This window comes from Sporosarcina cascadiensis, from assembly GCF_009650995.1.
In the GTDB taxonomy this organism is placed as follows: Bacteria; Bacillota; Bacilli; order Bacillales_A; family Planococcaceae; genus Sporosarcina; species Sporosarcina cascadiensis.
In genome coordinates, this window is record NZ_WHVV01000002.1 from 207,879 (window position 1) to 265,549 (window position 57,671).

The window sequence follows — 57,671 nt, forward strand, 5'->3', positions numbered from 1 at the left end:
GGATTGAATTTTAAAGGACTTGCACCGGTAGGCGGACTGTCCACCGGCGTTTATATGCAAGAAACTCTGCCTTTATTCGCCCAAGGTCAGCTGCGGGAAACAGAATTGAAGACAGATGTTGCACTGATCGACGGACCGATGGATGTCAATGAAGAGACAGGTGTAGCCGGAACGGTATTTTTCACGCTGGAAGGCGAAAATGGCGAACAATACTACACACGGAACGGAAATTTCACTGTCAGTGCAGAAGGCTACTTAACAAACCCGTCCGGACTGTATGTGCTGGACGCAACCGGCAACCGCATTGAACTTACCGGCGATGATATCCGTATTACGGAAGAAGGCATCATTTTCGAGGGAGACAGACAGGCAGCTGCACTCGGTGTAGCATACTCCGCAGAGCCGGATCTGCTGTCGAAACTCGATAACGGTTTGTTCCGGGCACCGGACGGACAGGCGCTGCCGATGGGCGGTAATTACTCTATGCAGCAAGGCTTCCTGGAAGATTCCAATGTGGACGCAGCGCGCGCCATGACTGACATGCTGACGGCATATCGTGCATTTGAAGCCAATCAAAAGATTTTACAGGCCTATGACCGCAGCATGGAAAAAGCAGTAAATGAAGTCGGACGTGTCAACTGATGCTCGCTGATTATGGATTGTCCAAGCAAGAGAGGAGCCGCTTTTTATGATTCGCACAATGACCACAGCAGTCAACACGATGAACCAGCTGCAGCATAAGCTTGATATGATTGGAAATAACTTGTCAAACTCCGCTACACACGGCTATAAATCGACTGACGCTAAATTTCAAGAACTGCTTTACCAGCAGATGAATAACGATAAAGCTGACCGTGCCGACCGCCGTTCAGAAGCAGGTATACGCATGGGAACCGGCTCACGGCTGGGCGGTGTTCAAATGAACTGGAAAGTCGGTTCGCTGCAAGTGACGGACCGCCAGCTGGACTTTGCCCTGACGGAACCGAAACAATATTTTAATTTGATTCAGCCGGGTGAAGGCGGAGAAGAAATCATTTATTCTCGTAAAGGGAATTTCTATGTATCACCGATGGATAACGGCCAGAATATGCTCGTCAATGAAGAGGGATTGCCTGTGGCGGACAGCTCCGGGCGCCCGATCATGTTTTCAGGACAAGCAACGAATTACCACGTCCATCCAAACGGTTTGCTTGAAGTGACGCAGCCGGGTGGAAGTCAGACGTTCGAGCTCGGTGTGACGGTACTGGAAAAGCCTAATTCTATGGTGCAGCTTTCTGCAACGAACTTTGGAATGCCTGCAGATCTTGCAGGACTCGGTATCCAGGCGAATGATTTACTGACAGAATTAACAGGCGCCGGACGCAGTCAGATCGGCCTGCAAAACCAGGCACTTGAAGCATCCAACGTCAATTATGAAAAAGAGATGACAGATTTGATTTCTGCGCAGCGTGCGTATCAATTTAATGCACGTTCTGTAACGATGGCTGATCAAATGCTGGGTCTAATAAATGGCATCCGCTAAGCGTGCAATAGGAGTACTGACTATGACAGATGAAAATCGTACAACTGAAAAGCAGATCCCGCAGGCCGCTGAAGCGAATCAGCCTTCGCGTAACGATCGTCATAAAAAGGCTGAAACAGACGCAAACTTCTGGGCGCGCATCAAAGCCAAATGGCCGAATAAAAGCCCGAAAGAAAATCCGAAAAAACAGGAAGTGCCGGCCGGCGAACTGAAATGGGTGCGCATCCGCATGTTCCCCATCTGGCTGCGCCTGCTGATCCTGCTTGCCCTTATGGTCCTGGCTGCACTGCTCGGCGCCATCATCGGCTTCAGCGTCGTAGGTGACGGTTCAGCAGGCGATGTCTTCCAAAAAGACACATGGCAGCATATTTTTGATATAATGAATGGCAAATAATTTTTCATTATCTACTGTTGTGAATGAAAATGTAACGGACGAGACATACTCGAACAAAGGAGAGTTTTCCTATGCTGTCAGCAGAGCAGATTCAAGAAATTATCCCGCATCGCTACCCATTTTTATTGGTCGATCGCATCGAAGAACTGGAAGAAGGCAAACGTGCTGTAGGACGGAAGAATGTGACCATCAATGAAGAGTACTTCAACGGTCATTTTCCAGGCTATCCGGTCATGCCGGGCGTTCTCATCGTAGAAGCTCTCGCGCAGGTCGGTGCCGTCGCTTTATTGAAAATGGAGTCAAACAAAGGACGTCTGGCTTTTTTTGCAGGCATCGATAATTGCCGGTTCAAGCGTCAAGTAATACCCGGCGATACACTTCGCCTTGAAGTCGAAATTGTTCGTCTGCGCGGAACAATCGGCAAAGGAAAAGCGATTGCCACTGTTGACGGTGAAGTCGCATGTGAAACGGAAATCACATTTGCCCTAGGTCCTGTGCAAAAGCAGTGAATCAGCGAAAAACTCACGGTTTGCATAGAAGTGAAAATTTGATACAATGAACATTGGATTGCCATCACCGGCATACAGTGGGAGGTTACAAAAGAGCATGTTTAAAAAGCTTTCTCCAAATATAAAAAGCAGTATTACCCGTTCCATTTCGCAGTCGTTCGAGCAATATATGAGCGATATCGGCTGGGCGGAAGAAAAGTACGATATAGAACAATTTTACGCGAGCTGGCGTGAATACATCACGACCAAAGCGCTTTGGTATGAGAAGATCCCTGAAGAAATCAAAGCAGATCCCAAATTTCATCAGGACTTGGCAAAACGTGTGGAAGAAGTATTGGTCCGCATCCTCAACGACCCGCCTTCCGAGGAGCAGATCGCACAGATTGAAATCCTGCAGGAAAAGCTTGATACCCATTATGAATATGGCTGTAAAGCAGAAGCTTTATACGTCCAAAATGTATTGGAAGCCAAGGCACAGCAACAAAAGAAGTAACATGAATAGTTCCTCCCTTTTCGCACAAGCTAACAAAGATCGTACCGGAGCGTATGATTGACAGCACGCAAAAAGGAGGAATTTTTTTATGATCAGAAAAGCACTGCCAGCAGTCTTTGCATCTGCACTCGTCCTGACGGCTTGTAACACGGATAACGGCGCTCTTCCAGACAACAATGAAACACCGATGGAGAATATGGAGCGAGACAACACGTCAAACGACAACAAGCGCATGGGCCCGAATCTCGATGGTCTCGATGAGAATAACGGGAACAACGGCGGCGTCATGAACGAGGACCGCAAAGGAATCATCGACGACAACAACCAGAACACGCTCGATGAAAACTTAGATCTGGACGACGGTCTGATGGATGGGGAAAACGGTAATCGCGGCGCACGCGATGACAGCACCATTCAAGACAAAACGAACAGCAGCGACACAGCGCCGGACGGCATCATTCGTGACGAAGATCGTAAAGACAACCGATAATGCTCCAGCTGTCGAAAACGGCTCCTGCCAGTAGCAGGGGCCGTTTTTAGTATGGGGAAAAACTGTCTAGACGAGAAAAAACGCAGGTGGGCGCGCGAAAAACGCGTCCAGACGCACCAAAAGCCTGTCCAAGCGCGCGAAAAACACGTCCAGACGCACCAAAAACTTGTCTCAACGCGCGAATAACCTATTTTTGCGCGCGAAAAACATGTCCAGACGCTCCAAAAGCCTGTTCAAGCGCGCGAAAAGTACTTTCAGACGCTCGTAACGCCGGGGCAAACGCTCCAAAACTGTGTCTGCGCGCTCGAAACCGTTTCTGTGGCGCTCGTAACCAACATTCCTGGTCTTAGTTTGCTGCGGAAATCTGCGTATGCTCATAGACATCGCACAACCGCTCATACATATGCGCTGCACGATCATACTCGGCGGCCGAATGATCATAAAGACAGTCCGCGTGATCATACCCGCATGGCTGGCGCTCATACTCGTTCCATCCGTGCTCATAGCCCAAACTTAAAAAAAAGCCGCCACAAAAGTGACAGCTCCGCATTCTTTATTCCGCAGGCATATTATCCCGGCGCAGCTTCGGCCGGTCCCACATCGCTGTTTCAAATTGCTCCAGCAAGGCATCGCCCTCCAAGCCGTCTTCGAGCAGCTCCTCCAGCAAATGCTCCGCATACTTCGACCGGGCGCGTTCCAGACGGCCTTTCATCAGCACGGAAATACGTTCTCCGATCTGACTCCAGTCCTCAACCGCCACAATGAACGACGCAGGTTCATTCCCCGGATAGGAAATGACCACCCGCACAGTCAATATCGTTTTCTCCGTCTTCCACTTTTCCATAATATCTTTATATTTTTCATCGATAAACAACTCGAGCACCCATAGTCGGTGGCTGTTTTCCTGATTGATAATAATGCCGTCATACAGAGGAAATGGAAGCACTCCGTCATCCTGCATGACTTCTACTGAAATCATTTTAAACGTCTTCATTCGAAATCACCCCGGTACAATTTTCCTCAGTATAGCACAAAAACGCGAAACAGCCGAAAATTCATTAATGCGTGAGGATCTATTCAGGTAAAGATCATAGCTATGCGGATTCCACAATAAGCCGCCGAATGAAAATTAATAAATCAGCCCATTATCGATCCCAAAAATGAATTTTGCCGCTTTGCCAGGACGGTTCATTCTGTCATAAGATTAGCTCAACCTAATGAAAGGAGGAGAAACCAGTGAACCAAGTGGCGTTAGTTGGGCGCATCACAAAAGATCCTGTACTGAAGGAGCTCGCTTCAGGAAGAGTCAACACGACATTCTTTCTCGCCATCAACCGCACCTTCAAAAACGCAGACGGTGAGATTGCGACAGATTTTGTCCTGTGCTCTGTCTGGGGAAGAACTGCGGAGAATCTCGTTCGCCACTGTGGCAAAGGATCGCTCGTGGGCGTCAGCGGCAGCATCCAGACGCGCAGCTATGAACGTGAAGACCGCACAAAAGTGTATGTCACAGAAGTTGTTTGCTCAGATGTCCGTTTTCTTTCATCCAAGTCAGCGAAGCCGAATGAAACAGAAATAAAAGCGCAATCAACTGACGAAGCGTCCCAATTTGAAGTCGCTGAAAAAGGACAAGCACTGCCTATTTTCTAATACTTGCATCACTCGAAAAGAAGGGGGGAGAGAAACAGGCAAATCGGCCGTTCATCGCAGTCACTTTCACTCATGATCAACTCCGAGAATGAGTACCTATAATCGAAGAGAAACGAAAAAAGAGAAAACTGGAAAGACACTACAAACAAGCATATTCGCCGAAAGAAAACACTCTGTGCGGGGGTGGGGACCCCTCAAGAGAACCAGCTATTCAGCATAGGAACTGAATAAGTTTACGCCGACTCATCCGCCGCACGTGCGTCTGGAGACCACTTCCAGCAGCGAGCCGGCGGGATACATAAAGAATCTTTGCGGAAAGGAAGTGAACTCCATGACTCTAAACCAGAAAACCCTCTCGAAACACCACCCTCCCGTCTCCCAGCAAGATATCCAGCGCCTCGAAACCCAAATCGGTCAGCTGATCCGCATCATCGCCAACCTCAACGAGCGCCTGAACTACCTCGAAACAAACACCTCGAATCCTTTCTTCGTCCCATCCGTCAGAAAATAACAAGAAAAGACCAGCATCCGCTCGAGATGCTGGTCTTTTCTTTGGTTGTATTGCGGGAAGTGTTGGGCTATGAGTATGGGGGCGGGTTCAATGATCACGCCGGTGTGCGCTATGATCACGCGGTTTGGGCGAATGATCATGCAGCCGGTGTGTATGAGCGGCTGGGGCAGGGCAATGAGCGCTTGAGCGGATTCTATGATCATCCGCGAAGCTTCTCTGGCTAGGAGCCGCACCAAACCCGGCATCAGCCGAACCAAACCGGCATCAGCCGAACCAAACCGGCGTCGCACCGCGCCAAACTCAAACCCCGCCCCGCCAAACCCATCTCAATTAAAACTCAGCAAATCCTCCAGCTCGCGATCATTTAGCTCCGTCAGCCACTGGCTCGAATGAATCAAATCGGCTGACAATGCCGCTTTCTCGCCGAGCATCTGGTCAATCTTCTCTTCAATTGTCCCGACCGTCACAAACTTATGCACGTGCACGAACTTCGTCTGGCCGATCCGGTACGCGCGGTCTGTCGCCTGGTTTTCGACAGCGGGATTCCACCAGCGGTCCGCATGCAGTACGTGATTCGCCTGCGTCAAGTTCAATCCAGTGCCGCCGGCTTTTAGCGACAGGATGAAAATAGGGAACTCGCCGTTCTGGAACGCTTCGACCAACGCATCGCGCTGTCCTTTCGGCATACTGCCCGTCAAGAATGGCACATCAATGCCATGCAGCTCCGACAGGCACTGGCGCAGCATCTGGCCCATACCGATGTACTGCGTGAAGATCAGGCATTGCTCGCCGTTCGCCGCAATCTCCGCGGCCATCGAGACGATCCGCGCGAGTTTATTAGAACGTTTCGTCAGCTCGGAAGCGGGCACCTGCGTTTCTTTCAAGAACAATGCCGGGTGATTGCAAAGCTGCTTCAAGCGGCTCAGCATTTTCAAAATCAAACCTTTGCGCTCAAATCCGGTCAGCGTTTCCAGCTTAAACTTCGTCTCATCGACAAAGCTTTCGTAAAGCGCTGCCTGCTCTGTCGTCAGCGGAACATATTCATTCTGCTCAAGTTTCTCCGGCAGATTCAAGCGCAAGGCCGGATCATTTTTCGTCCGCCGCATCATGAACGGCTGAATGCGCGCGCGCAATTTCCGCTTCTCCGCTTCGAGGTCATCCCGCTCAATCGGTACGATAAATTCCTCGCTGAACTTGCGGAAACTGCCGAGATAGCCTTTATGAATGAAATCAAAAATCGCCCACAGCTCAGACAGTCGGTTTTCGATCGGCGTACCGGTCAGCGCAATATGGTGAACGCCGTGCAGTTTGCGAATCGCCCGCGATTGCTTCGTCTGCAGATTCTTGATATTTTGCGCTTCATCGATCGCCACACTCGCAAATGTATATTCCGACAGCATCTCGCCGTCCTGCGTGGCGGTGCCGTATGTCGTCAAAATTACATCTGCTTCCTGCCGGGCCATCATCTCGCCGAACTGTTCCTCACGCGCCCGGTTCGTTCCATAATGCAAATGCACCCGCAAAGAAGGTGCAAACCGCTCCAGCTCCTTCTGCCAGTTGCCCATGACACTCGTCGGGCAGATGATCAGCGAAGGAGAATTCGTCTCCGGCAAATCATGCACATACAATAAGTAGGCAATGAGCTGAACCGTTTTTCCGAGTCCCATATCGTCAGCCAGCACGGCGCCAAAGTCGTTAGCCCGCATGAAATGAAGCCATTCAAAGCCTTCCTGCTGATACGGACGAAGCTCTGCCTGCAGCGATTCCGGCACCGGCACTTCCGGCAGCCCTTTCTTCTCCTGCAGCATCGTCATCACCTTACGCAGTGACTGCTGCATCGAGAACGCCACGAGCGGATCATCCTCATCTTCCTCGTCCAGCACCGGCGCAATCTCTTCCGGCACCTCATGGAACAGCAGATCCTTCACCGTCCACTCGCCGTCATCCACCTGCTCCATCAACTCACGGATCCGCTTAAGCCACGCCGGATCCAAATGAAACCACTCATCGCCCGCGCGGATATATTCACGGTTCTCATCCACCATGCGCTGAAATTGCTCACGGTCAATATTTTCTCCGGCCAATGAAAACTGCCAATTAAACGACAGCACCTGATCGAGACTCGCAGATGAACGGTATGACTGCATGCCGGCAGATGTCCGGATCTTCAGCTTCGTCTCCGTAACCGATTTCAGCCACGCCGGCAGAATTACCGGATAATCAAATGCCTGGCACAGAGGCAGGTCTTCCTGAATAAACACCCGCACTTGCGCATCATTCAGCAGCTCATGGACAAATTGATCTTCCGCAGCAAGCTCAATGGAACGGAAAATCCCTGCCATTTCCGCCTGACGTTCCTGAATATCCGGTGCAAACTTCTTACGTGCAGCAGGCAAAGCTTCCTCAATCGGAGCATGTACTTTGCGAATCGCAGGCGACCACTGCGCACCGCGTTCGCTGATCAGGATGGTCTCCAGCAGCCAGTCCGTCTCGTCAATATCGGGCTCCGTCAAACGCAGCGCCACACGGAACGGCAGCTTAGTGGATTCACTATGCGGCCAGCCGTATTGCTGGAAGTGGGGGAGCAGCGCAGGGAAATCCTTCATGGACACACCGAGCGTCGCCAGCTGACCGCGGACAGCCAGCGAAACATAGCGTCCCGCTTGATCCGACAGACCGGTTTCCTGCATATCAAACGTTAAACCTCCGTCGGTTGCCTGGATATGCGAAAACAGCTTAGGGTCCTGCCAGAGCCGTGCCGCTTCCCGAATCGCCGTCAGCACATCGTCATCTTCTTCTGTCGCACCTGCATAATGAACATACGGATGCCCTGCAGAAGAAAACAAGCGCAGCAATTCATCAATCGTCACGTCAATCCAGCCGTCACGCTGCGGAACGAGCATGCCGTACAGCGTCGGTTCATCCGAATAAAACAAATACGATACGAGCATGTCCGACGAAATATCCCGAAGTTCTCCGGCGACATTCGCGCTGACCAGGAACGCACCGTCCTGTCCTTCTTTCAGCGTTAATTCCAAGGCAAGTTGCAAGATGTTCGATTGGGTCATAGCAGCAAGTTTCCTTTCTCCATTTCTTCCATCAGTGCACGCAGGCGGGGAAATTGCTGGCGGACTGTGTTGATATAACGGTTCCAAAATTCATTGCGGCCGTCACGTTTGGCAGCCGTTTTCATTTGCTTCCATAAACGCACGGCACGGCGGTAACTGTCGCGATTCTTTTCTTTTACTAATTTCAAAGCTTCCGCATGCATCAGCGGGAATACCGCCCTCGAATCTTCGGCAAGTGCCTTTTTCAGCGCATTGCCATCAATCATATCGACTGAATTCCGGGTCAGATGCATCAGCGCAGCCCACTCGTCATACCGGCTTCTTTCGAATAAAAATTGCCCGTACGCGCGGTTCGCTTCCGGTCCGTATGACTGAAACAGCTGGTCCCGCTGTTCTTCAGGTACATCCGATAATGCCAGCAGCTGATCGATATCTTCCGCAAAAGCCGGGCGGTTGCGGACAGCCAGCTGCTGATAATAGTCCGCGAGGTGGGGAAGCAGCTGCAGCATAATCGACCGGACAATGTCAAAATCCTCGTCCTCTTTCGCATACAGCGCAAACGCCAGCCACTGCGGAACAGCCGTCGGATCCAGCACTTCCAATTCGCGATCCAGCTCGTCAAAACGCCCCGACGTCAAATAAAGAAATGCACGGAACAGCGAAGCATCCGTCGAAGTTTCATTTTCCAGGCGGCGGATTGCCTCAGATAATTCGGCTTCATCGGTATAGAGCTCTGTATAAACGAGCCTGAACGCCTCAAAACGTTTCGAGAATAAGCCGTCTTCTTCCACTGCAAACGAATGAATCAGATCCTTCAGCCTGATATGGAAGGCATCGGTTTCAAACAGCCGGGATTTCGAACTCAGCTGAATAATGCCGGCCTTCAATTCGGACAGCTGTTCATTGAGCCAGATCGTCAGCTGCCACTTGCCGTACTGATAGGAATCGTTCGATGATAGCTCGCTGTTCAGGAACCGCCAGGCCGCCTGTAGCAGCGTTAATTCGTAGTACAGCGTAAAGAGCGGCTTCCATTCCCATTCAAAAGGAGAAAGCCGCGTCTTCTGCTGTTCGATTTTCGATGCGTAATGCAAAAAGCCCGTCGGTCCGTCTTTGTGATCGAGTTCCCCGAGCGGCTTCACCAGTTGTGTCAAAGCAGAAATCCAGGCATCCGGCGTACGCTGCTGGATAGAGAGCTGCGTCTGCACCGAGCCGGACTGCCGCCAGTTATGCAGCCAGTCCGACAGCGAATGAAACTGCGAATACAAATGAAAGACGACCGCGATCTGATGCGCGCACCAGCTGTCGTTCAGGCAGGTGCAGTAAGGCTCCATCGTCTGAAAAGAAAGCCGTGCGAATTCCGACTCCGTGCCTGAAATGTTGGCCATCAGCGACTGTTCGCTTTGTGTGTAGCGGTAGGCGCCGATTGCGTTCATGCGGACTAAAGAAGCCGCCTTGCGGACGGTCTCCGCCTGCTGCGGCACAGTCGGCTGGAATGTATGTTTAATATGGTTCATGAATTCTTCAATTTCACGTTCGTGCAAATTTGCGATGCGTTCAATCGTCATTTGCATCGAATCAACTCCTTATAAAAAAGCATTCCCTCTATTATAGCGGTTTCCGGAGTGCTTTACCACTGCTTGAGAAGAAGGTGGAAGATTCATTTTTGAAGTGTCTGTGATATGAAACGTGGTAAGTAGGAGGAGACCGTTTCCCTGCGTTCCAGACGGACGCTTTCGGGAGGGCCCTCGGTGAGCCAAGCGAACAGCGAAGGGTTCGCTTTGCCGTATTTCTGCGCTCTTTGCAGAAATTAAGGCAATACAGGGTTCTTTCTACACGCTATTTTCGCTTCGCTCCCCTTAGTTGTCTCATCCTATCGGGCTGATCCTCCCCGAGTCGCCGTCTTCCACTCCGGTACACTGGCTGGTTTTTCAGAACTTTTTGTGTGGGTATGCAGTATGAGCATAATATTAGAGATTATTACGGTAGGTGAAGTGTTTCATGCACTACTTATCATTCTGCAAAGGCTAAGATTCTTGTAGTTAATACAATTGCGTAATCGAGCAACCAAACCACACCAACTAAACTCGTACTCTGCCAAAAAAGCTACATGATATACATTCCCCACGTCAGCGAAGGCGCAACTGCGGGGTCGGCCGTTGCTGTGAGACTGCTGGCACGCCTTTCGCCAGTAGGCTCATATCGTAAGGCAATCCCCCAGCGCCGAAGCGGGTTAAAACTACAAATACACAACCCGTTCAAACCTCAATGAGTACTGGACAAGTTATCAAAAATAGAATCTAGTGTAGAACCGAAAATCTATTGACATATTTGATGGAACTGGACACATATCATTCACAAAAGCCTTCTAATTGTGATATATTATTAATAATCGGAATATTCATTAAATTAACAAGGAGGGAGACATCATGTTGCTCATCCAGCGAATCAAGCCCTTTTTCACCAGTCAGGAAGAGTTCAACTTACGTCTTGTATTCGCCTATCAGTATTTTTCCATTAAAAAGAATGACGAAGTGTTCCAGTTTGTACCGTCTGAGGGCAAGGAGATTATCATCAATACGAAAAGTCTGCAAATTGAGAACTTAGGAGAGGTATTTGTCTTTCAGCGGGGGAGTCGGTTCATCAGGATCCCACTTTATCAATTATTGCTAGTTTCCGATTTGCATATGCATTTGTCGACTATACTCGAAGGAGCGATGGAAGTGGAAGGCCATCTAAAAGAGGAAAGTGCGCGTGAAGCAGAGGGATTGGTGCAGCAATTGGAGAAAGAGAATTGGGAACGCATGGTGGATTATGCGCTGGAAACGAAAAACCGGCTCTTGTTTAAGGAGTTGACGGAAGGACTGCGACTGATTTGATGACTATCACCAATTAAAAAACACCTCAGTTGAACCGCATCATACATGCGTCAAAACCGAGGTGTTTTTATGTTGACTGAAACTGTATCGACCATGTCCTCATAGTGTCAGGAAATGGAGCGCCAGTACGAAAAGTCCAGATCCGCCAAGGCCCATTGCAAAGTCCTGCCACGTAAACTCAATCGTCTTTTCCAAGTTCATCGCTCATCACTCCTTTATGTAATGTCACGGGTCAACGCCCTTATTACTTGACATACCCGCGATATGATCAATTATAACCGATATTACGGATTTTTAAACATTCAGATTATTAAATGATTATATTTTACTAGGGAATTTCGGATAAATGAGTCTGGGGACTAAGGAGGGGGAGATGCTTAGGATGGTAGGTGGGGATTTGCGCTTCAGGCGGTACGCTTTCCGGAGGGCCCGCGGTGAGCCAACCTGGTCGCTTCGCTCCCCTAGGTTGTCATCACCTGTCGGGCTGATCCTCCCGGAGTCGACCGCCTTACGCTCCAATCCTAGTTTTCTGGTAGATAGATTTAGAAGGTTCATTGAAGTTGTTATTTTAACTAGTTTGAGCTCTTAATAGGGGAAAGTAGTGATTAACATATCGTGATGGTAATCTAGTTATCGATGCTTTCAAAAGAAGTTCAGGTGAGCTGAACATTTTTGCGCTATTGATATAGTGGCAACTAAATATACAGACATAAAAAATGCAGCCACCTCATATCGCAGCCGCATTTCATTTCATACTGTTAAAGTATTCTTCTGTGACCTGTAACTGCTTATAAAGTATTTCCTTCCATAAATGTCCTCTTACTTCCCCGGTTCCCCTAGAAACTTTTGTCCGTTTAATTGTGCCATCATCAGTAACTTTTCTGAAATAAATATGATGGCCTTTCTTTTTGAATTCTTCCCAGCCGTCACGCTGGCAAAAGCGTTCTATTTCTCTCCAGCTAGGCACTTAATTAACCCTTTTACATCTTCTTGATTTTCCTGAACTAAAACATTCATGATGTAAGGGAATTGATCGTGACGATTAGGGGAGTGGAAATATAAATTGAAATTATCTTGGTACTCATTGGCATATTCGATTAATTCATCTGCTACTAATTCTAAAGCTTCTTCTTCTGTGTCACTATTCTCTACAATATCAAAGTCAACTAGCGAAGCAGTACAGGTGCCATCATCTTCTTGGATGATTGTTGCTTCGAATATAAAAGTGGCAAATGCAGCTTTAAGATGCTCGGAACTCAGTGCAGCCCACTCATCTCGATTGCGTTTAACAAATCGAGGCCCTTCCCGAACTACATCGTCATTGAATTGGCTCCAGTGTTGACGCACATCGCTGGCATTAAGAACAGCTTGCATGATCATCACTCCTCTCACCTCCTATTTTATCATATTCGTACACTTTGTACAAGGTGTACGCTGTGTACGGTTATGTCTTTATTATATGTATCATTGACACAATGCGGATATGATAAACGAGAGAATGAAAATACTTATTATCGTGTAATTAATTATCATCCCAACCCCCAAAACCACTCCAATCCTATCAAATTCCACTTCAATACGAGACAATCGTTGCAAATTCGCCATTTTTTGATAAAGTAAGAGAGATAGAATTTCAGAAAATCCGAACGAACACGTTAGAGGCAAAGGAGAAGTACATATGTATTCTACTTACGGTTATTGGCGTTCATTAGTATATCCAGACCGGCTTGCCGGCGAATTAGGGCAAGGGGCGGTGGCTGGGTTCAAGCGCCGGGTGTTTGGTGTATTCATTTTAGGCATCATTCTGTTCATCCTCCGCGACATGTGGGGTATGAATACGGAAACGATGACGTATATTCTGGCGAACGGTACAGTCGATGACTACACGATTGCACGTTACGCTTCATTAGTCGGATCGATTTTGTGGTCCGTCATCTACATGGCATTTCATTTCTGGGGCGTCGCTTGGATTTTAAGCATGATCACGAACATTGCGTTCAAACCATTGCTGAAACTGCAATTGGTTGTTGTCGGCTTGCTGTTATTTGAGAAGCTGATTAACTTCCTGGTGTTCGCACTGGCAGGCAAGGCAGCGAGCGTTTCGATCCTTTCATTCGGACCGCTGGCGATGACATTTTTGGAAAACTGGTACATTATCTTCTTCGTCAATCAATTGACGATATTCTCCGCGCTGGTTGTGGCGGTGCAATACCGGTTCATTCGCTTCTATGATGCAGAAGGCGAAGGAGTCCGCAAAGATGTGATCTGGCTGTTGATCGCATTGCAGATTGTATTTGCGCTCATTACAGCGGCAGTCGGTTTCGTTCCGGTAGAAAAAATGCTGAATTTATTGATGATTGGGGGACTGTAAATGATGAAATCACGGAATATCATCGTGGCGGTCCTCATGACAGCTTTTATTGCACTCAACAGTTATCTCGTGTTTTCCGAGAAAAGTGTGATTCCGAAATCATTTTATGTCAACGGCTATGAGCGGCTGGCGGCGGACGATTACACGAAAGAGCTGGATAAAGAAGGCTTCATTGCGCCGAAAGATTTGCATACGGTGTATTTGAAGGAAGACCAGACGATTGACTCGTGGCTGGTGAATGAAGGAGAGACGGTCGATTTTGGAACGGAACTTGCTTCATTGAAGACCGATCATATCGATCAGCAGCGCAGTCAATTAAATGCGGAGCGGGCAGCTTTGCAAAATCAGGTGTCGACGATTCGTCAGACGATCAGCGACCTGGAGTATGAGCAGAAAAGCAGCAACGGATCGCGGGGCAACAGTGATTCGTATGATTCGAATGATGATAAGAAAGTGCAAGTGAATATTGATGTAGGCGTTGACGTGGTAGGGGAAGGCACGTTCGCGCAGGCGATTGCCGATGCGGAACGTGATTTGGCCCAAGTGCAGCGTCAAATCGAAACATTGGACTCGAAGATTGACGAGCTGCCGACAGAAGCGGCGATGACGAGTCCGGTGAACGGCTACGTGGTGAAGATTAACCGCGACAGTGCTTCGGTCGATATTTATAGTACGGACCAGACGATCGTGACGTATGTTCTGCATAATGAATGGCAGGATATCGAGCCGGGCAGTTTTGTGACGATCCAGCACGAAGCGATTCGTACACCGTTTGTGTCGAAAGAAGTGCCGGAAGAAACACCGGTCAGCGGTACGGAAGATGAAGTGGCGGCTGTATCGGCTGACGGCACACCGCCTGCAGTGGTGGAAGATCAGTTTGGCGATGATTTGAATCATGATGTCGATCGTTCGAAGACAGGCGGGAATGATGCGGATTTGCAGGACTTTGATACGGACATCGGAGATCCCGATACGGATGTCAACAGTGATGACAATCCGGACGGCACGCTTGGCAATCCGGATGGTTCAATAGATAATTCGACAGATGAGTTCGAAGATCCGAACACGACGATTGAAGAGCCGGACAGCACGATTGAGCCGGATAATGAGGTTATAGATCCGAACGATACGGAAAATGAACTTCCACCTGAAGGCGGCATAATCGAGATGCCAGAGGGACAGTCTGTGCCTACAAAAGAAGAGAAAAAACTGGCGGATATCAAGGAGCGCATTACCCCTGATTATCCGACTGAAATCTCTACGCTCAGCGGGACAGTAGTTTCGGTTTCCAAAGTGCCTGCACAGGATGATAAATGGCTGAAAGCTTATAAGGCGCTCGGCAATACGCAGAAGGACAATCCACTGGCGTATTATGAAGTGCGTATTGCGCCGTACGATGAGCAGCTGGAACTGCCGTTCGGCACGAATGTCAACACGTTCATCCAGACGAATGAAGCCAATCAGGCGACGAGCATTAAGACTAGCTGGCTGGTGAATAAACATAATGACACAGCGAAAGTGTGGACGCTCGACAGCAAAGGCCGTGCAGTGCAGACTGTTGTGGAAACACCGTTTACGTCGCTTGACCGCTCGATTTTAGTGAGCGGCACACAGCCGGGCGCAGTTGCGTTGTATAATGTCAACTTGGATGACAGGTTGGATAATCAGTCAGTTTTCCATCCGCAGCCGCTGTATCTGCCGGAGTGGGATAAGTGGAAAGGTGTGCACTGGCAAAGTTATGTGCGTTATATGGTGAAGCATTAAGATGGAAAAACTGCCCTTGTGGCAGTTTTTTTCGTTTTTGGGGAGGGGGGTTGGCGTTGCGTATGTGAGTGATCATTGGGTGCTCCTGTGTGATCATAGAACCTTGTCGAGTGATCATAGAATGTTGCTGGATGATCATAGCGGTTGTCCGTGTGCTCATTGAGCCGGCTGGCGTGATCATACATGGTGCGGAGATGATCATAGCGCGTGCCATAGCGGCAAATTCAGCTTGGTGGAAGTGCGTTTGATCATTGAATCGTGTCGAGTGATCATGGAACCTTGTTGAGTGATCATAAAGTGTTGCTGGGTGATCATAGCGGTTGTCTGTGTGCTCATTGAGCCGGCTGGCGTGATCATAAACAGTACGCAGTCGCTCATGGCATTTGAAAACAATTAGTACTTAGTGTTCATTTTATTGAAAACCTTTCAAAATAGTAGAATCTCGGATACCAAAATCAAGTTTTCCCACTTATTTCGAAATGAAAATTCAATTTCACCCTCCAAACCCGCATCAAAAATGAGTTTTATCCATAAAGTCCCATTCCTCTGAATACTTGCTATAATAGAGTATATAGCTAATAGAGGGAGGAGTATATTTGATTTATAAAACACGTGAAATGCCAAGAGTGATGATCGGCCAGCATGCGTTATTAAAGCGCCTGCCGTCTGCTCATCCGAAATATGAGAAAGTGCGGATGGATTTTTACAACGGAAAGGCAGGATTTGGCGGCGAAAAAGAGTTTGATTACCACTTGCGTGAGTTTGTGCCGTGCTATCCGCATGCTATATTGCATGATTTGTATTTGAAGTATGATCAATTTTATTTTCAGATTGATTCGCTGCTGATTACGCCGAGTGTGATTGTCTTGTTTGAGATCAAGAATATTGCAGGAAAGCTTCACATAAAGCAAAATCCTACGCAGTTTATTCGGGAGTCTGCGGCGGGTGAGCGGACTGTGCTGAGAAGTCCGATTGAAGAGCTTGAACGCAAAAAGTACTTTCTGCGAAACTGGCTGGCGCAGCGGAAAGTGGATATTCCGATAATAGATTATGTCGTGTTTGCTTATCATAATGAGCTGAATATCGAGAATATGGAAGCCCACCGAATTGTTTTCTCCTATGAAGTCCCCAATAAACTACGCGCGCTGGAAATGGATACTGCCATTTTGAATGAAAGACAGGTGCAGCATCTGGCCGGCGAATTAGCGAAATCCCACCGTGTATTTGATCCCCTACCAATGAAGCAGAAATATGACCTGGCATCTGAAGAACTCATGACCGGCGTAACTTGTCAGGTGTGCGACCGATTCAGTATGCAATGGCGAATGAGAACTTGGCAGTGCCAGACATGTGGTTACAAAGATCCCCTTTGCCATCTGAATACCCTTACAGAATGGCTATGCATAGAAGGCGGGCAAGTGACGAATCAGCAGTTCCGACAATTCAGCAGGACAAGTTCACGCCATACGACAAAGCGGTTACTGACCAATGAATTTACCGAGCTGCATGGTAAGAATAGGACATCGACCTATCAACTTTCTTCGCGATTGCTGAGTATCCCGGCTAAATTATCGTTCTAGATGAAACTGGCTATGCTCATAGAGACCTTGCAAGTGATCATATAGAATTGTCCAGCGCTCATACTTATTGGACGAGTGATCATGGGAGATGTTTGTATGATCATAGAGGCGGGATGGGCGATCATGGACAATGAAGCGGTGATCATAAACGATCTTTTAATGAAAAGCTGGCTTTTCCACCATTTAAGCGCATGGTTTTTTTCATGCGCTTTTGTTTTTGTCTTACTTGATCATAGGAGTGGCTCAAGCGCTCATTGGCCCTTGGCGCGTGATCATAGCTCTGTGCCAGGCGCTCATAGACCATTCACGAATGATCATGCGACCCTTGCGGGCGCTCATTAAGACGTGTTGCGTGCTCATAAAACGTATTTCCTACCAAATCCCCCTGCAAAACTGGGCGGTTATCCAGTATACTCTACAAAAGGAGGTTGAAACTATGAAACTTTCAAATGGGCAGAGGTTGTTTATTGGCACGGCTGCTGTGACGGTGGCTGCATCGGCTATATATGTGCCGGGTGCTTCGGCGGCGACTTTTACGGATGTGCCTGCTGGGCATTATGCGGAGGAAGCGATTGCTTATATGGCGGCGAATCAGATTATTAATGGGTATCCTGATAATACATATGGTATCAACAAGCCGGTGACTCGGGCGCAGGCTGCGAAGATGATTGCGCTGGCGATTAAGGCGAAGCCGAGTCATGCGTATAAGATGGACTTTACTGATGTGACGCCGGCTCACGGTTCCTATGAACATATACGAGCGCTGACGGAGAAGGGGCTGTTTGCCAATCAAGCGAAATTCAATCCGAATGAACCGCTGACGCGCGGGCAGATGGCGAAGCTGCTGGTTCTGGGTTATAACATTATTACGGATGATAATGATTTTATTCGATTTGCGGATGTGTCGAAGTCGAATGGGGCTTATAAATACATTATTACGATTGCGGAGCTGAATATTACGACGACGCGGCCGGGAGCTAAGTTTAATCCTAATGAGTCGGTTACGCGTGCGCAGATGGCGGCGTTTCTTTATCGGACGATTGAGTTTGATAAAAAGCGGGCGAAGGGGCTGATTACGTATGATGCGAAACAGAAGCGTTATGTGGATCATCAGAAACCGGCGGCGCCTGAACAGCCTAAACCGGAGACTCCAAAGCCGGAACAGCCGAAACCAGATCCGAAACCTGAACCGCCTGTGACTCAGCCTTCATTGGCGGCGCAGACTATTATCAATGTCAATGCGGAGCGGAAGGCGGCGAAAGTGGCAACGCTGCTTGCGGATCCGGCACTTAACCGGATTGCGGCTGCGAAAGCGGAGGATATGGCGAAGTATGGAGAGCTGTCGCATACTTCTAAGACCTACGGCACCGTGCCGGAGATGCTGGCGAAGTTTAATTATAAATGGAAAGCGTATGGAGAGAATATTGCGGCAGGCTATAGCACGGCTAAAGGTGTTACGGAGGCATGGATGGCTTCGCCCGGTCACAAGGAAAATCTGCTGAGCAGTTCATTCAGTCATATGGGAGCGGGGACGGCGACCGGCAAGGACGGCACGGTCTATTGGGTCAATTTGTTCTCTAAAAAATAAATGCGGACAGGCGCTTAATCGCAGCTGGTTAGGGTATAGTGAGAAGATACATATAAGAACGCACCATAGGGGAGGAAACGCAATGAAACAGACAGCTTTCGCGGCAGCGGCCATCATCGCCTGGCTCTGCCTTGCACCCACTTCGCATGCAGCTACGCTTGACGAAGTGAAAGAGATTGTCGAACTGTATTATTACGGTGAAAAGCCAGCGAATATCAGTAAAGCTAAAACGGTTAATGAAATTATTGCTCAACTGGATGAATACTCGATCTATATGACGCCTACAGAGTATAAGGAGTACTTGAACCAATATGCGAGTGCGGGACCGTCTACTCAAGTGGCTTCCGTTAATGCGCCGATTATGAATAAAACCAATGTGCAGTCACATATGATGTACGGAAATATCGGTTATTTGAAAATTAAGACTTTTTCAGCGCATCTATTGGAAGACGTCAATACGCACTGGGCACGCCTGAAAAGTCAAGGCGCGGAGAAACTGATTCTTGATTTGCGCTATAACGGCGGTGGATATGTCGAGAGTGCAGAGCAGTTATTAGGTTTCTTCCCGAAAGTGAAGGATGCGTATAAATTGAAAACGCGTATGGGGGTTGAGTCAGCAAAAGCGATTCCAGCAAAGAATAAATTCCCGGCTGACACATACGTCCTCGTCAATCGATTCTCTGCTTCCGCGTCTGAGATCGTCGCGGTCAGTGTAAAAGATCAGGAAGCGGCGGTTGTCGTAGGGGAAGGTACGAAAGGCAAAGGGAGTGTGCAGTCGTTATTTGAACTGGAGAACGGCGGTGCATTGAAGCTGACAACTGGACATTACACCGGACCAAAAGGAACGCCGGTACAGCATAAAGGAGTGCAGCCGACAATCAAAATGGCACCCGGCACAGAGATGACAGGCATTCATAAACGTCTGATTACCGCAAAACTTGCTGAAAAGAAGTACAAGGCGGTTGCAGGGCCGACTGACGTTCCAAGACAGAAAGTATTCAATGTGCAGTTTACGCAGCCGATGAACTTCGGATCCGAGAAGAGTTTCGATAAGATGGAACTTATCAAATTCGGAAGCGTCTCTATACCTACAACGAAAAAAATCACGAATACTAAAACGATGTCCATCCAGCCGGCGAAGCCAATGCAGCTGGGTGCGGAATATATGCTCATCGTACACCCCGGCGTCAAAAGCACGGGTGGGCGATCCGTTAAACAAGGAACGTACACACCATTTACCGTACAAAAAACACAAACTAAATAAGTATAGTCGCCCGGTAGGTAACTTGGTATACTATATGGATGTCATCATATAAACGGAAAGCGAAGGTAGAAAAACTTATGCAAAAGAAACTATGCGTAGTGGGACTCGGGTATATCGGTCTGCCGACAGCAGTCATGTTCGCGAACAGCGGCCTGCAAGTGCACGGCGTCGATAAAAATGAACGGGCCATCCAGCTCATCAATAATAAACAGCTTCATATAGAAGAAAACGGTTTGCAGCAGCGTCTTGAGCAGGCGGTGGACGAAGGGCATTTCACAGCTTCCACCACACCTGTTGAAGCAGATGTCTTCATTATAGCAGTGCCGTCACCGATCAATCCGGACAACACAGCGAACCTGGAATTCATTCGTCAGGCAACGGCTTCGATTGTGCCATTCGTTAAGAAAGGCAATCTCGTCATTCTGGAATCTACCGTTCCGCCGAAGACAGTAGAGAACGTCATGCTGCCGGAACTGCGTAAAACAGATTTGATCATGGGAGAAGAACTATTCGTCTCTCATTCACCGGAACGAGTCATACCCGGCAAAATCTTTGAAGAACTGGTCAACAACGACCGGATCGTCGGCGGTATCAATCCAAAGTCAGCTGAAATGACGAAGGAATTGTATCAGGCATTCGTGCAGGGGACGATTCATTTAACGGATGCGACAACAGCAGAACTCGTTAAGGTAATGGAAAACACATACCGCGACGTGAACATTGCATTTGCCAATGAACTCGCGAAAATCGCGGAAGGTATTGATGTGGATATATGGGAGGCCATTCGATTCGCGAACTTCCACCCGCGGGTGAATATTCATACACCAGGGCCTGGCGTAGGCGGTCACTGTATCGCAGTGGATCCATGGTTCCTTGTTGAACTGGCACCGGATAAAGCGGACATCATCAAAAAAGCCCGACTGACAAATGACGGCATGCCGATGTACACGGCACAACGGGCGAAGAAGCTGTTATCACAGTATGGTGTGGAAAACGGCAAAGTGGCGGTTCTTGGATTAGCGTTCAAAGGCAACGTCGACGATATGCGCGAAAGCCCGGCAACGAAAGTGATCGAGTCACTGCAGGAACTGGGAGTAGAAGTTACTTCATTCGATCCGCATATCAAGGAGCTGCAGCATCCGACGCAGATGGCAACGCTTGAAGAAGCCATCGGAAATGCTGACTTGCTTCTATTAACTACCGACCATGACGAATTCAAGCAGCTTGATCCAGCGAGCTTGAAGACGAAGCAGCCGAGACCGATCATGCTCGATACGAAAAACGCTTTGAATCCTGATAAATGGGAACGGGCGGAATACCGGTACTTTAAACTCGGGGACGGCAAAAAAGAAGGACAGCTTAATCAATGAAAGAAGAAATACTAGGCGTTGCTGTTAACACAGAAAATTATGATGAACTGATTCCGAAAGTCTTCGCGAATATCGAAGAAGGTAAGAAATCACTGGTCGTCGCAATCAATCCAGAAAAGCTGATGAAAGCGAAAGAAGATCCCGAATTGAAAGCACTGCTGAACAGAGCGGAATTTCAAATTCCCGATGGTATCGGCGTCATTCTGGCTTCAAAGCTAAAAAAAGGACAGATTGCTTCGCGGGTAACGGGAATCGACATGATGGACCGTATTGTACAGGAAGCAGCTGCTAGAGGAAAACGAATTTTCCTCTACGGCGCGAAACCGAGAGTGGCGGATGCGGCGGCAGCCAGATTGCAGGAATTGCATCCTAACATTCAGATTGCAGGCGTCCAGCACGGATATGAAAAAGATACGCAGGTTGTACTTGATGCTATTAATGAAGCGAGACCTGATATTTTGTTTGTCGCGATGGGTTCACCGAAGCAAGAGCAGTGGATCGAGCAGTATCGAAATCAGTTGCATCCGATACTTTATCAGGGAGTCGGCGGATCGTTTGATGTACTGGCAGGCAATATCAAACGGGCGCCCGTTGCTTTTCAGAAAGCCGGGGCGGAGTGGCTGTACCGATTGATGCTGGAGCCGAGCCGGATCAAGCGGCAGATGAATCTTCCGAAGTTTTTACTGGAAGTGTATAAAAAGAAATGATTTTAACAGCAACTAAGATAACATTTCAATATTAAAACATAAACTATCAATCACATCTTGTAATCTAGTAAATTTAATGATAGAATACGGAAGTGTAAGGATAATTTTCTCTTAGCATATAGCACAATGCCACGCGAAGCGTTACGGTTGGTTGACCGCAAACAAAAAGGCTAGAACAGTTCCCATCTGTTCTAGCCTTTTTGTATGTCTGAATTACCAACCAAGACCAAAATACCCTATTTTAAAAAGATGTTGGCAAATACTTGCATCTTCTAGAAAAATCAGTAGAATAGAAGTTGCGGCAAAAAAGATTTGTCGATGTTTGTTAGCAAACTAGCAAACTTTATAAAATTCAATTGACATCTTGACCGTTCTTATCTATACTTTACTGTGTAATGCCTACTACTTTCATACATAGGTAGTAAATCGGCAAAAACAGAGATACCTAAGAGGAGGAAATTATTCAATGGCTAACCAACCAACGAAATATCGCAAGTTTGTAGTAGGGGCTGCTTCAGCTGCACTAGTAGCATCAGCAGTAGCACCAGTTGCATTCGCGGCAGACTTTTCAGACACAAAAGGCAACACACACGAAACAGCAATCGACGCTCTATCTGATGCAGGTGTTATCACTGGATATCCAGACGGCTCATTCAAACCTAACAAAACATTAACTCGTTCTGACGTAGTTAAATTGATGGGTAAATGGTTGAAGACTGAAGGATATAAAGTTCCAACTGACTACAAAACAAAGCCACGCTTTGCAGATCTTAAGTCATCTTCAAATGACGAGTTGCTACAAATGGCTGCTCTAGTATTCGACAACGGTGTATTCAACGGTACTCCAGACGGTAAACTAGATCCAAACGGCGACATCACTCGTGAAAACATGGCAATCGTTCTTGTTCGCGCATTCGACCGCGTACATGATATCGATCTTGCTTCATATGTTGCAGCACAAGACTTCAAAAAAGACGTTACTGACCTAGGTAAAGCAAAAGCAGAAGCACGTCCAGCAATCGACGTATTAGACTTCTTCGACATCACAAACCCAGCTGCACCTCAGTTCAACCCTAAAGAGACTACAACTCGCGGACACTTTGCAACTTTCTTGCACAAGACTTTGAACGCAGACTTCTCTGATGTAGGTACTGGAACAGTAGCTCCTGGAGTTGCTTCAGTAAAAGCAATCAACGCTACTACTGTTGAAGTAGCTATGAAAGATAAAGTTGACAACATCAACTCTTTGAACTTCAAAATCGACGGTTTAACTGTATCTAACGCTGCAGTAAAACAAACTGACGACAAAACAGTTGTATTGACAACTGCAGTTCAAAAAGGTGGAGAAAAGTACACAGTTACATTGAATGAAAAAGCAATCGGTTCATTCACTGGTGTATCTGCAGTAGTTCCTTCAACTATCAAAATCACTAACCAATCTGTACAAGGAAAAACTGGTCAACAGGCTATCCTTTCAGCTGACGTTGGTGTAAAACAAGCTGGTATCCCTGTAACTTTCAACGTGAAAGCTAACACAACTGGCACAACTAACAAAGATCAAATCTTTGAAGCTGTAACAAACGCTGATGGTATCGCTACTTTCTCTTACACTCAATACTCGGCAGGAACTGACCAAGTAACTGCTTACCCTACAGGCGCACCATCTGTGCGTGACCTAGGATTTGTATTCTGGGGTGTAGACACTATTCTTAACATTGAAGAAGTAACAACTGGAAACACTGTAAATAACGGTGCAAACAAGACTTATAAAGTAACTTACAAAAACGCTACAACTGGTAAGCCAGAAGCAAACAGAACATTCAACGTTTCTCTAGCAGAAAACTTGAATGTAACACCTGACAAGCTTTCAAACGCTACAGTTAATGGTGTGAAAGTTTCTCAACTTGTTAATGATAAAACACCTACAACTGCTACAATCACTACTGATTCAAAAGGTGAAGCAACGTTCACAGTTTCAGGAACAAACTCAAAAGCTACTCCAGTAGTATTTGGTTTAAACACTGACAATAACAAGACTGCATCTACTTATGAAGCTAGCCTATTACAAGCAAAAGCATCTACAGTAACTTTTGCAGCACAACAAGCTGAGTATGCTATTGAGTTAACTCGTGACGGTGGAGAAGTTTCTGCTAAGGGTGTAAGCAACGGTCGTAAGTACAATGTAGTTGTTAAAAACAAAGAAGGTAACGTAGCGAAAAACGAAGTAGTTAACGTTGCATTCAACGAAGATTTGGACCGTGTAATCTCTACTAACACACAAGCTCAATTCATCAAAGTAGATAACAATGATAATCAATACTATGCAGGTAAACAAATCTCTGTTAAAACAGATAACAATGGTAAAGCTTCATTCATCATTGGTAGTGACGTTGAAAACGATTATGCTACACCAATCGCTTGGATTGACGTAAACACTCCTAATGCTGTTGAAGGTAAACTTGATGAAGGAGAGCCATTCACAGTTGGTTCGATCTCTTACTTCAAAGAAGCATACCTTGATGGTGCAGCGTTGAAAGTATTTAATAATGCTGGAAAAGAAACTGGAGAGTTCCTAGGTCAAGGACCTGCAGTATTCAAAGCAGCTCTTGTTAACCAAAGTGGAAAAGCTGTACCAAATACTTCTATCAAGAATGTATCGTACACAATCTTTAACACAGGTGCTAGCGATGTGAAAGTAGGAGAACAAATCATTTCTCCTAACCGTAGCTATACAGTTACTTACACTTCACCTAATACAGATTTAGTAGTAACTGCGGCACAGGACAAGAATGCAGCAGTACGTGTAGTTGCAACAGGAACTGCAATCGATACTGATCGTAAGGACTATGCATTCACTGCGAAAGAAGCAACAGCTACTTTCACAGGTACTAAAGAAGTTGGAGCAATCCACACAGATGAAGTTGTATCTTACAACTCTGATAAGAAAGAGCTTAACTTCATCGGTAAAGACCCAGTTAAATATGCTGGCGAAACTGGTGTAACATATGCTTACCGTGGTCTTGGTAACACACCAATCGCAACTGCTGATGATTTCATCAAAGAGTTGAAAAAAGGTAAAGTTACTGTAACTCGCGAAGTGAAAGATGGCACTACTACTTTCTATATCGTTGAACAAGACACTTCAAAAGCTGGTCCACAAGACCTTTACACTGGTGCAGCACTAGAAGCTAAGAACGTTGAAAAGACTTTAGTTGTTGGTGGCCAAACATTAACTCTAACTGCTAGCGAATTAGTAACAAACAACACTACAAATACTGCAACTATCGGTGTGACAGCTACTAGTTCTGATGCAACTGTTGCTACTGCAACGGTTACTAATAACGAACTTAAAATCACTCCAGTCGCTGTTGGTACTGCAAACGTAACTGTTAATGTATATGCAGGAGACAAGAGTGTACAGGCAACTGTAAAAGTTACAGTTAGAGGAGCAGGTGAAGGCGTGTCTCTAGGAGATTTCACAACATCTATCGATAATAATGGTCTTGGTGAAAAAGTGGTTGGGTTTAACGTGAATGACCTACCAGAAGCTAACCGTGGTCAGTCTTACTCAACAGTAATCGACGGAGTTACTTATAACTTCAGAGTGAACTCTTTCAACGCTAATCTTTATAACATTACTGTCCCTGGAACAATTGCAGATTCAGTAATTAAAGCAGCAGTACTAACAACAGTTAAGTAATTCGAATATAGAATAGAAAACAGGGCAGCACTAGCGCTCGCCCTGTTTTTAAAATACACATATGAGGTGACAGAAAAAAATGAAAAAACCATTCAAAGTAATGAGTTCAGCGGCATTGGTTGCAGCTTTAGCTTCTACAGCTATCATTCCAACAATTTCTGCAGAAGCAGCTACTAATAACTCAGTATCTGATGTTATTGTATCTAAAGATGGCTCTTATTATAAAGTTACTAAGCAACAATTTGACGATCTTGCACAATTGAACAAGCAAAATGTCTTAACGAAATCTTATGTGACTTTAGATGGTAAGAATTATTCTTACCAAGCTTATAACGATGCATTACAAGCAAATGCTGGTAATACGTCTAACGCACACGATCAATTAATTGCTCAAGGTACTCCACAAAATGTAACTACTACTCCTGCTGAATTCGATGGCAATGGTAACCTAGTTACTACTCCGGTTGCTGGAGATTTAAAAGTTGAATCGGTAAGTGCGATTAACGCTCAAGAACTTCAATTAACATTTAACAAAGACATCGATTCTACAACTGCACAAACTAAAGGCAATTATGAAATCTCTGTGAATGGAGATAAGATTGCTGGTGGCACAGCTATTCAGGATATTAAAGCTTCTGGTAAGACAGTGACTCTTCGTCTAAAAGACATTGATTCCACTACTGGTGGAGATCAAAACGCACTTCGAGAAGGCGATAAAATTGTAGTTCAAACTAATGACGCAATTAAAGCTAAAGATGGTTCTTCTCTTGAACGCTATGCATCAGCACAAATGGTTTACAATATTACAGCAGCTCCTAAATTGGTAACTACTACTGTAAATGGTGCTGGATCTCAATTAACTCTAACATTTGATCGACCTGTAGCAACTACTGGAACTTCATTATTCAAACTTGATGAAGTTGCTTTGAGTGCTGCCAATTTCTCACCTGTAGCAGCTAATACTGCAGGAAACTATTCTTACACAGTTGATTTAGCAGCAGGACAAGAGCAGGACATTGCTAAAGCAGAAGGTAAGCATGATCTTGTGATTTTTGATATTGCTGATACTGCAGCTGCAAATCCTGTAGTAGCAAGTGTGATCAATGGTGCATTCACAGTTTCTAAAAACGCTGAAGCTCCATATGTTAAGAGTATCACGCCTGTTAATTCAAATAAATTCTTTGTTGAATTGAGTAGAGCGGCTACTTTAACAAATCTTGATTCGTTGGTCGTTAAAAAAGGTAACCACACATTTACAACTGCAAGTGTTACTGGCAGTACTCCATCATTAACTTCTGAAGTTTACGCTGAATATGCTGTAGTAGACGGAAAATCTGGTTACTATGTTGTTGTGACTAAAGATTCAGCAGCAGGTGACTTGAACCCATTATATGCGGATGGAGAAAATAGCACTACATTAAGTGTTACTTTTGAAAACTATACAGAAGCAGGAAGCTCTCTTCTAGGTAAGAAGTACACTGGATCTGTAACTCTCAACAAAGATAATGTGAAACCTGTTATTGAGAAAACAGCAATCAACGGCAATAACCTTGAGGTAACGTTTAAAGAGGAATTAAAAGCTTCTCCAAACGCTGCTGATGTTGTAGTGCGTGATAAAGATGGCGTGGTAATTACCTCTACTCCTAGCTTGATTAACAGTGGCAAAACTGTACAGTTGGCATTGGCTAGCACTACAGATGAACCTTACACTGTGGAGTTTAAAGCTGATAAAATTGTAAACAAGGAACAGACAGGATCAGTAGCTGCTTACGCAGTTGAAGGTGCAAAGAATGACAAGTTGACAGCTACAGTTAAAGCTGCTTCTAATGCATTTAAATACGTTGCATTTCTTGATGCTGGAACAGCACCGTCTGCCGCTAACAATGTAATTTCAGTTGATTATGGTGTTGATATGGATTCATCTGCTACTCAATTCTCAAACTATACACTTGACGGTAAGGCACTTCCAACTGGTTCAACTGTTGATTTTGTAGGCGATAAGCAAAATGTTGAAATCACCTTACCAGAAGGTACTGTTAAAAATTCCACAGATTACAAGCTTGCCATTTCTACAAATGTAAAAACAAAAGCTGGTGAATTTGTAGTTAAAGATTTACAGACTAAATCTGCTTATGAAAAAGTTGTATCACTAACTGACAACGTTAAACCAACATTGAAATCCGCTAAGTATTCTGTTGCTGACAGCAGCGATGAGACTACTAAGGATATCAAACTAACATTCAGTGAGAAAATGAGCTCTACGTTGACTAATGCTGAAGATAATATTGAAGTTGTTATCAACGGATCTAAACAAACAGTTGCTAGTGTGGCTGATGCTGATGCAGCTAACAAAGGTACAATTGTCATTACTTTGGATAATGCTGTGAATGTTAATCAGACTGCTACAATTACTGTAGTTCCTGATAGCAATGGCGATATTCATATTAAAGATACAGCAACTAATGAAGTTGTTAAAAATAGTTCTATTGTAACTAGTGGTGCAGAAGTGGATCCAGCTAAAGTTATTTCAAATGCTAACACTCAAGCAGTAGCAGCAGACAAAGCTGATGTAAATGCGACAGCAACTGAAGCTCTAACTGCATTGAAAAGCGATGTAACTTTAGTTGCTCCAGCAACTAATGGTTCTTCAATTGTTTGGGCTTCTAACAACTCATCTATTGATAATGCTGGTGTTGTAACACGTCCTGCATATAACCCTGCTTCATTAGCAAATGCTGATGATACAACAGGTACTTTAGAAGCTACTATCTCTAAAGGTGGAGCAATCGATACTAAATCGTTCAATACTACAGTACTTGCTTACACTCCTGCGACGACAGGTACAGGAACTGCTGTATCAGATACAGTAGCAAACTTTACTACTGGTGTAGATTTGGCTACAACAGCTTTAACTATCAATAATGATGCTTCAACAGCTATCACTGGTTTAACTGTTGGTACAAGTGGCTTAACTTGGACAGTAGAATCAGATACTTTAGCAACAGGTACTGCATCAATAACTGGAACTACGTTGACAATTGCTTCTGCAGCTGCAGAAAGTGGAAATGTAGTTTTAAAAGCAACTGATGCAGCTGGGAACACATTTGAAATTACAATTGCCGTAACAGTTACTGCTTAATAAAACTAAACGAAACGTTACTATATAAACTAGTTTACTAGTGAAAATAGTGGAACTTGACCTCATGAATTATACTTTAACTAGTACATATTCATGGGGTCTTTTTCTAACTATCGTGCTTGATTCGTCGGGGAAGTTCTGACGCGTGATAAACAGTTCCTTACAGCTCACGAGCCTAATCCTCCTGCATCCAGTGAGAGCCTATCTGCTCGAAGGGGTGAAGTCAGGTGAAGTCGTACCCAGTGGTTCTGGGGCGGGGTTCTTTAAAAGGTGACTATGGCTAGGACGACGAATCCATGTAGGCAGGGTGGTGCGATCAGGTGTGCGAAATGGCTAGGAGTTCATACCTGATTCTCTGTTCCAAAATGAGCAGTTGGTGATTCGACTAATTTGAACTGTTAAACGAATCATGCCCACACCTGAATAGTGGAAGCCTACGGTCATCAAAACAAGGGAGCAGCACGATGGAACGTTTGAAGTCTTGTCGGAAGAGGTTGGATAGAACCAGTGAAGCCGAGAAGATGGCAGCGGGTTTGTAGTAGTGTCGATCGCTAGCCGTTTGGACTTGTCTGGTAACAGACGAGGAGGAGAAAACTAGCAGGAGCGAAGGAACCCAGTCTGTGGTGGGTCTTACAAAACTTATTTCCCCAAAATAAGTGTATTACGGTTAGATAGCTAGTCCGGATAATCATCTGTGACTGGCTATTTTTCTCTAAATTTAGGTAGACTGAAAAGTTAAATAATCGATATTATAAAACTATTAGTATTCCTCGGTTTTCAAAACTATAAACTCTTCATATAATAGAATTAGGGGAAATAAGCTTTTAAGAATCTATCGCTGACGGATCGCCGTGTGCGATGAAAGTCGCCTGTCGCCTTAAAAAAGTCCATCCGGACAGAAATCGTTATGATTTCTCCGGATGGCTTTTTCTATTCAGCTGGATTTCAGGATTTTCATCATGGAATTTATGGGAAAGAGAGGTTGAAATATAGGGTAAGTGAAAGTTGGGCATGCCAAAAAAAGCCTTTTCATAAGGCTTTTTAAAAATATTCAATTGATCCAGTTAAGCTGCTTTCATGTATGTATGGTAGAGACCATTTAATACCGGGTTGGCTTCCAATACGGTTTCCTCTGCCGAAGTCGGAAGGTAAACTGGTGAAGGGATTGGTGTCTTGCCGTTGATTCCCTGATGCGTCCGGTGTCGCCTTCAAAAAGTCCATCCGGACAGAAATCGCTATGATTTCACCGGATGGCTTTTTCTATTTAGCTGGATTCTCATGAATTTACCTATGCATTTTGGGAGAAAAAAGAGTCGGAAAATATGGGAAGAAAAATCTAAACATGCCAAATAAGCCTTTTTACAAGGCTTTTTAAAAATATTCAACTGGGTTGGTTAAGCCGCTTTCTTGTATGTATGGTAGAGACCGTTTAACACCGGGGTAGCTTCCAATACGGTATCTTCTGCCGAAGTCGGAAGGTAAACCGGTGAAGGGATTGGTGTCGCCTTCAAAAAGTCCATCCGGACAGAAATCACTATGATTTCACCGGATGGCTTTTTCTATTCAGCCAGATTTTTGGATTTTCAACATGCAATTCAAAGGGGAGGGAGGTTGGAAAATAGGGGAAGAAAAATTTGGACATGCCAAATAAGCCTTTTCACAAGGCTTTTAAAAAATATTCAACTGAACTGGTTAAGCCGCTTTCTTGTATGTATGGTAGAGACCATTTAACACTGGGGTGGCTTCCAATACGGTATCTTCTACCGAAGTCGGAAGGTAAACCGGTGAAGGGATTGGTGTTTTGCCGTTGATCCCCTGATGCGTCCGGTGCGTGTTGTAATAACCCTTCATGTATTCCGTAAGAAGGCCGCATAGATGCCGCTCATTCAGTGGGATTACATGGTCTACCAACTCTCTTTTAATTGTACCGATAACCCTTTCAGCGTATCCGTTTTGCCAAGGTGATCGATAAGCCGTTTTCTTTGCCGTAATGTCTGAGGACTGTAAGAAGGCTTGAAACACTTTGGAACAGAAGATGGGATCATTGTCGTGAATCAGGTATTTAGGGACCTTGCCATAAGGCGTTGCATTCCGGAATTGCTGAATGGTCCATTCCGCTGTTGGATTCGTCGTGACGCCGAAATGAATAATTTCACGAGTTTTATGGTGCAAGATCACCAAGACATGAAGTACGTTAAAAGTCAGTGTGGAAATTGTAAAGAAATCAGTTCCCCATATCTCTTCCTGATGGTTTTGCAAGAATGTCTTCCAGGATTGAATCTGTTTTTCGGAAGGCGGCTTTCGTGTGCTTGGCAGATACTTGGCAATGGTGTTTGGTGCCGGCGGCTGATCAATGCCAAGTATCCTTAGCTTTTCATGAATTTTCTCCGGCGACAAAAGCGGATTTTCCTTATGTACTCGTTTAATTAGCTGGATGGTTCCATTAGAAATCGTTGGTCTACCTAACTTTTTCGATTTTTTCTTCCAATAGAATTTGAAAGCTGTCCGATGCCAGCGAATAACTGTGTCGGGCTTTACCATGACTAATGAGTCTTTCCAGTTTTCCAAGTGCTTAGACAGGAGCACCCACAGTTGCCGGAATGCAGGAGTTGGCCGTGGTGTTGGAATATTTTCTTTTTCAAAACGATGGACATACGATGCGAGTTGGCTCCTCAATGCGATGTTTTCCATACTAGTTGCATGCTTGGATAATATATAATTTCTCAAAGACATCAATAAGTAGCCTATCCACTCTGAACAAAATTTGTATAGTGATCGTAGAAATGACAACATAAAGAATCCCTCCAAAATGTATAGATAGTTTTAGCATCTATTGTAACGAAACAGGTGGTGAAGTTCCACTGGAGCTATAACAATCTGGAGCTCTATGCTATTCTTAAAGTAATACATAGAAGGAGCAGTTGATATGTCAAAACTCATTTCGATTTTCGTCATCTTAACACCTGCCGTTGTCTTTTTCACAGGACATCAGCTGCTAGTATGGCTGGCCATCATTAATGCAGCGTCTTATCTGATCATCGGGCTAACCATCCCGAACCTGATCGCCCGTTCTTCCATGACAAAATTCAAGTTTGAAATTGAGCAGATGGAACAGGATGGAGCAACCGATCAAGAGATTGAAGAGGCATTTGATGAAGAAATAGTAATTACGGATGAAGACCGTATGGCTGTACCTCAGTGGCTGTACTACCTATCCCTGTTCCATGTTATTTCAGCGGTCTTCCTGCTTGTTGTCGGGTGGGTCTCTTAATCAAAATGCCGCATTATCTAAAGACAAATCGTCTAGGAGGAGAGAGGGAATAAAATCCTCGCCTGTGGATACAATCACTACATGTCGAAAGCTCTCCTCTCTTCCTCCTGTAAATTGCAGCCCGGCTCGCGTCATTGATGAGAGCAATTGTCCTTTACTTCTTACAGTTATCGCACTGGTAACGGCTCTCCATTCCCACTCCCATGTCTCGCTTATAATCTGTAAATAATGTACATCCTTCTTAGGCACCGAGCATTTGAGGAGGAAAGGCAGTCTTCATCTTTCTTCATTAAGATTCCCCTTTATTCCGCTCCCTCCTTCTCTCGAACTTCACTACCCTCTCTCCCTGAAAAAGTTAATTTTATAAATGCGATAACATGTACCGGCTCCTCCAAGAGGAATGAAGAAAAAAATGGAGAAGACTTTTTTCATTAAAATTTAATTTGGGGCAATTTGCTTGTGATTATGAAGTTGAAGAGGTATAAGTCGTAATAGACATGGGTATCATTCTTTTAACGGCATTATGTTGTCTGGATGAACAGTTAATTAAAAATGGCAGCGAACTTTCAAGAATAAAAAGGAAGATGCTTGTTAGGCATCTTCCGCTGTCTTCCCGCTGTAGTTAAAAAAGCTCCCAAACCTTAACATCAATGAATAAACCTGAACCTACATCCACTAACTTTTACTCTCTATATACTGTAGGGTCTATGACAATAATCTCTTCTTTCATGTTTGCTCTAGTATTTATTTGGTGATTAATCAGTCGCTTGAGCTGGACACGCTTGGTATGCATTTCATCAATCCATACATCCTGTTTTGTAAGGATGTTATACTGTTCGATAACGGGTGTATCGGGAGAAAACCATATGAAGTGGATCACATCTTCCTCCACACTGGATAAATCTGTATCCTTTTCTGTTATATAAAAAACTTGAGGGTAACCAATCCAATCGCAAATTGTATTATAGACATGATAGATATCAGCTGGTTGGAAGACTAACTTCATCATCCGATTACTGTACTCAATATAGAAATAGACAGGATCGTCTAGATTTGCACAGCCTTCAATAGTAACTGGCTCCGGCAATTTAAAACTATCCGCTTCATGTAACTCCTGCCAATAAGATGAAATATTAAATATTTCAGTTTCGAAATCCCAAGGAGAATACTGTTTTAATGAACTTAACCAAATACTTCTGGAAACGTAAGAAAACAGTTTGAGGTAAGTGGTCATGCTTTCATCGTCAAATATTAACAATTCAGCCACTGAACCATATATATCTCCCGGAAGATCCGGCTCACACATATCGAGTTTAGAATGTTCAGCGTAGTAGGAGTTTATTTCTCTATACTTTAAATGTTCGTCTTTGCTAATGCCATGGAATTCGAAAGCATTATCCACATAGCCCTGCAATGTTTTTCTTCCCAGAACCTCTATGTTGTCCCCTAACTTATCCATAAGCATGCTGAATAAAAATTTCTGTAAGTGAGTAGTTTTCCTGGGATTAAACGGAGTGGAGCTTTTTGACCGTCTGGAATAACCGGTATTCTTTTCAATTGGTTTCATGTAAATCCTCCTTATATAATTAACTTCCAATCCTTATCATCATTGCCGTAAAGAATTCCTTTTAATCACCGGGTTCAGAAAAGTAGCAAGTGAAAGATGAACTAGGGAGGAAAGATGTTTAGCATATTGATTAATGTCTGCTCTCTCAGAGTTCTAGTTTTAATAATTGATACTTATTTCGGCTATCTCGATTGCCAGCTCTGCAAAAACGTCTGGTGGCAGGATTGGTAGGTAGTAAGCTAAAACGTAACTGAGGAATTGATTGCCGAAAGTACATATATTTAAGCCTTATCCCATTTGCTATGGGGTAAGGTTTTTTGTCGTTAAACCCTTCATCATTCCATAGAAAAATGCAGGCTTCTTAACGTATCAAACAGCTATTTAACAGGAAGAATGATGGTAAACCATTGAAAGGTAAAAGGAATGAAGGACGTGGCCACCTAGAGTGCATGACTATGTCATCAAAAACCAAGAGGGAGGAGAAAAATTGTTAAATGAGCGAAAGAAAGTTGGAATCAGTTATTGCAGAACCTATCTCCGCACGCGAAAGGAAATTGACCAACAGCAACAGACGATCAATGACTTTGCCAATCAGCAGGGTATTCATATTCACGCACAGTATCAGGTTGTCGGCTACTCGGCGATGAGGGGAATCCGGCCGAGACTAGAGACAACGATACGGAAACTAGAAATGAAGGAGATTAGGATTAGTCATTTATTGATTTATTCATTTGATCGAGTTCTGCGTGACCCCTTCCAGAGCCTTCCCGAAATTCTTGCGATACTGGAGCATGTGGAGATGGTGGTCGTGGCGGAAGAGCAAACAATCTACACAGTAAATGAATTCCGGGCGTTTGTCCTGAGGCTGCCCTCTCCGCCTGCAGTGACTTCTGGCACTATCGAGTACAAAGACGCAATGATGTAACTTTACAATCGAAAATAGAAAAGCTGCCATATCAGATGATTTCAAGTTTATGTACCAATACGTATTGCCATACAATTGGAGAGAGCAGGCAACCACCCAACAATCGGTGGCTGGCTGCTTTTTTGATTGCATGCAATATGCCCATACCTGTTCAATAAATGAGTCAGGATGATACCGTCCACAAACATACTATTGTTTACACGTCGTCGTGCACAACTTGCTTTACTAAATAGCATGTTCCATCATCCCTGTCATCTTGGGATGTTTGAATAAAAAAGGTGAAATCAATGCATACGGTGTTTTGCTTCAATTACGCATCCTTTGTAGCGTAGCAACAAAAGAAAAAACTGAAGGTTTCTAAAACTCGTTGTATAAAACGTGTGAGACAAGGCTATAGTGTAAGTGAGGGTGTTGCCCACAAGTTACGTAATTAAAAAATGACTAACTGAGATATGCAACATCACAACAAAAAAAGATACCTAAATAGAGGTATCTCGATACACCTTATTCTTTTGTTACTGAAGTGTGATGGTCACGAAGCATCTTTTTTACCGTAATGTTGAAGCAACCAGTCCAACTGGCTGTCATAGGTGTTCACAGTCGATAGGTCAACCTGCAGCTTCTTCAGTAACTCAAACTTCTCGTACGGTGACATGATTGGTGAAAACCAATAGTAGTGCATGGTAGGATGCTCTTGTCGGTCGGTAGGTACAATGTCTAGGGTCTCGTAACTTACGTGGTAATGATCCATCCATTGTTCAAACAGTTCACTGTGCGTTTGATGTTCGGTCTGTAAAGTCAGCCTCATCATTTGAGTTGTATACTGGATCTCGAAATAAATGGGTTCATCAAGAGAAAGTGTACCTGCCAAGTCTTCTGTTTGCTCTTGTTCCGAAGGGATGGATGGTTTCGCAGCCAACCACTTACTACGATAGTCCAGAATTCTTTGAGCTAATGCATCGACTGTAAATAATCTTATCCTGTTTGCCAACCATTCACTGCCATGTTGTAGCAGTTCAGTGACCAACTTCTCGCAGGTTTCTTCTTCAACCGACTCCAAGAAATCCATCATCCGTTGTAGATGAGGCTTATGCTGTACAGTTGGAAGTACCGCAGGAAGTGCTGGGTTTGTCTGTAAGCTTTCCGTTTCCTTTGTCTGTATGTTTTCAGTTTTGCCGCCGTCACGTAGGGCGAGTAACTCATCCAAAGGAATATCAAAGTGTTTCGAATACTTTTCGCAGGTTGCATTGGAAGCATTTCGTTCATTCTTTTCCAGAAAGCCTATAAATGCAGTTGAAATGCCGATCTCCTTATTTAATTGTGGTCTAGATAAGTTTTTGCTTTCCCGAAGCTCTCTGAGTTTATTGCCGAATTTGTTCATGTGATAACCCCCATTTGATTTTTTGTTGCTGCTGATTGCAGTCTTGCCACAACAATTGAAATCTATTCTTTAAAAATGCAGAAAAGTAGAATGTTCGAAAGATATCGTGTCTGGATGCGTAATGTAGCAGGGTATTAAGCAGACCGCCACTAGGTTGTTCGGCAAATAAACTGTAAGTGTACATACAAGGAATTTCACTTGATGTGTTGGCAACCAAGAGGGTTATGTTATGTAGCAATAAAAATTTTTGAAGTGTACAACATGGTGGTATAAAGGTTGCTACTGCTGTACATAGTATAAGTAGCCGCCGTTGACTACAGGCAACAGCTTGCAAGGTAGCGGTTGAAGTCAGAGCAAGGTTTGCTGAGGGCCAGATAGCTAAAATGGCAAACAACTGATGAATGGAATATTGAAACCAAACTGCCAGGCTTATTTCAAAATTCGCATATACATATATAGGAACCTTAATTCCCCCACGGAATTAGGGCTTTTCGTGTTGCCAATAAAATGTTTGAACTCGCATATGAATGGACAGGATGATATGCAAGGTCCGTCAACCAGCATTCAAAGGAGGAGGCACGGATTAGATGACGCGACAAAGTGATGGCAAACAGTCGTTGACGGATCGGGTTGAATGGATGGTTTGCTATCCCAAAAGGAATGAGGACGTTTCAGTAAATAAGAAAGGATGGAAGAGTATGACAGCAAAAAAAACCTATTGGATTAGTACCGCCGTTGGGATACCTGAAGCAACCAGAGAGGTATTAAATGAATACCTGCTCAGCCTTAAGGTGGAAAACAGAGCAGAAACAACGGTGGACAAATACCGAAGAGAATTAGAACGGTTCTTACAAGAACATACCGTACTGGATGAACTAACGCCCGAAATCGTCCGCAGTTGGTTGGATGAATTTTCGAAAGGAAAGAAGCCGACTTCCATTGAATTGATGTTCTATGTTCTCTCCTCGTTCTTCCAATTCTGTTTGGAGGAAGAATATATGGAAACGACAGTCATGAAAAAAAGATGGAAACCAAAGATTCCGAAATCATTGCCCAAATATCTAGACGAGTTTGAATTTGCCCGTGTGAAACAGTTTATCGAACGTTTGCCCATTCGCAATCGGGCATTGATTCTGTTCCTGTTTTCCACTGGCGGTCGAGTGACGGAAGTATCAAACTTAAATATTGAGGATGTCGACCTGGAAAACAGGACTGCCATTGTGGTTGGAAAAGGGGAGAAGGTTCGTGACATATACTTTTCTAACGAAGCTTCGCTTGTGTTAAAAGCTTATCTAAATACACGTTCAGCTAAACCGACAGATCCTTTGTTTGAAAACAAATTTGGCGATCGCCTGCAAGCGGGCGGCATAAGAAAAGTGTTACAGAAAGTCAGTCGAAAGATGGGATTGAAACAGTCTTTTCATCCTCACGTCTGTCGTCACACTTATGCAACCAACATGCTGGCGAGAGGAGCAAACATAAGATTGATCGCCAGGTTTCTTGGTCACGAAGATGTGAACACGACACGCATCTATGCCCGTATCCCAACGGAAGAAAAGTTGCTGCAATATCAAATCATGATGGAGTGATGAAGATGAATCAGAAGACCATTAAAGAGTTTTTCGATGATAACTATAATCAATTCTCCAAAGAGACAGTGCGGGCGTATTCCATCGCCCTCACTCAGTTTTTTTCTCACTGTGAAAAACCTCTGAATGAGGTGAAAGCCAAAGATATTCGTGCTTGGATGGCAAGTATGACAGAGGAAGGACTGAAACCACGCAGCATCCAACTAAAATTGGTAGCCGTCAAGTCATTTTACACGTATTGTCTCGAAGAAAATATTGTCAAACAAAGTCCAGCAAAACGAGTGAGGTCTCCACAAAAGGAAGACTCCCTCCCGCGGTATATATCCAGACAGCAATTAGCCTTACTTCGCGAATGGACATTAGACGATGTCCGGGAACGTGCGATTGTCGAAGCGTTGTATACCACGGGGGTTAGAATTAGTGAATTGCTGAACATTCGATTGGAAGATATCAAATGGGAATCACGACAAATATGGATTCGCAAATCAAAAAACGGACACGAACGCTTTGTCAGTTTCACTTCCGCCTGTATGGTACGGATGAAAGCCTATTTGGATACCCGAACCATGGAAAGCGACTATTTGTTTTGTAATCAAAGAGGACAGCCACTCAGTCAATGTTTAGTCCAGCAACGATTTCGGGAGTATTCTACAGCACTCGGTTTTAAAGTCACACCACATACCATGCGACATACCTTTGCCACGGATCTAACGATCAAGGGGATGGAGGATGTCTATCTTCAAGATTACTTGGGACATGCCAATCTGAATAGTACCAGCATCTACACGAGGTTACGGAGTGTCGATCAAAGACGCGAATATGATCGGTATAACTCATAGAAGGGAGAAGAACGTGAAAATGGAGAAATATCGAGAGTTGAACGATGAAATCCTGCATCCCGAAAATGCGGAAATGGTAAAAGCGTTCTTGGTTCATTTTGAAAAGCTAACTAAAAGCCCATATGCCACGCAACGTCATCGGAGTGTTCTCCGTCGTTTTTTCTCGACAAGGCAAACGCAGTTTTTTCATGTAACAAAGGAAGAAATCTTGAACTGGTTAACTGAACAAACCAAGCAAAGGTCAGATAAGACCGTGGAAGAATATCGGAAAACGATGCGGGCATTTTACAACTTTGCCGTGGAAGCCAAAAGAATGGAACAATCACCGCTTTCCAGCCGGCAGAACTATTGGGAAATTCACAATGAAATTAGTAATGTTGAAACGAAAGCGGCGGTCAATCAGTTTTTACTCAGCCAGAAAGAAAATGAAGTCAGTAAAGCAACGATTATTGGTCAACGCAGCACGTTGCGACAATTTTTTTCGCAGGAAGAGAAAATCTTTTCCGCGATCACTACGGTAGAAATCAGAGACTGGCTGGCCGGACAGGAACAAAAACGAACAGCCCGTACGATTGGACTTTATCTAAAAAAACTAAGAGCTTTCTACACTTATTGTGTGCAGGCAAAGTATATGGATCAATCCCCCGTACCAGATAAAAAAACACCTCCCAGCAAAAGAAAGTATGGGGAAGTGGGCATCACCTTGGCTAACCAGGAAAATCTGCAGGTGATCAATCGATTTCTGTCCAGCTTAGAAAAGGCGAATAAAGGACGATCTTCCATAGCAGTGTCCAAGAGATACTTGCAATATTTTTTCAAAGAGAATTCAAAGGTTTTTTCTGATATCCAACCTAAAGAAATAGAAGACTGGATGCACGAGAGCGAGTTCGCAAAAAACAAGTCCATCACGACGGGGGTACGCAATACCCTCCGACACTTCTATGAGTATTGTCTGAAAAGAGGCCATGTGAAAGAGAACCCGGTCAAACCGGAAGAATACTGGGTGCTCACTAACCCGTTGATGGCTCCGGAAAATGTGACGGCTATCAATGCGTATTTACTGCAGTTAAAACAGCGAGACAGGAGTGAAAGAATCATAAAATCCGAGAAATATAAGTTGCAAAGGTTTTTTCTGGATATAGAATTAATTTTCTCGGAAGTGAAAGCGGAGGACGTGGAGGGCTGGCTAATCAGACGGCAAGCGATATGCAAAAAGAATACCCTGAGTGCCTATATCAGCGGGCTCCGAAGTTTCTACCAATTTTGCGTTCAACAGAAGTATATTCATCAATCCCCCGCTCCAGCAGCCGGGAAGAGAAAGGCAGTCGAGAAAGACTATTGGCAAATAAAAGAGCTATTCGTTAATGAAGAAACCCAAAGGACAATAAATGAGTATCTATCCCATTTGAAGTTAGCAAATTTAAGCCCGCTGACGATTCGCAACTACAAGCGATTTCTAGCCAACTTTTTTAAAAACCGAACGGAATGTTATACCGAGTTGACGCCCAATGAAATGTTGGAATGGCTGAAAGAGAGGCAGGAAACTCTTAGCAAATCGACGGTCAACTATCGTCTATCGGTTCTTTCCTCTTTTTATCAATTTTGCGTCGATGAAGGCTATGTGGATCGGATTCCCATTAAAAAAAGATGGTATGCAAGACTGCCAAAACCGCTTCCCAGATACCTGTCCAAAGAAGAAGTGGCAAAAATGCGATCGGCGAGCGAAACGGATACGCCAAGAAACCGGGCGATTTTTGAGCTGCTGGTCAGCACCGGTTGCCGAGTGGACGAGTTGGTTACGTTAGATCGGTCGGATGTGGATATTGAAGAGCGAAGAGCACATGTGACCGGCAAAGGACGAAAGATTCGACCGGTCAACTTTACCGATGGATGTTCCATTGCACTCGAACGCTATTTGGATTCCCGCACGGACAGCGATCCGGCCGCTTTTGTTTCGAAATGGGGGTACAGACTGTCCAGAACGACCATCTACAAAATTATCCGACGGCTAGGCGAGGAAGCAGGCATCCAAGATTCTCTCTATCCACATCGTTTGCGGCATACCTTTGCAACAGACTTACGTACGAAAGGGGCCGACCTCGCCTTTATCGCAAATGAACTGGGCCATAAAAGCCGTTCCACCACCAGAATCTATGCCCGGACACCGAAATGGAAATTGATCAAATCATATCGCATGCATATGGGCTAAGGAGAGGAAGAGAATGGATACCATCGATCACGTGGAACGATTTAAGGTAGAGTACCAATTTCGGCTCGACCCGAGTACCATTCAGCAGTATACGGCATCAGTCAGACAGTTGCTTCACCATGTACAAAAACCCGTGGAGAATGTCACCAAACAGGATATTCGGAACTGGTTCATCAGCTTGGAAGGACAAGGGTACAGGCTATCGACGATTGCCACCAAGCTGAGGGGACTGAGAAAGTTCTTTGCCTATTGCGAAGAAGATGAGATTGTCCCCATTAACCCGACAAAAGGAATCCCTTATCCAAGAACGGAAGAGAAGCTGCCCACGTATCTGACGCCGCCCGAACTTGCGATTTTGCGGGATACCGTAAGAGGAAAGCCATTTGAGGCGGCGATGGTCGAGGTACTGGTGACGACGGGAGTGCGAATTACCGAATTACGGCATTTACAACAATCGGCTATAGATTGGACGGAACGAAGCATACTAGTATTTGGCAAGTACGATAAAGAGCGGGTCGTTTTGTTCACACAAGCTTGCTCCGAGCTGCTACAAGCTTATCTCGACAGCCGGACGGATGAAGTTCCTTATGTATTCATCAATCAAATGCGTACGAGAGAAGTCGGAGAGAAACTCATTTATCATCACTTTGACACCTATTCCGCTGTCTTGGGGAGAAATATCACCCCGCATACCTTGCGGTACACGTACGCGGTGAATATGATTCAGTCCGGCATGGACGAGGAGGAAGCCCAGGAGCTTCTCGGACATGACAGGCCGGAAACTACTGCCTGGTACACCAAGTTGTACAGCCACGACCAAAAGAACAAGTACGATGAATGGACGTGACTACCAGTGGGTAGCCTGTCTATTACACAGGTTGCTACTGCCATTGTCACGCTCCCTTTGAAGAGGCTGCGGGACGTGTGGTGGTAGCTCCCAAGGTATGGCATGTGGCGTGAAAAAGTGCAAAAAGTACGGGCAGGGTCGTTAACATAATCGACATTAACCTGAATTGCTTAAATTTATGAAAGCTCACAAACCATTGATACTAAAGGGTTTGTGAGCCTTTTAATTTAGAGCGAATGGACTGGAAAGTGCGATTAACCCTACAGAAATTCAAGTGAAGTTCAACCAAGCAGTGGACTCTGCATCTGCACGTGATCTTTCTAATTATATTCTTTCACAGAATGGTGCCAAGTATGATACTGCATCAGCTGTAGCTGGACGACTTCAGTCTTCACCGGCAGTTCAAACAGGTAACGTATTACATGTGACTGAATTTAATGCTACAACAAACACTGTAACATTCAAGCTTGCTACTGCTTTAGCAAATGCTGATAAGTTCTCAATTGACGTGAAAAACGGCGTTCTATCTGCTGACAAGCAATCAAAAGTTGCTAAATATACAGATACTACAAAAACATTTACTGATACTGCTGCTCCAAAATTACTTAGTACGTCTATCAATTCAGCAGGTAAGTTGAAATTAGTATTTGATGAGCCTATTAATACTACTGCTGGTATTGGAGTAGTAAAAGTTGATGATGTAACAGTTTATGATCCAGCTGGTCCTTTAAACACTGCTCCAACCATCTCTCAAGATACTGGAGACTATTCTATCATTCTAAACGATGTACTTCCTGAAGAACTAGTAGCTGTAGGAACACATAGAGTTGTGGCTTATGATGTAAAAGATACTGTGGCATCACCACAAACTAATACTGCAGCTGTAGTAACTGGAAGCTATACAATTAGCACAGATGTAACACCTCCGGCAGTTTCAAAAGTAACTCAAAGTAAGAACGATTCACGTTCTTTTGAAATTGAATTTAGCGAACCAGTTAAATATAGTGATTTTGCTAATTCTGTTGCACTAAATCAAGCAAGCTTTATTATTAAAAAGGGTAACACAACATTTACATTAGGCGTTTCAGATGCTAATTACGGTGTTACACAAAAAGATTCAAAGACTTGGAAAATAACATTTGTAGCTGACGGATCATCTATAAATCCTTTATACGGCAAAGACGAAACATCAGCTAACTTATCATATGAGCTAGCAGGTTATAAAGACGCTGCTAATAACGTTGGTAATAAAGCGACTGGTAATGTAACAATCTCGAAAGAGATGGGTGCACCAACTATCAAACCAGGCTTAGAAAATAAAATTTCTAACTCTAATGGTGGTCAGCTTGTTGTGAAATTCGATAAGAATGTAACTGCAGTTGGAACATTAGATAAATCTAAAGTCAAGGTTACAGATAAAGATGGTATATCACGTGCTGTTAGTACAGTAGCACTTCAAAACAATGATGAACTTCTTATTACGCTTGACGGATTCAGTGCTTCTTCACCTGCAAACGATAAGGCTCCTTTCACGGTGACATTATCTCCTGGATTAGTTAAATCTGCTGAAAATGTACAAAACACAACGGGATCTGTAATTATTAATAAAGATACAACGGCTGCACCTGTAGTAGCAGGAGTTACTTCATCGGCTGCTACTAATAGTAATGTAAATGGTGTTAATGTTAATACATTGACAATCACATATGCACAGGAAATGTCTGCATCAGCAACTGATCTGTCAAATTACACATTAGATGGAAAAGCATTGACAGGCTCTCAAATTGCAATGAATAATGCTAATACTGTGGTTACTATTACATTACCAGAGGGCTTTGCAAAAGTTGACAATCAGCAATTACTTGAAATCAGCAAAAATGTTAAGACAAAAGATGGCAGTGTGATTGTCAAGAGTGAAGCTACAAAAGACGCTTACACTAACCTTGTTACATTAGTAGACAATACACAACCAACTCTTAATAAGGCTGAATTCCTTGTAAGCGATACAGCAACGGCTACTCAAACTAAGAAAATCAAGCTTACATTTAGTGAATCTATTGGTAACTTAACTTCTAACGCAGTTACTATTGCAGATCTTGCGGTTGTAATTGGTGGATCTGAACAGAGAATTTCCTCTGTTGCTAACGGAGCAAGCAATGATAAGGAAGTTGTAATAGAACTTGCTGATAATATTGCAGTAGCAAACACTGTTGACGTGAAAGTTGTTGGTGTAACTACTGATAATCCTGCTATTGATATTAAAGATAAAAAACAAAACGTTGCTAAAGCTGGTACTGTACGTGTAAACGGCAAAGTATTAGATACTGATGCTATATCTAACAATGCTAACTTTGCAGCTTCAACAGTTACTGGTGTTTCAGCGGCTGACGTACTTGGTGCAGGCAATGATGGTGAATTAAAAGTTGACTGGACTGCATTATCAAATGCAACAAGCTACAAAGTTGAATACAAAGCAGCTGCTGGTACTTGGACAACAGCTACTACTTCAGCAACAGGAACAACGTACACGATTACTGGTCTGATAGACGGAACAGCTTATGATGTACGTGTAACTGGAAACAACGGATCTGTGGATTCAACTGTTTCTACTACAGTTAACGCTACTCCAGAAGCAAACGTTCCTGCAACTGCAGGAACTTCAGTAGGTTCTGTTGCAATTGCAGACGATGTAGCTCTAGCTGCTCTTACAACTTCTGAAAATGGAAAAGATTTAATCTATACAGTTGATACTGTTGCAAAAACGTATACGGTTGCTGATACTGTTACTACAAAAGCTGATTTCTTAACAGCTTTGAATGCAGTACTTGGTACTGATGCAACTGCTTCATTTAATGCATCTAACCAATTAGTAGTTACAAGTGCAACTACTGGTTCAACTAGTACTGTTGTTGCAACTGGTGCAGCTGCAAATGCTCTAGTTGGATCACCAACAGAAACAGCTGGTGTAAACACTTCTAACTAATTAAAAACGAAACGTTACTATAAAAACTAGTATTCTAGTGAACATAGTGGAACTAGACCTCATGGATTATACTTTAATTAGTACACATCCATGGGGTCTTTTTCTAACTATCATGCGTGTCGCCTTCAAAAAGTCCATCCGGACAGAAATCATTGCGATTTCATCGGATGGCTTTTTTATTTAGCAGGATTTCATGAATTTACTCAGGTATTTTGGAGTAAAGTGCGGTCGGTAAATAGGGGAATAGAAATTTGAACATGCCAAATAAGCCTTTTCATCAGGCTTTTAAAAAATATTCAACTGAACTGGTTAAGCCGCTTTCTTGTATGTATGGTAGAGACCATGTAACACCGACGTGGCTTCCAATACGGTATCTTCTGCCATAGTCGAAGGGTAAACCGGTGAAGGGATTGGTGTTTTGCCGTCGATTCCCTGATGCGTCCTGTCGCCTTCAAAAAGTCCATCCGGACAGAAATCATCACGATTTCACCGGATGGCTTTTTCAATTCAGCCAGATTTTTGGATTTTCAACATCCGATTCAAAGAGGGGGTTGGAAAGTAAGGGAAGAAAAGTATTATTATGCCAAATAAGCATTTTCAAAAGGCTGTTAAAAATATTCAACTGGATTGGTTAAGCCGCTTTCTTGTATGTATGGTAGAGACCGTTTAACAACGGGGTAGCTTCCAATACAGTATCTTCTGCCGAAGTCGGAAGGTAAACGGGTGAAGGGATTGGTGTCTTGCCATTGATTCCCTGATGCGTCCGGTGCGTGTTGTAATAGCCCTTGATGTATTCCGTAAGCAGCCCATGTAGATGTCGCTCATTCAGCGGGTGTATTTGGCAAGTAAGAAATGTATGATTTGGCAGTTAAAAATGTAGCTACTTGCCAACATCCTTTTTAATGATTGAGTAATGATTCTTTGTGTCGAAAACTTTCTCTATTAAACACCAGTAAATGTGAATAATGAATTAAACGATCAATAAACGCTTCCGTCAAGATCGGATCTCCAAATATATGATTCCACTGTCCGAACTGAAGATTCGTCGTAACGATCACACTTCGCTTTTCGTAACACAAAGTAAGCACTTGAAACAGGAGTTCTGCTCCTTGCTTATGCAGTGGTACGTAGCACAGTTCATCTAAAATCAATAGATCCAATCCTTCTATCTGCTTGTAGATTTTACTGAGCGTGCCTTTCTCATGAGCTTCCAGTAGTTGATTCACCAGCTGTGCCACCGTGTAAAAGCGTACTTTCCTTTGTGTCTGATGAATCGCATTCCAGCCACACAAGGAGGCTAGAAGGGTCTTCCCAACACCTACCCCTCCATATAAAATGAGATTCTCTTTCCTTTCAATGTTTATGGCACACTAGAAATGTAGGAAACGGCAGCTAATTTATGTACAAAAAAGGCCACTTGCCAACATCTGAAAAAATACATACACTCCTGTATGGGCATATCTTTACGGGAGGTAGTATAGGAGATGTTAGCAATGGCTGAAGTTAATTATATCAGACACGAAACGAATACTAAAAGTCGAAGCTATGCAGAAGTAGCACGACAGATGGGGGTAGATCGGCGGACGGTGAAGAAGTATTCCGACATGGAAGAATTCAATCCGGAGATACCGATCAGACAAAAAAGAATATCCCCTGTAATGGATCCAGTCAAACCGATTATCGATGAATGGCTGCTTGAGGACTCTAAAAAGAAAAAGAAGTTTCGCCGGACGGCAAAACGAATCTATGATCTATTAGTAGAACACCATCAGTTTACAGGTTCCGACCGTTCGGTCCGAGACTATGTTTCCAAATGAAAGCGAGAATTGGTAGAAGAAAGTGAAGAGGCCGCTCTGCCATTAGAAACAAAGCCAGGGGCCGCTCAGGTGGATTTTGGAGAAGCCCCTTTCCTGCATGAAGGCGAGGAAGTCATTCGGCATTTCTTGGTCCTTTCCTTCCCTTACAGTAACGCATTTCTATACCAGGTGTTCCCGTCGCAGAACCGGGAATGTTTTCTGCAAGGGTTAGCGAATATGTTTGAATTTATGGAGGGCGTGCCGCATACCATCCGTTTTGACAACCTGTCACCTGCCGTCAAAAAAGTATTGCCGGAAGGCGAACGGGAACTCACAGAAGAGTTTGAGCGATTCGCTGCACACTATGGTTTTTCCTATGAATTCTGCAATCCGAACAGCGGCAATGAGAAAGGGCATGTGGAGTCCATGGTGAAGTATATCCGCAATAATTATCTGTTGCCGGCTGTACCGTACCATCGTTTGGCAGACGTAAATGAACAAGCCTTTGCCTGGAGTGTGGGCGATCGAAAAAGAGTACATTACGAAAAGGAGCTGCCGATTTCCGAACTTCATTTGGCAGACAAGGAGCAGCTGTTACAATTGCCAGGCAAAGCCTATGAATGCATTCGCTATGAACATTTGAAAGCAGACAAGTATGGATTTATCCGGATTGACCGAAAACAGTATTCCACGTCACCCCGCTTTGCAGGACAAGCAGTGACAGCCAAGCTTTCATTCGATCAAGTAACCATTCTAAATGAAAAGAATGAAATTCTCATCACACACCCACGACTCTATGGAAGCGAACGAAAAGCGATGAATTGGCAGCCATACTTAACACTGATGGCCAAACGGCCAACGGCATTGAAATACAGCTCCTTCTATGACCAGCTACCGGAAGAATGGAAGCTCTACTTTGAAGCCTGTTCGCTGGAAGAGAAGAAAGCGGCATTGAGCTTACTGGCCGTTCTTCTGAAGGAGCAGGGCTTCGACCTGCCGACTGAGGCATTACGTATGGCTTCTGACCATGGACATCCAACTGCCGAGTCGATCAAGCATGTCTACTATCAGTTAGTGAATGGACGCGGCATTCGAGAGACCTTATCGCTTCCGCGAATGCCACAGAAATTACCGATGGTAGAATCTGCTTCACGGGGGCTTACTCATTATGACCAATTATTCGCGATGGCTGGAGGTGGGCAGTCATGAAGGAATTGATCGAAGAGCATGCGAAGCGATTGAAGCTCAGTTGGATTCGTGAACATTATCATGAAGTGGAAGCAGCCTCTCAAGAGGAGTTTTTACTGAAGCTGTTTGAAAAGGAAATCGAGCAACGGGAAGAACGGAAATTGAATCTTCTCATCAAGCAATCGTTATTGCCGGATATATCCGGCAGGCAATTTGAGTGGGATGGCATTCATATGAACAGCGATCTATTAAAAGAGGATGTATTAGCAGGAAGATTTATTGAAAGGAAAGAGAATCTCATTTTATATGGAGGGGTAGGTGTTGGGAAGACCTTTCTAGCCTCCTTGTGTGGCTGGAATGCGATTCATCAGACAAAAAGGAAAGTACGCTTTTATACGGTGGCACAGCTGGTGAATCAACTACTGGAAGCTCATGAGAAAGGCACGCTCAGTAAGATCTACAAGCAGATAGAAGGATTGGATCTATTGATTTTAGATGAACTGGGCTACGTACCACTGCATAAGCAAGGAGCAGAGCTCCTGTTTCAAGTGCTTACTTTGTGTTACGAAAAGCGAAGTGTGATCGTTACGACGAATCTTCAGTTCGGACAGTGGAATCATATATTTGGAGATCCGATCTTGACGGAAGCGTTTATTGATCGTTTAATTCATTATTCACATTTACTGGTATTTAATAGAGAGAGTTTTCGACACAAGGAATCATTACTCAATCATTAAAAAAGGATGTTGGCAAGTAGCTACATTTTTAACTGCCAAATCATATATTTTCTACTTGCCAAATACACTAATACATCCTCTTTTAATAGATCGCTGTTCATATTGTTTATGGCACACTAGAAATGTAGAAAACGGCAACTAATTTATGTACATAAAAAAGGCCACTTGCCAACATCCGAAAAAATACATACACTCCTGTTTGGGCATATCTTTACGGGAGGTAGTATAGGAGATGTTAGCAATGGCTGAAGTTAATTATATCAGACACGAAACGAATACTAAAAGTCGAAGCTATGCAGAAGTAGCACGACAGATGGGGGTAGATCGGCGGACGGTGAAGAAGTATTCCGACATGGAAGAATTCAATCCGGAGATACCGATCAGACAAAAAAGAATATCCCCTGTAATGGATCCAGTCAAACCGATTATCGATGAATGGCTGCTTGAGGACTCTAAAAAGAAAAAGAAGTTTCGCCGGACGGCAAAACGAATCTATGATCTATTAGTAGAACACCATCAGTTTACAGGTTCCGACCGTTCGGTCCGAGACTATGTTTCCAAACGAGAGCGAGAATTGATAGAAGAAAGTGAAGAGGCCGCTCAGGTGGATTTTGCGATATAGGGAGTGCTTATGCCGGGAATAATTAAATACTGTTCTTTTTGTCTTTTTTGCTGATTCGGGTCTGTGGTATCTGATGTGTAAACGATTCAATTTGCTGCCAAAAGATTCAACTTAATGAATAACTCCTTATTTATGTTAAGAACGTGAGAAATTGATTTTTTGATGCTTGAAATATCACTTGTTGTCTTTCAAGCTGGATTGTGGCTTCAAGGCATTCGAGGTGATTCCTTTATTTTCACACGAAATTTTTTCAGGAAACATTTCTAGCATAATGTCAGTTACGGTATCTAATATCTACTGATCAGATCACTGTTAGGTTACAACAGCTTCAGTTTGAATAAATTCTATTTTCTATTTTTTGAAATATAATCTATAAATTCTGTTCTTATTTGTGAGTATGAAACAGTCTCGCTGGTCGAAAATATAACAGGACACAGAAACGCTATAGTACATGGTATAAAACTTCCATACTTCGCCTGATAACTTTTTGAAACGGTTTTCAAAAGTCTTCGAAGGCTAATATGCAGACTATTCTCGAAAGCGTATCATGTAGTTAGCTTAGTTGCATACGGATAACGTTTATTATGCTTATTAAAACACCTATTGCTTTTAATTCTTCCGATCTATATGATTAGTATTAGGGAAGTAATTACCTTTAATCCTTACTTTTCTATTAAAAACAGGTGGAAGTTGTTTGTGTTATTAATCGTCAATTTCCCATATGCCAAGGAGGGCCATATGAATAAATTCTGGAAGGTCTCACTATCAACGGTGTTAGTTGCTACTGCTTTAACGCCTATTGCAGTAACAGAGGCGGCAGCAAATACAAAGATAGCTGAAGTCGTATTTGCAAAGCAAGGAAAACCTATATCAATCAGTAAAAATATTTATGATGATGCTTTTATGGTTGGATTTTTAAAGGGAGAAAAAGTAAGTCACCTTCGTTTGAATAACGAAAGATATTATGAAAAAAGTTTTTACGATGAAGCAATTGTCGCTGCAGGTTCTATAGACGCTGCGCTACAGTTATTAACCAATTCTAACGTTCACACTACTTTATCGCCTGAGCCAGGTGAGTTTGAAAATGGCAAGCTAGTTACTAGTTGTGGAGATACAGAGTTTAATATTTGTTCTATAGACTGAGAAGATATCTGATTTAGGAAAAGAAACGCTGATTGTTGTCATTTAACAAACAGCGCTTCTTTTAGTGTGAGTTGCTGGATGGGTATATTCATGGTCTCCAGAAATCCAGCTAGCTTGTGCAGGAAAATAATTACTTTGAGAAAAACGAAGAAGCGGGGTTGTTTGTGCAGCGTACCGAGAAGTTACGTTTTTATATTACGGGCTTACGAAAAATATGAAAAGTCAGTATCGTAACTTGAGAAAATAGAAAAAGAGCCTCCGACCGATTTGGCGGTCAGAAAACTCATTTAGATACACTCAACTAATTAGCTGCTATAAAAATATAAAACAGCCAACCATCGCAAAAGACAGTTGGCCATTTTCTTTAGAAGCAACACGAGCCGCTTCTGTCATATTCAGAATAGTGTCTGAGTTATGTGATGGATTGGCACCCTAAAAATCCCCCAAACTCATTTTTCATCGCGTACCTGAATTGCGTGAATCACGGGTAATTTAACTTCCTTATCAGCTTTTTTATACGCTAAATCTATATCGTTCCAAAGGCTTTCGGCAAACGCAGTTGGTTTTTTAGAATAGCCGGCGATAATCATAATGGCGAAGCTGACAACCATACCATATACCCCCGGTTGCCATCCTAAGTCGTCTATAAATCCAGGGTTACTTAATCGAAGTACCATAGATAAACCTGTACCCACTAGGAGACCCGTGATCGCTCCAACTTTATTTGCTCTTTTCCAATATAATCCCAAAATGACGACAGGAAATAGTAAGATTATGCCATCGTAAGAAGCTAAGGCTAAAAATACCATCAGACCTAAATCTCCTGTTCCAAAGAAAATAGAAACCGCTGCTATGACGAGTACTGCAATTCTGGCAATAGTTAATCCTTGTTTATCAGTGATATTTTTTTTAACAAGAGGGGCCAGGTCTCTTGAAACGACTGTACTGATGGCTTGGATGATTCCACTGACAGTTCCCACACTGGTAGCCATGATGACAATGCCTAATAATCCTAAAGCAAAAGGGCCCGACTCACTTGCAATCCATAGGAATGCTCCCTGGGGATCCGCCTTGGCATCTGTAAAGGAATGTAAAAACAAACCGCTGATAACAAATAAAGCATAATAGATTCCCCCTATAATCGGTGCAGTAAGCGCGGCCATTTTCAATGAACGTACACTGTCTCCAGCAAATAATTTATTGTAAGCCCACGGCCACATAAAGCCGCCTAATCCACTTAAAATAACAATTGACGTCCAATAAGGTATGGAAGGCTCCCAACCTGGTCCAGGATATGTGAGCAGTAATGGGTATTCACTCAATACTTTTGACATTCCTGCTGAATAGCCTGAAAAGTATTTATACATAAAGAACACCATTAATGAAGAACCACCGATGATCATGATGACACCTTGGAACATATTGGCGGTAACAACGGATCTCATACCCCCTAGAGACACATAAATAACGACGACCGTTATTCCGATGACCATTCCCCAAAATTGAGAAATCAGCCCGCCTGTTGCATAAAAGAACACAATCCCTTGTGTTACTAATTCAACAATTAACCAAGGAATTGTGAATAGGATTCCCCAGGTACTCATTAAAATTCGAAGTGTTTTACTTTGGTATCTAAAGCCGAATAATTCCGGCTGTGTACTAATTCGATATTTTGTAGACCATACGTATGTTTGAGGAATTATGAAATACATGATTACTAAAGTGATAGAAGCATAGGCAACTACATAAAGTGCAATGAATCCATATGAAATGGTCATCCCTGCCCAAGCTGTGTACATAGCGCCTGTATACCAAGTCGAGAGCACAGAAAATGTGATGGCAATAAAGCCAAAAGACTGATTTGCCGTCGCATAATCATTAAATGTCCTTACACCCAAGTTATTTCTTATAATAAAGATCATGAGCAGGAAAAAAGATAAAATCATGATAGTTGGGATGGCTGCTGTCAATTGTTTTCTCCTCCCAACTCTTCTGTTTGTTCAGGCATATCTACTGTAACATCAAGCTCGCCAAGTCTATCTTCCACGATATACTGCACAATAATGCCGACACTCATTAGGCCTACTAATGAAAATAAATAAAACATGGAAAACGGTAAGCCTACAATCATAGGTTCAATTCGATTTGCCCATGTAATAAAGGGTGGGAAAGCCATGAGTATACTGATCACACTGTAGTAAGTAACAAATATTGTATTTTTGTATTTCATTTTATCCTCCTTCTTCCAAAATTCTTATAAAGAATGTGAATAGTTAGGATAATAAAGGTAAAGGGACATGTAAGGTCCCTTTACCTTTATTAATTCAATTTACTTTTGCATGTAGTACATCCCAATACACAGACTGCTGATCTATCACTTTTTGAACTGCTTCCTTCTCATGATCATATAAATTTTCTACTTGGACTCCGAATGCGTCCATAAATGGATCTTCTACATCCGTTTTAATTCCACTCAATTCTTCCACAATGGCTAAAGAACAGAACGGTACATATGCCGCACTGTATCCACCTTCATGGCATAATACTAAACGACCGTCACAATGCTTCTCCGCTAACTCTTTCATAAATGCAGAAAATCTTCTGAATCCGTCTGCTGTCACCATCATTCTGGCCAATGGATCAAAGAAACTTGGATCTTGTCCGGCAGATACGAGAATTAATTCTGGTTTAAACTGATTCACTACGGGTTCTACAATTTTTTCAAATGCGTGCATATATCCTGCGTTTCCAGTACCCGCTGGTAGTGGAATATTTATATTGTAACCTTTACCTGCACCCTCCCCACAATCTTCTACATATCCACGTCCTGCCGGAAACAGCTGGTCCTGATGGATTGAGATAAATAACGTGTTCTCATCCTCGTAAAAAGCTTGCTCAGTGCCATTGCCGTGATGTACATCCCAATCCAATACTAAAATTCTCTCTAAATTGTATTTCTCTTTTGCATACTTAGCTGCTATAGCAACATTATTGAATAAACAGAATCCCATTCCTTCCTGTGCTTCTGCATGGTGTCCCGGCGGTCTTGTCAATGCATAGACATTCTCAACCATGCCCTCCATTACGGCATCAACAGCAGTCATTGCTCCACCTGCAGATAATAATGCTATTTCGTACGAGCCTCTGCCAACAATAGCGGTATGTCCCGCATCTCCGCCATTCTCATCACTTAACTTTTTCACTTTATCAATATAGTCGGGCAGATGAAATAATTCAACCTCTTCCCGCGTTGCAGCACGAGGTGCTATAGATTGAAGTTGAGGTGTTAATCCGCTGACATCCATCAGGTTTTTAAACCTTCTTTTTGTTTCCGGATCTTCTCCGTACGTATGTGCCTGAATATAGCCGCCAGACTGCATATGCAAAGCTCCTGAACCATTATCATGCCAAAAATACGTCTCGTCATAAATAAAACCTGTTTTCTTCATTGAAATACCCCCTTCAATAATATAATTCAATTATCGCAAGTGCTTTCATTTAAAACAATTACCCGAAAGTATAATCTCTTCTGAATTATCAATCTTGTGTTACAATAAAGATTAATTTTATTGAAAATTGGATGAATGGAGAGATAATTATGAGATTGACGAAATCTGATTACGAGAAAATAATCTATATAATTAACCACAGCGATATACAGTCTTCTAATACCTTTCAAAGAATTCAATCATTGCTATCCTCTTTGTTTAATTTTGATCATTCTCTATTTTGGTTTTCAGATAGTCAATTTAATATGTATAATATGCAATTTTTAAATCACCCGGATAAATTAATTTTAGATTACACGGAAGTTTATAGGGATGAAGATATCATGAATCCCAAAAAACAAAGTAAAAATATTATTGGAAAGAGGAACATCGTGCTAAGTATGGACAGCATTGCAGAAAACTCCGATTACCGTAATTCGGAATACATTAATTTTATGAATAAACATAAAATGATTGATCAAATGGTGATGTATTTCACAGATGAGAAAAGAATATTAGGTGGAATCGGCTTTACAAGATTTGAAGGCGATGCGCCGTTTAACCAAAAAGACAGGGAAGTATTGCAAACGCTTTCTATGCATATTAACCAATTAATTAAAAACTATATGGCCATGGAAGAGTATCAAGCGATTAATTCATTCCATCTTACAAAAGAACATAATAATTTAGGTATTATTCAATTGAGTAGCTTTCAACAAATTTTATTTTATAATGAAGCTGCACAAGAAATCATCAATCAAATCGAGCCCCTGAAATCAGTGGAGTCATTTTTCCAACATTCCATTTTACCCGGTATTGCCAAAGATTTATTTACGATGGATAAGCCATTTTCTTTGGACATTGGTGACTGGACAATGAAAATCACTCCGAACATTCACATGTCAGAGAATCCAACACCTATTCCATACTCTATTTATATGTATAAGATAAATAATCGAAAAGAGAAGAATCACCTACTTATGCTCCTATCACGCAGAGAAGTAGAATTATATGAGCAAGTACTGAAAGGGTATACAAATGAAGAAATTTCCAACCGCTTATGCATAAGTATTAATACAGTGAAAAAACACCTCGGTAACATCTATCAGAAATTAGACGTATCCAATCGTACAAGTTTAATACACAAATTAAAAAATGGTTTGTAAACGCGTCATGTCGAAAGTAATTTAAGACAAGTTCATTCAATATCTTTCGCTTTACCGTCAGGTAAAAGAGTGGGAAAGCCATGGCTTGTTGACGAATGACAAGAATCTATCCAACTGGATGATCCGAGTGACAGAGGACTGGCTGACCCCTGTCTATGATCTGATGAAGAAGCTAATAGCATCGGAATGTCCTGCACGTTGATGAGACGACTGGATGAACTCGGGTAGTTTTCTAGGAAAACATTAGAATGCTGCGCTAGCCGATAGAAGCCGGAGAAGTCACAATCAGCCGTGTCAAACAAACAGTGAGCTATCCGCGTCCTTTACGTTAATAGCGACAACCAATCCCTGTCCTTGCGGCTATAACGGCTCCCGTGAACGTTATTGCACCTGCACTCTTAAACAAATCAGCACTTCCCCCCAATAAATCGCCTACACCCCATTCCAGCCCTTTCTAAAATATAGTAAAAAGAAAGGGAAGGACGATGATAAATGAACAGATCGCCACTCGTATTCAGCACATGTACTGTAAAGTTTTTGCTACATCTCCAACGGCAGGGGTATTCAAATGAAACCATAGATGGATATGGCAAGGACTTAGAGAGGTTTTGTATATTTATGGGCGAGCAAAAAAAGAATCATGACTTTCAAATGGATGAAATTACAAAAGCAGACGTCTTAAACTTTATGGATGAAGGCAGACGAAGGGGGAATAAGCCAAGCACAGTCAGTCGAAGGTTGGCAACATTGAAATCATTTTATAAATACCTATACTACGAATGCGATTATCCTCACGATATAGCTGCGCGAATCAAAATGCCAAAAGTATATACCCCTTTACCGACCATACCTTCAGAAGAAGAGGTTAGGAAATTACTTCAAGCATCGAAACAACTAGGCGCAAATTATCACCTTATATTTAGTCTGCTGTACTACACAGGCTCCCGTTTAACTCCCATACGTATATTAGAAAAAGCGCATGTCCATCTGGATGAAAAAGTTATTTATTTGCCAAAAGTGAAGGGAGGGAAAGATTTATATTTGCCGCTCCATGACCAGCTAAAAGAAATAATAATTAGCTATTACACTGAACACCTTCCAGCAAACAGTCACTATATTTTTCCTTCATCTCGCTATACCAACCAGCCGCTCAGTCCCTCGGATATCCGAAGCAAGCTACGGAAGGCCGCAGAGTTAGCGAATCTCCATATTCCAATCACACCGCACACATTACGACATTGCACTGCCACTCATCTAACCTTACGCAATGTCCCACAGATCACCATCGCCAGTATTCTCGGCCATGCCGATCTGCGTTCTACGATGCGCTACCAACATCTAGCAGTTGATCACTTGCGCGACTCGGTGAATTTATTATGAGGAATAATGTCGAGGCGTTACACGAAGAAAAAGATCCGTAACCTTAGCAACTATATGGAGTCATCAAAGAAGGGGGAGAGCCTTTTAATCGAGCAATCGGATTAGAATAAGCGACCTCTTCTCTTTTTGTTATAACTTAAAGGCTTTTCAATATCTATGATATATGAATTATTCCAAGTGGTTATGAAAGAAGGACTCACTCATGGATAAGAATAGACGAAAAACTGCATTTGAGAAATCCGGTATCAAGCTCAATCTGCGCCTCGTGTTTATGGAAAATGGTTGTTCCTACCCTGATCATGCAGTTCTGACGAACGCCAAAGAACACAATCGCGGTCAACTGGAGGTTCTAGTCAATGATAAGGAATGCCTGTATGTGTTCGACCATGTCTATTTGGATTACGAACAGTTTGACCTCATGACAGATAAGGGGCATTTCTTCGTCTCTCATCTGGGGAAAAACGCAGTTGTCCGGTCGCTCGAACAATTCCAGTTACCAGAAGATACCCTGGTATTATCGGCACAACGCAATACCGGTCGGAAAATGTGTTCCGTCTTTTGAAAGTACTGGATTCCAAAGGTAAGCAACTGAACCTGATCACGAATGGGTTTGACTTATCTGCCGACGAAATTGCAGACCTGTATAAGTCGCGCTGGGTTATTGAACTGTTCTTCAAATGGATGAAACAACATTTGAACATCGAGAAGTTCTACGCACAAAGCCAGCAGGGCGTGCATAACCAAGTGTATCTAGCGATGATCGTCTACTGCTTAAATGTGCTGGTGCAGTTTCGAACAAAAAGTGAGCGAACCTACTTGCAGATTAGCCGCTATTTAAAGGCGTCATTATAGAAGTCCGCGCATATTTGGTTCCGAAAGTTCGAAGGTAAAAGTGTGCCGTAACACGGCCCATCTATTTTTTTCACAGTAGCAGAAAGGCATAGTGAAAAAATGGATGTTAACTGTCTTTGTTCAGCCGTCTTCGTTTTTTCCTTGTGGACAAAGAACAGATGTAATATTTCGAAACTGTTTATACTACGCTAGTGTTTATAAAGGAATTAAGAAAATCAATCTATTGTTTTACGGATTTATGCTACTATTGTAGTTATAAAGGGGGGAGGAAAATTGTTAATTACTGCTGACATTGCGCAACCTATTGTAGATGAGATTATGAAAGTTATTGATTACAATGTGAATATTATGAATGAAAAAGGAATAATCGTAGCCAGTGGTGATTCTGAGCGAACAAATCAAGTACATCAGGGTGCTTTGGAAGCCATAGAACTAAAGAGGGAACGGATTATTCACACAGTGAATGATGCCAAAATGGTTGGGACCAGTGCAGGCGTAAACGTACCGATTGTAATTAAAGAAAGAATTGTGGGAGTCGTAGGCATTACAGGAGATCCGAAAAAAATCTATAAATTTATCCATATAATAAAGATTACTGTGGAAACACTGTTAGAACAACAATTGCTGATTGAACAATTACGTTTTAAACAGACAGCACTGGAGGATTGGATTCACAAATTAAGAGACAAGGA

General features: G+C 43.5%; 43 protein-coding genes and 5 pseudogenes (2 of these 48 cut by a window edge). 37 read left to right on the top strand and 11 right to left on the bottom strand.

Annotation, left to right across the window (positions count from 1 at the left end; all coding sequences use genetic code 11):
• The 6 genes from GDZ68_RS03320 to GDZ68_RS03345 form a co-directional block, all read left to right on the top strand.
• On the top strand, positions 1-642 hold the 3' portion of the coding sequence (locus tag GDZ68_RS03320) for a flagellar hook-basal body protein (RefSeq protein ID WP_153720862.1). It extends 183 nt beyond the left edge of the window; the window shows 642 of its 825 coding nt (coding positions 184-825); the start codon falls outside the window, past its left edge; its stop codon occupies positions 640-642.
• A 46-nt stretch (positions 643-688) separates the two neighbouring features.
• Positions 689-1,522 carry a flagellar hook-basal body protein gene (locus tag GDZ68_RS03325; protein WP_153720863.1) on the top strand — a complete coding sequence of 278 codons (834 nt, stop codon included), beginning with the start codon at positions 689-691 and terminating at the stop codon, positions 1,520-1,522.
• 22 nt (positions 1,523-1,544) lie between these two features.
• Entirely contained in the window at positions 1,545-1,916 is a 372-nt protein-coding gene (locus GDZ68_RS03330; RefSeq protein ID WP_153720864.1) for a DNA-directed RNA polymerase subunit beta, read from the top strand.
• 71 nt (positions 1,917-1,987) lie between these two features.
• Positions 1,988-2,425: a 3-hydroxyacyl-ACP dehydratase FabZ gene (gene fabZ / locus GDZ68_RS03335; RefSeq protein WP_153720865.1), complete on the top strand. Its 438-nt coding sequence runs from the start codon at positions 1,988-1,990 to the stop codon at positions 2,423-2,425.
• Positions 2,426-2,522: 97 nt separating this feature from the next.
• Positions 2,523-2,918: a hypothetical protein gene (locus tag GDZ68_RS03340; RefSeq protein WP_228550988.1), complete on the top strand. Its 396-nt coding sequence runs from the start codon at positions 2,523-2,525 to the stop codon at positions 2,916-2,918.
• An 88-nt stretch (positions 2,919-3,006) separates the two neighbouring features.
• Positions 3,007-3,408 (top strand): hypothetical protein, encoded by a 402-nt coding sequence (locus GDZ68_RS03345; protein WP_153720867.1) that lies wholly within the window; start codon positions 3,007-3,009, stop codon positions 3,406-3,408.
• Between the two features lie 553 nt (positions 3,409-3,961).
• Here the strand turns inward: GDZ68_RS03345 and GDZ68_RS03350 are convergent.
• A complete protein-coding gene (locus GDZ68_RS03350; RefSeq protein WP_153720868.1) occupies positions 3,962-4,402 on the bottom strand; it encodes a YwpF family protein in 441 nt (146 codons plus the stop codon).
• A 242-nt stretch (positions 4,403-4,644) separates the two neighbouring features.
• Between GDZ68_RS03350 and GDZ68_RS03355 the strand changes: the two genes are divergently transcribed.
• The 3 genes from GDZ68_RS03355 to GDZ68_RS03365 all read left to right on the top strand — a co-directional run bounded on the left by GDZ68_RS03355 (position 4,645) and on the right by GDZ68_RS03365 (position 5,793).
• On the top strand, positions 4,645-5,058 hold the full coding sequence (locus GDZ68_RS03355; RefSeq protein ID WP_153720869.1) for a single-stranded DNA-binding protein: 414 nt from the start codon (positions 4,645-4,647) through the stop codon (positions 5,056-5,058).
• 331 nt (positions 5,059-5,389) lie between these two features.
• On the top strand, positions 5,390-5,569 hold the full coding sequence (locus GDZ68_RS03360; RefSeq protein WP_153720870.1) for a hypothetical protein: 180 nt from the start codon (positions 5,390-5,392) through the stop codon (positions 5,567-5,569).
• A 26-nt stretch (positions 5,570-5,595) separates the two neighbouring features.
• Positions 5,596-5,793 carry a hypothetical protein gene (locus GDZ68_RS03365; protein ID WP_153720871.1) on the top strand — a complete coding sequence of 66 codons (198 nt, stop codon included), beginning with the start codon at positions 5,596-5,598 and terminating at the stop codon, positions 5,791-5,793.
• Positions 5,794-5,895: 102 nt separating this feature from the next.
• On the opposite strand, the gene GDZ68_RS03370 is transcribed toward GDZ68_RS03365, so the two are convergent.
• On the bottom strand, positions 5,896-8,637 hold the full coding sequence (locus tag GDZ68_RS03370; protein WP_153720872.1) for a DEAD/DEAH box helicase: 2,742 nt from the start codon (positions 8,635-8,637) through the stop codon (positions 5,896-5,898).
• Entirely contained in the window at positions 8,634-10,208 is a 1,575-nt protein-coding gene (locus tag GDZ68_RS03375; RefSeq protein WP_153720873.1) for a hypothetical protein, read from the bottom strand. The genes GDZ68_RS03370 and GDZ68_RS03375 overlap by 4 nt, the downstream gene beginning before the upstream one ends.
• An 855-nt stretch (positions 10,209-11,063) precedes the next feature.
• Here GDZ68_RS03375 and GDZ68_RS03380 point away from each other — a divergent pair.
• Entirely contained in the window at positions 11,064-11,513 is a 450-nt protein-coding gene (locus tag GDZ68_RS03380; protein ID WP_153720874.1) for a transcriptional regulator, read from the top strand.
• A 945-nt stretch (positions 11,514-12,458) separates the two neighbouring features.
• Here GDZ68_RS03380 and GDZ68_RS03390 read toward each other — a convergent pair.
• Positions 12,459-12,893 (bottom strand): hypothetical protein, encoded by a 435-nt coding sequence (locus GDZ68_RS03390; RefSeq protein ID WP_228550998.1) that lies wholly within the window; start codon positions 12,891-12,893, stop codon positions 12,459-12,461.
• 298 nt (positions 12,894-13,191) lie between these two features.
• Between GDZ68_RS03390 and GDZ68_RS03395 the strand changes: the two genes are divergently transcribed.
• The 10 genes from GDZ68_RS03395 (at position 13,192) to GDZ68_RS03435 (ending at position 28,996) form a co-directional block, all read left to right on the top strand.
• A complete protein-coding gene (locus tag GDZ68_RS03395) occupies positions 13,192-13,884 on the top strand; it encodes a hypothetical protein (protein WP_153720876.1) in 693 nt (230 codons plus the stop codon).
• Positions 13,885-15,648: a hypothetical protein gene (locus GDZ68_RS03400; RefSeq protein ID WP_153720877.1), complete on the top strand. Its 1,764-nt coding sequence runs from the start codon at positions 13,885-13,887 to the stop codon at positions 15,646-15,648.
• Positions 15,649-16,244: 596 nt separating this feature from the next.
• Complete coding sequence (locus GDZ68_RS03405; protein ID WP_153720878.1) at positions 16,245-17,228, top strand: nuclease-related domain-containing protein; 984 nt, start codon at positions 16,245-16,247, stop codon at positions 17,226-17,228.
• 96 nt (positions 17,229-17,324) lie between these two features.
• Complete coding sequence (locus GDZ68_RS18045; RefSeq protein WP_194841039.1) at positions 17,325-17,570, top strand: hypothetical protein; 246 nt, start codon at positions 17,325-17,327, stop codon at positions 17,568-17,570.
• A gap of 94 nt (positions 17,571-17,664) precedes the next feature.
• The gene (locus GDZ68_RS03410; protein WP_194841040.1) at positions 17,665-18,816 is read left to right on the top strand and encodes a CAP and S-layer homology domain-containing protein; all 1,152 of its coding nucleotides are present in this window, start codon (positions 17,665-17,667) and stop codon (positions 18,814-18,816) included.
• An 82-nt stretch (positions 18,817-18,898) separates the two neighbouring features.
• Positions 18,899-20,080, top strand: a complete 1,182-nt coding sequence (locus GDZ68_RS03415) for a S41 family peptidase (RefSeq protein ID WP_153720880.1) — start codon at positions 18,899-18,901, stop codon at positions 20,078-20,080.
• Between the two features lie 77 nt (positions 20,081-20,157).
• The gene (locus GDZ68_RS03420; RefSeq protein WP_153720881.1) at positions 20,158-21,450 is read left to right on the top strand and encodes a nucleotide sugar dehydrogenase; all 1,293 of its coding nucleotides are present in this window, start codon (positions 20,158-20,160) and stop codon (positions 21,448-21,450) included.
• Entirely contained in the window at positions 21,447-22,157 is a 711-nt protein-coding gene (locus GDZ68_RS03425) for a WecB/TagA/CpsF family glycosyltransferase (RefSeq protein WP_153720882.1), read from the top strand. The genes GDZ68_RS03420 and GDZ68_RS03425 overlap by 4 nt, the downstream gene beginning before the upstream one ends.
• Before the next feature lie 466 nt (positions 22,158-22,623).
• Entirely contained in the window at positions 22,624-25,857 is a 3,234-nt protein-coding gene (locus GDZ68_RS03430; protein ID WP_153720883.1) for an S-layer homology domain-containing protein, read from the top strand.
• Positions 25,858-25,936: 79 nt separating this feature from the next.
• Positions 25,937-28,996 (top strand): immunoglobulin-like domain-containing protein, encoded by a 3,060-nt coding sequence (locus GDZ68_RS03435; protein WP_153720884.1) that lies wholly within the window; start codon positions 25,937-25,939, stop codon positions 28,994-28,996.
• Between the two features lie 1,692 nt (positions 28,997-30,688).
• Here the strand turns inward: GDZ68_RS03435 and GDZ68_RS03440 are convergent.
• The gene (locus tag GDZ68_RS03440) at positions 30,689-31,687 is read right to left on the bottom strand and encodes an integrase core domain-containing protein (protein WP_228550989.1); all 999 of its coding nucleotides are present in this window, start codon (positions 31,685-31,687) and stop codon (positions 30,689-30,691) included.
• Positions 31,688-31,922: 235 nt separating this feature from the next.
• Here GDZ68_RS03440 and GDZ68_RS03445 point away from each other — a divergent pair, with 235 nt between their 5' ends.
• Positions 31,923-32,267, top strand: coding sequence for a hypothetical protein (locus GDZ68_RS03445; RefSeq protein ID WP_153720886.1), 345 nt, complete (start codon positions 31,923-31,925; stop codon positions 32,265-32,267).
• Positions 32,268-32,949: 682 nt separating this feature from the next.
• On the opposite strand, the gene GDZ68_RS03450 is transcribed toward GDZ68_RS03445, so the two are convergent.
• Positions 32,950-33,834, bottom strand: a complete 885-nt coding sequence (locus GDZ68_RS03450; RefSeq protein WP_153720887.1) for a hypothetical protein — start codon at positions 33,832-33,834, stop codon at positions 32,950-32,952.
• Between the two features lie 487 nt (positions 33,835-34,321).
• Between GDZ68_RS03450 and GDZ68_RS03455 the strand changes: the two genes are divergently transcribed.
• On the top strand, positions 34,322-34,759 hold the full coding sequence (locus GDZ68_RS03455; protein ID WP_194841041.1) for a recombinase family protein: 438 nt from the start codon (positions 34,322-34,324) through the stop codon (positions 34,757-34,759).
• A 532-nt stretch (positions 34,760-35,291) separates the two neighbouring features.
• Here the strand turns inward: GDZ68_RS03455 and GDZ68_RS03465 are convergent.
• Positions 35,292-36,140, bottom strand: coding sequence for a helix-turn-helix transcriptional regulator (locus GDZ68_RS03465; RefSeq protein WP_153720890.1), 849 nt, complete (start codon positions 36,138-36,140; stop codon positions 35,292-35,294).
• 698 nt (positions 36,141-36,838) lie between these two features.
• On the opposite strand from GDZ68_RS03465, the gene GDZ68_RS03470 reads away from it, so the two are divergent.
• From GDZ68_RS03470 to GDZ68_RS03490, 5 genes are all read left to right on the top strand, one after another.
• A complete protein-coding gene (locus tag GDZ68_RS03470; RefSeq protein WP_153720891.1) occupies positions 36,839-37,729 on the top strand; it encodes a tyrosine-type recombinase/integrase in 891 nt (296 codons plus the stop codon).
• Between the two features lie 5 nt (positions 37,730-37,734).
• Entirely contained in the window at positions 37,735-38,568 is an 834-nt protein-coding gene (locus GDZ68_RS03475; RefSeq protein WP_153720892.1) for a tyrosine-type recombinase/integrase, read from the top strand.
• A gap of 88 nt (positions 38,569-38,656) precedes the next feature.
• On the top strand, positions 38,657-40,777 hold the full coding sequence (locus GDZ68_RS03480; RefSeq protein ID WP_194841042.1) for a tyrosine-type recombinase/integrase: 2,121 nt from the start codon (positions 38,657-38,659) through the stop codon (positions 40,775-40,777).
• Between the two features lie 13 nt (positions 40,778-40,790).
• Positions 40,791-41,624, top strand: coding sequence for a tyrosine-type recombinase/integrase (locus tag GDZ68_RS03485; RefSeq protein WP_153720894.1), 834 nt, complete (start codon positions 40,791-40,793; stop codon positions 41,622-41,624).
• Positions 41,625-41,898: 274 nt separating this feature from the next.
• Entirely contained in the window at positions 41,899-44,607 is a 2,709-nt protein-coding gene (locus GDZ68_RS03490) for a fibronectin type III domain-containing protein (protein WP_153720895.1), read from the top strand.
• Positions 44,608-45,506: 899 nt separating this feature from the next.
• Here the strand turns inward: GDZ68_RS03490 and GDZ68_RS03495 are convergent.
• A pseudogene (locus tag GDZ68_RS03495) lies at positions 45,507-45,965 on the bottom strand (ATP-binding protein); the annotation flags it as partial.
• 126 nt (positions 45,966-46,091) lie between these two features.
• On the opposite strand from GDZ68_RS03495, the pseudogene istA reads away from it, so the two are divergent.
• From istA to GDZ68_RS03515, 4 genes and pseudogenes are all read left to right on the top strand, one after another.
• A pseudogene (gene istA / locus GDZ68_RS03500) lies at positions 46,092-47,612 on the top strand (IS21 family transposase).
• Positions 47,609-48,328, top strand: a complete 720-nt coding sequence (gene istB / locus GDZ68_RS03505; protein WP_153720896.1) for an IS21-like element helper ATPase IstB — start codon at positions 47,609-47,611, stop codon at positions 48,326-48,328. Before istA ends, istB begins: the two are co-directional and overlap by 4 nt.
• A gap of 232 nt (positions 48,329-48,560) precedes the next feature.
• Positions 48,561-48,929, top strand: a pseudogene (locus GDZ68_RS03510) (IS21 family transposase); the annotation flags it as partial.
• Positions 48,930-49,688: 759 nt separating this feature from the next.
• Positions 49,689-50,093 carry a hypothetical protein gene (locus GDZ68_RS03515; RefSeq protein WP_153720897.1) on the top strand — a complete coding sequence of 135 codons (405 nt, stop codon included), beginning with the start codon at positions 49,689-49,691 and terminating at the stop codon, positions 50,091-50,093.
• A 449-nt stretch (positions 50,094-50,542) separates the two neighbouring features.
• On the opposite strand, the gene GDZ68_RS03520 is transcribed toward GDZ68_RS03515, so the two are convergent.
• The 3 genes from GDZ68_RS03520 to GDZ68_RS03530 all read right to left on the bottom strand — a co-directional run bounded on the left by GDZ68_RS03520 (position 50,543) and on the right by GDZ68_RS03530 (position 53,542).
• Positions 50,543-52,063 (bottom strand): sodium:solute symporter family protein, encoded by a 1,521-nt coding sequence (locus GDZ68_RS03520; protein WP_153720898.1) that lies wholly within the window; start codon positions 52,061-52,063, stop codon positions 50,543-50,545.
• The gene (locus tag GDZ68_RS03525) at positions 52,060-52,323 is read right to left on the bottom strand and encodes a hypothetical protein (protein ID WP_153720899.1); all 264 of its coding nucleotides are present in this window, start codon (positions 52,321-52,323) and stop codon (positions 52,060-52,062) included. The genes GDZ68_RS03520 and GDZ68_RS03525 overlap by 4 nt, the downstream gene beginning before the upstream one ends.
• Positions 52,324-52,417: 94 nt before the next feature.
• Positions 52,418-53,542 carry a class II histone deacetylase gene (locus GDZ68_RS03530; RefSeq protein WP_153720900.1) on the bottom strand — a complete coding sequence of 375 codons (1,125 nt, stop codon included), beginning with the start codon at positions 53,540-53,542 and terminating at the stop codon, positions 52,418-52,420.
• A gap of 149 nt (positions 53,543-53,691) precedes the next feature.
• Between GDZ68_RS03530 and GDZ68_RS03535 the strand changes: the two genes are divergently transcribed.
• From GDZ68_RS03535 to GDZ68_RS03560, 6 genes and pseudogenes are all read left to right on the top strand, one after another.
• Positions 53,692-54,747: a response regulator transcription factor gene (locus tag GDZ68_RS03535; RefSeq protein ID WP_194841043.1), complete on the top strand. Its 1,056-nt coding sequence runs from the start codon at positions 53,692-53,694 to the stop codon at positions 54,745-54,747.
• Positions 54,748-54,772: 25 nt separating this feature from the next.
• A pseudogene (locus GDZ68_RS18420) lies at positions 54,773-54,956 on the top strand (IS66 family transposase); the annotation flags it as partial.
• 122 nt (positions 54,957-55,078) lie between these two features.
• Positions 55,079-55,174, top strand: a complete 96-nt coding sequence (locus tag GDZ68_RS18170; protein WP_228551000.1) for an ATP-binding protein — start codon at positions 55,079-55,081, stop codon at positions 55,172-55,174.
• A 65-nt stretch (positions 55,175-55,239) separates the two neighbouring features.
• Positions 55,240-56,127 (top strand): tyrosine-type recombinase/integrase, encoded by an 888-nt coding sequence (locus GDZ68_RS03550; RefSeq protein ID WP_153720902.1) that lies wholly within the window; start codon positions 55,240-55,242, stop codon positions 56,125-56,127.
• 232 nt (positions 56,128-56,359) lie between these two features.
• Positions 56,360-56,979 (top strand): annotated as a pseudogene (locus tag GDZ68_RS03555) (IS4 family transposase); the annotation flags it as partial.
• 273 nt (positions 56,980-57,252) lie between these two features.
• On the top strand, positions 57,253-57,671 hold the beginning of the coding sequence (locus GDZ68_RS03560; protein ID WP_153720903.1) for a CdaR family transcriptional regulator. It continues 730 nt past the right edge of the window; 419 of the gene's 1,149 nt are visible here — the first part of the coding sequence; it begins with the start codon at positions 57,253-57,255; its stop codon lies beyond the right edge, outside the window.

What these genes read in the sequence shown, in the direction of transcription:
- GDZ68_RS03530 (WP_153720900.1), bottom strand. Translation starts at nt 53,542, where the DNA reads ATGAAGAAAACAGGTTTTATTTATGACGAGACGTATTTTTGGCATGAT.
- GDZ68_RS03415 (WP_153720880.1), top strand. Translation starts at nt 18,899, where the DNA reads ATGAAACAGACAGCTTTCGCGGCAGCGGCCATCATCGCCTGGCTCTGC.
- GDZ68_RS03340 (WP_228550988.1), top strand. Translation starts at nt 2,523, where the DNA reads ATGTTTAAAAAGCTTTCTCCAAATATAAAAAGCAGTATTACCCGTTCC.
- GDZ68_RS03535 (WP_194841043.1), top strand. Translation starts at nt 53,692, where the DNA reads ATGAGATTGACGAAATCTGATTACGAGAAAATAATCTATATAATTAAC.
- GDZ68_RS03350 (WP_153720868.1), bottom strand. Translation starts at nt 4,402, where the DNA reads ATGAAGACGTTTAAAATGATTTCAGTAGAAGTCATGCAGGATGACGGA.
- GDZ68_RS03420 (WP_153720881.1), top strand. Translation starts at nt 20,158, where the DNA reads ATGCAAAAGAAACTATGCGTAGTGGGACTCGGGTATATCGGTCTGCCG.
- GDZ68_RS03430 (WP_153720883.1), top strand. Translation starts at nt 22,624, where the DNA reads ATGGCTAACCAACCAACGAAATATCGCAAGTTTGTAGTAGGGGCTGCT.
- GDZ68_RS03410 (WP_194841040.1), top strand. Translation starts at nt 17,665, where the DNA reads ATGAAACTTTCAAATGGGCAGAGGTTGTTTATTGGCACGGCTGCTGTG.
- GDZ68_RS03425 (WP_153720882.1), top strand. Translation starts at nt 21,447, where the DNA reads ATGAAAGAAGAAATACTAGGCGTTGCTGTTAACACAGAAAATTATGAT.
- GDZ68_RS03325 (WP_153720863.1), top strand. Translation starts at nt 689, where the DNA reads ATGATTCGCACAATGACCACAGCAGTCAACACGATGAACCAGCTGCAG.
- GDZ68_RS03375 (WP_153720873.1), bottom strand. Translation starts at nt 10,208, where the DNA reads ATGCAAATGACGATTGAACGCATCGCAAATTTGCACGAACGTGAAATT.
- GDZ68_RS03485 (WP_153720894.1), top strand. Translation starts at nt 40,791, where the DNA reads ATGGATACCATCGATCACGTGGAACGATTTAAGGTAGAGTACCAATTT.
- GDZ68_RS03550 (WP_153720902.1), top strand. Translation starts at nt 55,240, where the DNA reads ATGAACAGATCGCCACTCGTATTCAGCACATGTACTGTAAAGTTTTTG.
- GDZ68_RS03400 (WP_153720877.1), top strand. Translation starts at nt 13,885, where the DNA reads ATGATGAAATCACGGAATATCATCGTGGCGGTCCTCATGACAGCTTTT.
- GDZ68_RS03365 (WP_153720871.1), top strand. Translation starts at nt 5,596, where the DNA reads ATGCTGGTCTTTTCTTTGGTTGTATTGCGGGAAGTGTTGGGCTATGAG.
- GDZ68_RS03525 (WP_153720899.1), bottom strand. Translation starts at nt 52,323, where the DNA reads ATGAAATACAAAAATACAATATTTGTTACTTACTACAGTGTGATCAGT.
- GDZ68_RS03395 (WP_153720876.1), top strand. Translation starts at nt 13,192, where the DNA reads ATGTATTCTACTTACGGTTATTGGCGTTCATTAGTATATCCAGACCGG.
- GDZ68_RS03330 (WP_153720864.1), top strand. Translation starts at nt 1,545, where the DNA reads ATGACAGATGAAAATCGTACAACTGAAAAGCAGATCCCGCAGGCCGCT.
- GDZ68_RS18045 (WP_194841039.1), top strand. Translation starts at nt 17,325, where the DNA reads ATGATCATAGAGGCGGGATGGGCGATCATGGACAATGAAGCGGTGATC.
- GDZ68_RS03440 (WP_228550989.1), bottom strand. Translation starts at nt 31,687, where the DNA reads ATGGAAAACATCGCATTGAGGAGCCAACTCGCATCGTATGTCCATCGT.
- GDZ68_RS03370 (WP_153720872.1), bottom strand. Translation starts at nt 8,637, where the DNA reads ATGACCCAATCGAACATCTTGCAACTTGCCTTGGAATTAACGCTGAAA.
- fabZ (WP_153720865.1), top strand. Translation starts at nt 1,988, where the DNA reads ATGCTGTCAGCAGAGCAGATTCAAGAAATTATCCCGCATCGCTACCCA.
- GDZ68_RS03475 (WP_153720892.1), top strand. Translation starts at nt 37,735, where the DNA reads ATGAATCAGAAGACCATTAAAGAGTTTTTCGATGATAACTATAATCAA.
- GDZ68_RS03470 (WP_153720891.1), top strand. Translation starts at nt 36,839, where the DNA reads ATGACAGCAAAAAAAACCTATTGGATTAGTACCGCCGTTGGGATACCT.
- GDZ68_RS03450 (WP_153720887.1), bottom strand. Translation starts at nt 33,834, where the DNA reads ATGAAACCAATTGAAAAGAATACCGGTTATTCCAGACGGTCAAAAAGC.
- GDZ68_RS03390 (WP_228550998.1), bottom strand. Translation starts at nt 12,893, where the DNA reads ATGATCATGCAAGCTGTTCTTAATGCCAGCGATGTGCGTCAACACTGG.
- GDZ68_RS03445 (WP_153720886.1), top strand. Translation starts at nt 31,923, where the DNA reads ATGTCAAAACTCATTTCGATTTTCGTCATCTTAACACCTGCCGTTGTC.
- GDZ68_RS03465 (WP_153720890.1), bottom strand. Translation starts at nt 36,140, where the DNA reads ATGAACAAATTCGGCAATAAACTCAGAGAGCTTCGGGAAAGCAAAAAC.
- istB (WP_153720896.1), top strand. Translation starts at nt 47,609, where the DNA reads ATGAAGGAATTGATCGAAGAGCATGCGAAGCGATTGAAGCTCAGTTGG.
- GDZ68_RS03345 (WP_153720867.1), top strand. Translation starts at nt 3,007, where the DNA reads ATGATCAGAAAAGCACTGCCAGCAGTCTTTGCATCTGCACTCGTCCTG.
- GDZ68_RS03515 (WP_153720897.1), top strand. Translation starts at nt 49,689, where the DNA reads ATGAATAAATTCTGGAAGGTCTCACTATCAACGGTGTTAGTTGCTACT.
- GDZ68_RS03360 (WP_153720870.1), top strand. Translation starts at nt 5,390, where the DNA reads ATGACTCTAAACCAGAAAACCCTCTCGAAACACCACCCTCCCGTCTCC.
- GDZ68_RS03435 (WP_153720884.1), top strand. Translation starts at nt 25,937, where the DNA reads ATGAAAAAACCATTCAAAGTAATGAGTTCAGCGGCATTGGTTGCAGCT.
- GDZ68_RS03380 (WP_153720874.1), top strand. Translation starts at nt 11,064, where the DNA reads ATGTTGCTCATCCAGCGAATCAAGCCCTTTTTCACCAGTCAGGAAGAG.